The organism is Meiothermus sp. CFH 77666 (assembly GCF_017497985.1).
Lineage (GTDB): Bacteria > Deinococcota > Deinococci > Deinococcales > Thermaceae > Meiothermus.
In genome coordinates, this window is record NZ_JAGDFV010000001.1 from 1 (window position 1) to 57,671 (window position 57,671).

The following is a 57,671-nucleotide window of genomic DNA, read 5'->3' on the forward strand; positions in this document are numbered from 1 at the left end:
TGCCCACACCAAGACCCAGACGGCTGCGGCGGTGGGGGCACTACCTGCTCGCGCTCAGGGAGAACCAGGCGGTGTTGAAAGACTGGGGCGAGTTTGTGCTGAGGTATCCCGCAGAGGAGGTTCACCGTTACCACGAGGTACGCAGCGGTGTGCTGTGGGTCTGGCAGGCCCGCCGAACCACCCAGTTGCCGCCGGAGGAGGAAGTGTCCTTCCCCGGACTAAAGCAAATCGTGGCCATCCATCGCCACAAGATGCATAAACGTAGCGGTGCTGTTTCCCAGGAGACCGACCTCTACCTCACCAGTCTGTCGCCAGAGCAGGCTGATGCTGCTATCCTGGCCCGCCTCAGCCGGGGCCACTGGGCCATCGAGAACCGGCTGCACCACAAGCGGGATGTGGCGCTTGGAGAGGATGCCTGTGGCTCTGGCTGCCCTGCGCAACCTGCTCCTGGGCTTCCTTCATCAAAAGGGCGCCCCTGTGTTGCGCAGCCTTCGTCGCTTCGCCGTCAATCCTATGCCCCTGTATCGGTGGTTATCGGGGTAGGGGTGTATATGATAAGAGCCTGTGCCAGCAGAATACCTCCAGGCTTTTATCGTTTTCCCCTTTCCCTCTCCCCTTGCGGGAGAGGGTGGCGACAGCGCCGGCAAGTTTGGCGCTCCTTTTGCCCAATAAAACAATTCTGGCGGTCACCGCTGTCGCCGGGTGAGGGGTTGAAACGACGATGCTCAGGCAAATGATAAGAGCCTGAGAATATCTCTAGGATTGCACCCGCCTGAACCCAGAGTCTGATTGCCTCCATGCTGCCTTTGATTATTCATGTCCACAAACTGCCTAATCAAAAAAAGGGCGACCACTGGTCGCCCCAATGGTTACGATGATGGCTAGCCTAACTTGGCCCGCACGTACTCCACAATCTCGTCAATGGTCTCGGCTACCGGTACGTCGGCATCGGCAAAAGCGGCCAGCTTGCTTTCGGGGGTGCCCACATTGCCCATGATAATAGCTCCGGCATGACCCATTTTTTTGCCCTTGGGGGCGCTGCGCCCACCGATGAAACCCACCACCGGCTTCTTCATGTGTTCCTTGATGTACGCCGCAGCATCTTCTTCGTCCGAGCCGCCAATCTCGCCGCAAAGCACCACAGCCTCGGTCTCGGGGTCGTTTTCAAACAGGGGCAGCAGGTCTTTGAAGGTGGTGCCGATAATGGGGTCGCCGCCGATGCCGATGCAGGTTGAGATGCCGTAACCTGCATCTGAAAGGGCCTTGGCGGTTTCGTAGGTGACGGTACCGGAGCGCGAAATGAGGCCCACACGACCCTTCTTGAACACGCTCGCAGGCATGATGCCCAGCTTGCATTCGCCGGGGGTTATGAGGCCCGGGCAGTTGCCGCCAATGAGTCGTACGTTGCCCAGCGCCTTGATTTCGGCCACGGCCTTTACCATATCCATGGTGGGAATGCCCTCGGTGATGAGTACCACCAGCGGAACCCCGGCGTGGGCGGCCTCGAGGGCCGCGTCGGCAGCTGCCGGGGCCGGTACAAAGATGATCGAGGCATCCACGTGGTGATGAGTGGTGGCCTCCTTTACCGTGTCGTAAACCGGCACCCCGAGAACGCTCTGGCCGCCCTTACCAGGGGTCACACCGGCTACTACCTGGGTGCCAGCCTTAATCATGGCCTCGGCGTGGAAAGTCCCTTCCCGTCCAGTAATGCCCTGTACGATGACCTTTGTGTTTTTGTTGACTAGGATGCTCACTGGGCACCTCCGGTCATGGAGATGATGGCTTTGGCGGCTTCTACCGAGGTGGGGTACATATAAACCGGGCGGCCTTTCAGAAGCTCTTTGGCCTCTTCTTCGGCGGTGCCCGCCACCCGCATGGCCACCGGCTTGTTCAGGATGCCCTCGTCCATGGCCCGGATGACACCCTTGGCCACTTCGTCGGCCCGGGTGATGCCGCCGAAAATGTTGATGAAAACCCCTTTCACATCGGGGTCTTTAAGCACCACCTTGAGGGCGTTGTAGACCACATCGGCCTTGGCCCCACCCCCGATATCCAGGAAGTTGGCCGCCTTGCCCCCGGTGCGCTGCACCAGGTCGAGGGTGTACATTACCAGCCCGGCTCCGTTGCCAATTACCCCCACGTTGCCGTCGAGCTTGACGTAGCTGAAGCCGTAGTTGGAAGCCTCGACCTCGAGGGGGTGCTCGGCTTCAAACTCGCGCAGGGGCATCAGGTCGGGGTGGCGGTACAGGGCGTTGTCGTCCAGCACAATTTTGGCATCGGCAGCTACCACCTCGCCAGTATCGGTGATGACCAGCGGGTTTATTTCGGCGGTGGAGGCATCAATGCCCACATAGGCCTGATACAGTTTGACCAGCACATCGGCCAGCTTGTTGAGGTTGCCCTCCATGCCCGCCCGCTTGACCAGCTCGCGGGCCTCGAAGGGGCGCAGGCCCGTATGGGGGTCAATGGGGTACTTGATCAGGGCGTAGGGCTTGGTGGCGGCCACCTCCTCGATGTCCATGCCCCCTTCTTTGGAGAGCATTAACACCACCCGCTGGGTGACCCGATCCAGAATCATGCCGGCGTAGTATTCCCTGGCAATGTTCACGCCTTTGGCCACCAGCACCTTCTTGGTGATGAAGCCCTTGATGTTGAGGCCCAGAATCTGAGCGGCTTTTTCGCGGGCCTCCTCGGGGCTTCGGGCCAGCTTGACTCCACCCGCCTTGCCTCGCCCGCCGGTGTGAACCTGGGCTTTGATCACGACCAGGTCACCGTACTCGGTAGCGATTTGCTTAGCTTCTTCGGCAGTAAATGCCACCTTGCCGGGGGGAACCGGGATGCCATACTTGGCGAGGATGTCTTTGGCCTGATATTCGTGTAGATTCACGCGTGCCTCCGTGGGTGAGCCTGCAAGGCTCGGTTTAGGGGTTGCTTTTTGAACACCCCACTTTGCCGCAGGCCATTATAAGTTCTTTCTGAAGGGGCTGTAATGCCACCGCGCATTAGAATGGGGTTGTAGTTCTCGTGCTGGCAGGGAGTGATTTTCTCGGGATGGCCATACTTGTTGTTTCTGTAACAAAATTACCTAAGAATCGAATTGTTTCCGGTTCGTGATTGCAAACCTTCACAAAAGTGCAATAACTACACCAGCTTCTTGCAGCTGGTTTGCTTTGTCAGGCTCTTATCATTTACCTGGGTATGGTTGTTTCAACCCCTCACCCGTCGACAGCGGTTAGCGCCAGAATAGTTTTATTTGGCAAAAGGAGCGCCAAACTTGCCGGCACTGTCGCCATGATCCAAAGCCAGGTCTTGCGCCGCGCAACTGCAAGCCCCTCATACGTATTACAACGGAAGCAAGATTGTACCTTTCTATCGTGGGTGCACTAAGTTGGTTATACGCCTAGAGTTGGTATTACAAAAGCATAGCCGGACTGGTAAGCGGAGTCGTGTCATCGATCAGCTTTGGAGGCTGGTCGGTCGGCTTCTTCGGTCTGGAGCCTTCCAAAGAGCAAACGGCCAACCTGGGTTTGAATGGACTGGGTGATGACCACGCTTACTTCCTTGCCTTTGAAAGAGATGGCGTCGTCTACCACCACCATGGTGCCGTCCTCGAGGTAGCCCACCCCCTGGCCGGGCTCTTTGCCCTCCTTGACGATGGTAATGCTCAGGGTATCACCCTGCTGAAGCGGGGCCCGCAGGGCCGAGGCCAGCGCTTGTACCGAGAGGGTCTTGACCCCATAGATGCGGGAAAGTTGGGCCAGGGCGTGGTCGTTGGTGACCAATGCCGCGCCCAGTTTTTTGGCCTCGGCCAGAATCTGGTCGTCTACCGGGTCGTCGGACTCATCGCCATCGAGTACCTCGAGGCCCACGCTCAACTTAAGGCGCTCGAGGGTGTCGAGCCCCCGGCGGCCCTTGGCCCTTTTCTGGGCATCCGGGGCGTCGGCAAACTGTTGCAGCTCGCGCAACACCTGCCGGGGCACAAACAAAGGGCCTTCCAGAAAGCCCATCTCGGCCACATCCCCGATGCGGCCATCAATCAGCACCGAGGTATCGAGTACCTTGCCACCCCGGGTTTTGGGTATATGGGCAGGCGGACGGGCCAGCCGGAAGTAATCGCGGTTGGCGATGGCAAAAGCTGAAAGCGAGCTGACCAGTACGGCAGCAATGATGAGCGAGTGAATGGCGGAAAAGCCCGGAATCTGGTTGAGCAGGTTGGTGAGCAGTACGGCCAGCAGGAGACCCAGGCCAGAGGCTGCCGTGATGGCGACCGGAATTTCAGGCGGCAGGCGCTTAAGCCAGGCCTGAGCACTTTCCCAGCGGCGCTCCAGCCAGAAGGTTAGCCGAGGTACCAGCAAAAAGCCCACCAGCAGGCCTACCACACCCAGGTACAGCCGGTTGAGGCTGGTCAGGCTGCCCAGGGGGCTGATGCTAATCATATTGCTGACCTCGAGCCACACCCCTACTCGGTAGCCCATGTAGGCAAAAAACGCATACAAAACCCAGCGCATCGCGTTCATAAAAACTTGCTCACGGCTGCTTCCAGACTCTTGAACTGGGGGGGGTGTACCAGGTGCTTGAAGCCTGCCCGCTGCCCTTCGCGCAGGCGGCGCTCGAGGCCCTCCACGCTGCGCAGCTCCCCGGCCAGCCCCACCTCTCCCACCACGGCGACCTCTTCGGGCAGGGGACGGCCTACCACAGCAGAATACACCGCCAGCCCCACCGCCAAGTCCAACCCCGGATCGAAGACCCGCAGCCCCCCCGCCAGATTGACGTATATATCGAGGTTGCCCAGGGGCAGGTTGAGCCTTCGCTCCAATACCGCCAGCACCACGTCCACCCGGCGGCTGTCCAGCCCTTGCGAAACCCTGCGTGGAGCCGGGAAGGGTGTTCGGGCGGCCAGCGCCTGTACCTCCAGGGCCAGCGCCCGCTCGCCCGATAGACTGAGGGCCACCACCGACCCCGGCGCGCCCACCGGACGCTCGGCCAGAAAGGCTGCCGAGGGGTTGGCGACCTCCTCCAGGCCCTCGTGAACCATACTGAAAACACCCATCTCGCCCACCGGGCCAAAGCGGTTTTTGGTGGAGCGCAAGACCCGGAAGTTGCCAGCCGTCTCCAGATACAGGGTGGCGTCCACCACGTGCTCAATCACCTTGGGCCCGGCTACGATGCCTTCCTTGGTGACATGCCCCACCAGCACGGTGGTCACCTGGTGGTGTTTGGCAAAGCGGGTCAGGGCAGCGGTGGCGTCGCGCACGGCCACCAGCGAACCTGGTGAGGCGGTGGTCTCGAGGGTCTGGATGGAGTCCACCACCAGGAAATCGGGCGGACTGGCCTCGAGGGTGGTCAATACCGTGTCCAGCTCGGTTTCCCGCAGGAGCTCGAGTTCCCCCGAGACCCCCAGGCGTTCGGCCCGCAAACGAATCTGCCCTGGCGATTCCTCACCCGCCAGATAAACCACCCGCTTGCCCATCTCCAGCATTTTTTGGGCTACCTGTAACAATAGGGTGCTCTTGCCCACGCCGGGTTCACCGCCCAAGAGGAGCACCTCACCGGGCACAAAACCACCCCCCAATACCCGGTCAAGCTCGCCCATCTGGCTCGAGAAGCGAGCCTCGCCGCTCTCCGCAACCTCGCCCAGACGGATCAGGGCAGCCGGATTGGAAGCAGGATGTGGTCGCAACTGTGCTCCTTTGCCCGCCGCTGCTGCCCTGAACACCGGTGTTTCTTCCTTGAAACTGTCCCAGGCTCCACAGTTGGGGCAGCGACCCAGCTCCCTAACCGATTTGTAGCCGCACTCGATACAGCGATATTGAATGGTAGCCTTTGCCATCTAACAGCAAGTGTAGCCTGTAAGCGGCTCTAATCAAAGGCCAGCTTTTATTGTTTTCCCCTTTCCCTCTCCCGCCAGGGGAGAGGGTGGCGACAGCGCTGGCTAGTTTGGCACCCCTTTGGCCAAATAAAGCAATTCTGGCGGTAACCGCTGTCGCCGGGTGAGGGGTTGAAGGACGATACCCAGGCAAATGATATGAGCCTAATCATAGGCTTTGTTGCACGTTCTAACGGGCGCTGGGGTGTAGTGAAAAACCGATTGACATGCGCTCAATTTGCCTGAAATTTTGAGCTCTTTGGCACCCGGAGCCACCCCTACACCGCCGAGCTGCACGAAGACCTCGAGTGGCGGGGCTTGGAGCTTGTTGAGTATGACGTGGAGGTGGATGTGGGGGCCCTCGAGCGGATGCTCGCCCTTACCCACGGCCAGCGCACCGTGCCCGTGCTGGTCGAGGGTGGGAAGGTCAAACAAATCGGCTGGCAGGGGCGTGGCTGCGTGGTGGGGCAGGGGCCGTCGTAGAATACATTCGCGCCTTGCAACCCCGATCAATACAACAGGCATGTGGCCAGTGGAAAGTGACAAGTGGCAGGGGTCGTCTACAAGCCACGAGCAGCTAGCATATGGTCAGTAGCCAGTGGCATTTAGTACATCGTCGTAGAGATGTCCGTACACCTCCGGGTTTCCGGGAGGGATTGACATAGAGCCCCCTCCCTACCACGTAGGGAGGGTGGGGGAGGGTATTGGGTGAGGCCCCCAACCACCAGGTTACGCAAAGTCGCTGCTCAGCAACCCCACCTAACCTCCCCCACACGGTAGGGGAGGAACGAAAAGGTTTCTGCTACGGCTTTTGCAAGAGCGTACTGCATAGTTCGTGCCGCAATGGACACTTTGTACGGGTATTTATACGACTGTGCATTCAGCCTTCCAACTCGGCAAAAAGGGGCGTCGAGAGATACTTCATTCCCGAGTCGCAGGCAATGGTTAGCACCCGCTTGCCAGGCCCCAGTTCGCGGGCTACTTGCAGGGCGGCCCAGATCATGCCACAGGCGCTCATCCCCACAAAAAGCCCTTCCTCACGGGCCAGCGGCTTGGCTAGCGGGAAGGCATCCTCTTCCAGAACCTGGATTACCCGATCCAGCATCTTCACGTCCAGGTTGGGCGGGATGAAGCCGGGCCCCATGCCCTGGAACTGGTGCGAGCCCATCTGGCCGCCCGAAAGCACGTTGCTGCGGCGCGGTTCGCAGGCGATGATCTGTATATTGGGCAGGCGTTCGCGCAGATACTTGCCTACCCCCATAATCGTTCCGCCAGTGCCCGAGCCGTACACAAAGGCATCCAGTCGGCCCTCCATCTGCTGGAAAATCTCGGGGCCGGTGGTTTCGTAGTGGGCCCTGGGGTTGGCGGGGTTATCGAACTGGTTGGGCATGAAGGCCCCCCGCTCGGCCACAATGCGATGGGCTTCCTCAATCGCGGCCAGCATCCGGCGGCTGGGGTCGGTGAGTATTAGCTCGGCCCCGTAAGCCCTGAGGATGCGTTTGCGCTCCTCCGACATCTGGGCCGGCATGGTCAGGATCAGCTTGTAGCCCCGGCTGGCCGCTACCATGGCCAGGCCGATGCCGGTATTGCCGCTGGTGGGCTCCACAATCAGTTGCCCTGAACCGGGCTTCAGAATGCCGCGCTCCTCGGCATCCTTGATCAGGTACCAGGCCGTGCGGTCTTTGATGGAGCCGCCGGGGTTGTCGCCCTCCAGCTTGACCCAGACCTCGGCCATGCCCGGTTCTACTACGCGCTTGAGCCGAACCACAGGGGTCTTGCCAATGACGTCTTCCACAAACATGGATATCAGCATAGGGCATGGACTCGGTTTCGTATCTCGAACGGTTTACGATTATTTAATCTGGATGCTTTATACTCGACTGTCTCGCGGAAACGCAGGTATGGTTTCTGTGAATGGAGAGGAGTCTGTATGACCGCAAGCAAAGGCCAGGTTGTGACCATTCGCTACACGCTGCACGTGGAAGATGAGCTCGTTGACCAGGGGGAGCTGGATTATCTGCACGGACACCGCAATATTGTGCAAGGGCTGGAAGAAGCGCTGGAAGGCAAGGCTGCTGGTGAACGGGTAGTGGTCTCGGTGGCTCCTGAAAAGGGCTATGGCCTCTACGACCCCGAAGGCGTGCAGGTCGTCGAGCGCGAGGCTTTCCCGGCGGATGCTGAGCTGGTGGAAGGGGCCATGTTTTATGCAGAGGATCCGCAAGGCAACCCCATGCCTTTCACGGTATTGAATGTGGACGGCAAAGAGGTGACCATAGACTTCAACCATGCCCTGGCGGGCGAGACCCTGAACTTCGACGTCACCCTGGTAGCCATCCGGCCCGCAACACCGGAGGAACTCGAGCACGGCCATGCCCACGGGGTGCATGGGCATCACCACTAAAAAAGGCAGGTAGCTCGCGGCAGGGGAGAGGGCTCCCCTGCTTTCGATTTTCTACCAGGTAGAGCCGTAGAGCCTCAACAATGGTGGAACGCCTGCTAGAATCGAGATATGCGGCAATTGGCTACCAGCCAGCCGGGTCGGCTCGAGGACGGGTTTGTGGTGGGCCTGTACCACAAGTCCAAGCGGAACTTCTGGAATCCGCAAGACCTCGAGTTCACCCAGGACCGCCACGACTGGGCCTCCCTGAGTGAAGCCCAACAAAAGGTGCTGCTGCATCTATCGGCGCTATTTGTGGGTGGCGAAGAGGCGGTTACGCTGGATCTGGCCCCCTATTTGCTCCATGTAAGCCAGCAGGGCCGCTATGACGATGCCCTCTTCGTGGCAACCTGGATCTTCGAGGAGGCCAAACATGCCGAGTTCTTTGATCGCTTTCACCGCGAGGTGGTGGGAGGCGCGCCCGAACTGGCGCTGTTTCACGTCGAGTCCTGGCAGCAAATCTTCTACCAGGCGCTGCCACAAGCCATGAACGCACTCCAGGCCGACCCCTCTCCAGCGGCAGAGGTTCGGGCGCTTAGCACCTACAACCTGATTGTGGAGGGGGTATTGGCCGAGACCGGCTATCGCGCTTATAAAGAGGTCCTGGAAAAGCAAAACCTGATGCCGGGTTTGCGCAGGGGACTGGGCCATGTACAGGCCGACGAGGGCCGTCACATTGCGTTTGGCCTGCACAACCTGAGCAAGCTACTGCACTATCATCCGCAAAGCAAAGAGGTGCTGGAAGATGTGCTGGCCGAGCTGATTCCGGCTGCGGTCGGCATCGTACACGAGGTTTTTGCTGCCCACCAGCCCATGCCCTTTGACATTTCCGAAGCGGATTTTGTGGACTACGCACTACGGCAGATTCAGCACCGTACCGAGGTTTTAGAGCGGCCTTTCAGCCCAGCCTGAATGGTGGTTTATCAAGAATAACCGCACTTATGGCCATGACCTTCTGCACGTAGCCCGCTAGTGCCGCTCTCTCGAGCGCATTGTGAAAAGCCACAAGCTGACAAAGCAATTCATCAGGACTCGTTCAACCTGTTGGTTGTAAAGCGGTCTGGATTGATTTCCTCCGGCTTAGCATGTGGGCTGCAATGAAGCCTGATAACAAGAACAATTCTGGTGATGGTTGATCGTGTCTTTGAGACATCCAAACCCGGTGATTCGGGTATTCACCGGAACCAATGTAAGAGCGATCCAGGGCCGATTCAAGCAGAGAGTCCTTGCAAAACCGGCTGGCCTTTGGGCAGTTTGAAAGCCAGGTATTCGTCCTGTGTGCGGAACAGAACCAGCAGGTGTTGGGGGGTCTGCAAACGCATGAACAAGGGGAGGGCATAGCGGGCCTCACCCCGTTCAATGCGAATGTTGCCCAGCGTGTAGGCCATGAAGTAGTCCTGGTCGCTTTGCATCAGGTTGGCGGTGTAGAAAAGGGTCAGGTCGGCCTGTTCTTTATCCGCTCGAGCCAGGGCTTCCCAGACCAGTTCCTGAGCCTGGTGGGTGGTCAGGTATTCGCCCTGTACCCGGCCCAGGCGGCCATAAAAGGCAGCGGGAAACTGCTTGAACTCGTAGTAGAACCCTTCTGAGCTGTGCCACCAGCGAACAAGTTCGTTTTCGCCGGGGTTGCCCTGGGCGTTCTCGAGGGCCAACTCACGGGCCAGCGCAAAGGGCTTCAGGTCGGGCAACTCACCGGTTTCCAGCCCTTCCAGGAGCAGTCGCTGGGGGTCTATCTCGATTCCCATCATGGTTCACCTGGGTGAAACTCCCCGGTACGAGTGATGAGCGGAGGTGAGTTTAGGGCGGGTTTATCCCCTATATGCAGCGCGGCGATGCCCCCGGTGAAAAGCTGATAGTGGGTGCTGAAGCCTGCCTGAGCCATCATATACGCAAGGGTTGGAGGGTCTGGGAAACGTTCTACCGATTCAGGCAGATAGCGGTAGGCCGAAGCGCTGCCGGAAACCAACCCACCAATCAGCGGCAGAATTCGGGTGAAATAGAAGCGGTATAGCACACCCAGCCCACTCTTGGGTGGTGGTGGAAACTCCAGAATGCAGAGCCTTCCGCCGGGCGCTATTACCCGATACAGCTCGGCCAGTGCCTTGGGGTAGTCAGCAAAGTTGCGGAAGCCGAACGCAATGGTCACGGCATCGAAGTGCTGGTCGGGGAAGGACAGCTTGAGGGCATCGGCCTCCACGAAAGGAATCGAAAGACCAGCTTTCTGGGCTTTTTGCCTGGCTAGCTCGAGCATGGGGGGCGCAAAATCGCCGCCAATCACCTGGGCTTCTGGAGCCACTTTCTTGAGCAGCAGGGCAATATCACCGGTACCGGTGGCCAGGTCGAGGATGCGCTCCGGGTTTTTCTCCAGGGCGGCCTTGACTGCGGCTACACGCCAAACTTGATCCACCCCTGCCGAAAGAACCCGGTTGAGCAGGTCGTAGCGCGGCGCAATCTCTGAGAACATTTTTCGAATGGCCTGGGCTTTGGCCTCGGTAGCGTCTTGCACTCGAAGAGTTTAGCACTTGGGAGGCTTACTGGATTGGAGTAGACAGCAGGGTTGGGCGGTCTGGCTCTGACCCGAATTTTTGCAAGCGATGATGGGCATTGCCTGCCAGCGAACTACTACTCAAACGGGGCTTGCGGTGTAGAATCCGCTCTGAGGAACTTATGAGCCGGTATTGGTTTTTGATCGTAGGGGGCCTGGTCTTATTGACCATGATCCTGGCCCCCTGGGCTGTTCCGCTGCGGGAGTTCGATGGCACGGGCTACCTGCTCAATCCGCTGGGGGTGATCAATCCCAAGGGCCTGACCGTGCCGGAAGGTCTGACCTTCAACTGGTTAGGCGCAGCTTTTGGTTTGTGGATCCTGCTGGTGCTGGCGGCCAGTGTGGCGCTGTTTGTGCCCAGTGCTGAAACCAGAGCTCGAGCGCTGTATATCTTGGGTGGCGTTGGTATCGCCGTTTTTGCTATCGAGGCGGTTCTGTTTTACCAGGCCATCAACGCTGTAAACGATGCGGCGGTGGCTGCCGGGGCACGGCGCCCACCCCTGCGCCGATTTGCGCTGTCGCTAGGCATCTATGCTGGATTTTTCTATTCTCTGGGGCTACTATTACTGGCCCGAATGCAACTACCGGGCGGCCTGGCCTTTCTGGTGCGCTTTCGGGGCGTGGTGATGCCAATCGTTTCGCTGTTGCTGGCGGTGGTGCTGGGAGCGGTGGTAGTGGCCATTCTGCGGCCTGGTCTGGGTACGCAGGGGGTCGAAGGACTGGGGCTGCGTGAGCTGATTGCTGGAAAACTGGATCTGGTGACCTATACCTTCCAGATTTTGTTCAGCCCCATCCTTAGCCTTACCGGCATCTTTACCAGCCTGGGCTTTGCCACCCCCCTTATTTTCACGGGCCTGGCGGTAGCCTTTGGGTTCCGTGCGGGGATGTTTAATATCGGTGCGCCCGGCCAGCTAACGATGGGTGCGATTTTTGCCATGTTGGTGGGTGTGTACCTGCCGCTGCCGGGCTGGTTGCTGCTACCTGCGGCCATCATGGCGGCTGCCCTGGGAGGAGCTTTGTGGGGCGGTATCGTGGGCTGGCTCAAGGCCCGCTTTGGGGCCAACGAGGTCATCAACACCATCATGATGAACTATATCGCGGCCTCGGTGCTGCTGTTTATGATTGCCGACAACAAGTACCGCTTTTTTGGACAAACCGTGCACCTGCCTTTCAAAGCCGAGGGTTTCGAGGGGCGCAGTGAGGAAATGCAAGAAGGGGCCCGCATTCCCCTGATGATTCACATTCTGGCGCCGGATAGCAGCTTTTCCTGGGCTTTGCCGCTGGCGGTGCTGGCGGCCCTGGGGGTTTACTACGGCCTGAGGCGATTGGAGCTGGGTAGGCGTTTGCTGTATTCGCTGGGGGCGATGGTGCTGGGGTTTGTGGTAGGAGGGTTTTTGCCCGGTTTCCCGGTGACCATCAGCTCGGCGCTGGCCTCGCAGTTGCTGAATGGCTCCTTTCTGATCGCCGTTTTGGCCCTGTTGTTCTACAACTTCTACCTGTTCCGCACCTCTGCAGGCTACGAGCTGCGGGCCACCGGCCTGGCGCCCAAAGCCGCCGAGTATGCGGGGGTCAACCTCCGGCGCAAGATGGTGCTGGCTATGGTGATTTCGGGGGCGCTGGCCGGGCTGGCGGCGACCCACTATGTGCTGGGTGCGGGCATGGACGGCACCTATCGGCTCAAGACCGCCATTCCCTCGAGTGTGGGCTTTGACGGCATTGCGGTAGCCCTGATGGGCCAGAACATGCCGCTGGGTATTTTTCTCTCGGCCACCCTGTTTGGTGTGCTGCTGGCGGGGGGCGTCTCGCTGAATGCTCAGCTCGGCATCAGCAACCAGATCATCCAGGTCTTGCAGGCCCTGATTATCTTCTTTATCGCCGTGGGGGGGTTGCTGCCCCGCTACTTTACCGACCCTCTGCGGGCGGCCCAGGTCGAAACCGAGGCCAGAGCCGAGCAGGAGGCCAGGCAAGCCAAATCCGCACCGGTGGGGGGGGACTAACCAATGGAAATCGTCATTGCGCTCTTCTTTTCGACCCTGCGGCAGGCTGCGCCGCTCTTATTAACCTCGCTGGGCGGGTTGTTCTCCGAGCGTAGCGGGGTGGTGAATATCGCCCTCGAGGGCATGATTCTGTTTGGTGCGGCTGCGGCGGCCATCACGGTCAACCGCATCGAGGTGGCTACCGGGGGCCTCGAGGCCTTCTGGATTCCCTGGGTGGGTTTGCTGGCCGGGGCTGCGGTGGGCGGCCTGGTGGGTCTGGTTCACGCCATTGCCTCCATCAAGTACCGCGCCGACCAGATTGTCTCGGGCACCGCCATCAATATTGCGGCCCTGGGGGCACCCTCGATTGTTTTGCAGGTGCTCTACAACAACACCTCCACCTCCCAGGAAGTACAGAACCGCCTGCCCAATGTAGATCTGGGGCCTAGCAGCGTTTCCATCCTGGTGATTTTCGCCTTTTTGCTGGTGCCGGTGGTCTGGTGGGTGTTGTTCAAAACCCCCTGGGGCCTGCGGTTGCGGGCGGTGGGCGAGCACCCCGAAGCGGCCGAGACCATGGGTGTGAACGTGATTCGGATGCGCTACACGGCGGTAATTCTGTCGGGGGTGCTGGCCGGAATTGCCGGTGCGTACCTCTCGATTGGGTTCCTCAACCAGTTTATCCGGGCCATGAGCGCGGGGGCCGGTTTTATTGCCCTGGCGGCCCTCATCTTTGGCAAGTGGCATCCGTTTGGCGTGCTGGGGGCCACCTTGTTGTTTGGCTTTGCCCAGGCGCTGGCCATTCAGCTTCAGGGCGGGGATATTTTGCCGGCTACCATCGTGCAGGCCCTGCCCTTTATCCTGACCATGCTGGTGCTGGCAGGCTTTATCGGGCGGAGCCGTCCGCCGGCGGCGGTGGGCAAGCCATACGACAAATAGGGCAGAGGGCTCAGGGTACCGGGATCAGGGGTAATGCGCGGCTCTATGGTTCAAAGGCCCGGGTGGGCACCAGTTGCACATACGCTACGGCCCGGGCTACCGTGGAGAAACCCAGCAAAAGCAGGTACATGACGATCTGGAAGGGTACCCAGGTGGACAGGGTCGAGACCAGCACAAGCGACTCGAGGATGGCAATTAGCAAGAGATGGTTCAAAAGCCCTCCCTGTTGCATCAAATCCCAGCCTTTGCGAATGGCTTTGGGCCAGGTCTGGTCGTCGTCTACCATGATCTGGAAGGTGTAAAACCACAGCAGGTTAATGGCGGCCAGACCCAAATAACCCAGCAAAGAGGCCAGCAGGGGGTTCGGCACCGCAACCGGAAGACCTACCACAAACGCCGCCAGGGCGCTAGCCACAAACACGATGCCGGCCACGATGTTGTGCCCGGTGGTGTTGCCCCAGAGGGCCTGGGGGTTCCAGTGGCCAGTGCGGGCATAGCGCATTAGCACGGTGTAGACGCCTACCTGCATGGGCCCCGCCATCAGGCCCAGGGTAAAAACGCTGATCAGCAGGGCTTGCACCAGCAACCAAACAATGCCAATGGGGTGCTGGGCTAAAAGCCCAAAGCTACGGGTGAGGACTTGTCCGATGTTAAGCACCCCGCACCCCCAGCAACTTGGTTAGCGAAAAGCAGTGTTTGCCTGTTTCAAAGGGCATTATCGCCCCAAGTGTAGCAGAGCGGGAGGGTTAAATAGCTCTATTATTGACAGTATATATATATTTGAAATAATATATATATGTAAAAAAACTTATAAGGTGAATAATATGTCAAAAGCAATGCACCTAAGTCGTAATGATTTCATCAACTACCTCTCTGGCTGGAATGAGCAGGGACAGCTAACCTTGGCCTTGCTGGACTTGGACAACTTCAAGACCCTGAATGACACCCACGGCCACGAGGTGGGAGATCGGGTTTTAGAGCGGGTGACCAGAACCCTCGAGGGCAGCTTGTCGGAAGGCGCCTATGTTTCGCGCCTGGGGGGCGACGAGTTTGCGGTGGCGTTTCCGGGGGCCAGCCCCGAAGAAGTCCTGATCCAGATGGAGGAAATTCGCCAGCACCTCGCCAAAAAGCACCCGGTTGGTGAAGGTTTGGCTTTGTCTATCCCCATCTGCGTTGGCATCGCCAGCTTTCCGCCCCATGTCTCCGACCCCAAAGACCTGATCAAAGCCGCTGACGAAGCGTTGCATCGGGCCAAGCGAGAGGGAAAAGGCCGGGTGGCCATTTATGTAGAAGACAAGATGGTCTTGAAATCCAACTACTACTCCAAGGCGCAACTGGCCCGGCTGGCTGCGCTCTCCGAGCGCCTGGGCCGTACCGAAGCGGCCTTGCTGCGCGAGGCTTTAGGCGACCTGCTGGATAAGTACCGGGACGAGTTATAGAGCGGCCTCCTACGAATATCCGGTAAGGTGGTTTTCGCAGTGCTGGATACATTACGACGCATCAGTGAAGCGGCTTGTGCCGCCGTGCAACGCACGTACTCAGCGTGCGTCGCAATGGTGGGAGCGCAATAAGAACCCCCTAACCTCGGTGCACTATGTGCTTGGTACGCACCGGCAGCGCCCGCAGGGCACTCTTGAGAAAATCGGGTTTGAGATTGATTTGGGGTAGCTCGTGCAGGGGTATCCAACGGAACCACAGGTCTTGTTCCCCCTCGTGCCCGAGTAGGGGATCTGGGGTGGGATGAAGTGGAAGATCCACAACAAAGTACAAACCTACTTCATGGGAATTGCAGCCGCTTAGCTCAAAGAAATTTTCCACCACCCAGAGCATCCGACCCACTCGAGCCTTAACCCCGAGCTCTTCGAATATCTCCCGAGCCATCGCTACTCGAGCTTCTTCGCCCAGTTCCACCCGCCCACCCGGCAAGTACCAGAAATCACCTTGCGGTTCGTGGCACAGCAATACCTGCTGATGCTTCATGACCACCCCGCCCACCCGAAGGTTGAAGCGGGTGGCTGGGTGCTTCGTATCCATCACCCTTTCAGCCTACAACCTGGATTCTTTTTCATCTATCAATAGTGCCAGTGAACCCCATGAGCACGAGCGTATCTCACTCCCGACGCAGTTCACTCTTGTGTACCGTAACCCAACTGCCTTCCTCGGTAATCAGATCCACGGTTCCGGCCAGGGGGTTGAGCTTGGCAACCTTGCCGCAGGTGCCCTGGATGCTGCAGGCCTTGGAATTTTTGCGGGGCAGGTCGGCCAGAAGCTCCTGGTAGTGGTCGTGTTCATACTGTAAACAACAGAGCAGGCGTCCGCAGGGCCCCGAGATTTTTTCCGGTGAAAGCGGAAGCTGCTGGTCGCGGGCCATCTTGATGGAGACCTGGGCGAAGTCCTGGAGCCAGCTCGAGCAGCACGACTCCATCCCGCAGGCCCCCAGGGTGCCCAGGTAGGCGGTCTGGTCGCGGGGGCCCAGGGCAATGAACTCCACTCGAGCCCCCGCCAGTTTGTTCAGCTCGTTGACCCAGCGCCTGAGGTCTATGCGCTCCTCGGCGGCGTAATGCACCGAGATATGATTGCCATCCAGGGTGAACTGGCAGCCCAGCACCTTGGCCCGGATGCCCTCCCGGCGCAGGCGGGCCTTGAGCCACCACTGCACCTCTTCGCCCCGGTTTTTGAGCCTGGCGTGTTTATCCAGGTCTTCCGGGGTGGCAACGCGCACCACTTCCCCCACAGCGTTGCCCAGGTGGGGTTCGGTACGAACCTTGGCCAGCTCCAGCCCCCGTGGGGTTCGCACCACCACCCAGCTACCGACCGGAGGGGCCAGGTCGCTGAACTTGTAGTCGTAAATTTTAGGGCCATGCGCAAATCGCACGCCAACACATTCCATGAAAACCTCCCAAAAAGGGCCTGCTGCCTGGGGCCCGTGAGTCGTTATACGACGGATTGCAAAGCGCTTACAATCCAAGCCTAGCCTAAAGCAGAATAACTCCGGAAATCTAGAGCCGGGCCAGCTTGAGGGCCAGCCAGGTCTGCACCAGGTCTTCGCTTACATAAGCAGAAAGGGCGTCCTGGGCGCGGCTGAGGGCCTCGAGGGCAGCCTGATAGGCCGGGCTTTCGGCGGGGAAGACCTCGCCTAGCCGTCGCCCCAGGTAGGGGAGGGCATCCTCGTTTTCCAGCAGCAACTTGAGGGCTTCCAGGGTCTGGGCTGGCCCGGCCCGCAGGGCTTCCAGCACCCCTTGTGTGCGTCCGGTCAGCCTGGCAAACTCGGCGGGGTTCGCCAGGGCCCAGCGCACTTTGCCGGGAGACCCCTGGGCAAAAGCCAGCACCTCGGGGTCGGTGGTCAGGGTGCGCAGCAGGGCCTCCGGCAAAGGCGCAAAACTCACCTCGAGGCTGCGGCTGACCAGGGTGGGCAGCACCAGCTCGCGGCTGGGGGCTACCAGAATCAGCCGGGCAAAAGCCGGGGGTTCTTCCAGCAGCTTGAGCAGGGCATTGGCTGCGGGCTCCCCCAGCCAGTGCGCCCCATCAATGACCGCGACCTTGGCCTTGAAGCGGGGGTAGGTAGCGATCCAGTCCAGCAGGCTCGTCTCCTCGCTGCCCTCGCGGGGCGCGATTTGCTCGAGGCGTATCTGTAGAGCACGGGCCTTTCTGCCGGTTTTGGTCTCGCTCTGGGGGGCAATTTCCAGATAGTCGGCGGGGGGCTCAAGGCGGCAGGAAGCACAGCGGCCACAGGGCGGAAACCCTTGCTCGCAGTTGAGCCCGGCTGCAAACCACCGCGCCACCGTCCGGCGCCCCACCCCTTCCGGGCCGGTAAAGAGCAAGGTCTGCGCCCGCAGCTTGGGCAACAACTCGAGGATTCTTTGATGTCCGAGGATTTGCATGGCTGTTCGTCAGAGCTAAAAAAATACAGTATTGGTATGCAGTGAACCGACCAGACCATCATCTTGCGGCTGCTTTCAACTGGCCTTGTTGCGGTAAAGTTTCCGAGGCTCACTACTTTCCAAGCACCAGCCGCTCGTAGAGCCACATGGGGAACTGCTCGTGGTGCAGGCGGGAGAGTACGTGCTCGAGGTTGTACTTGGCGCGGAAAAACTCCACCGAGTCTTCTTCCGAGTCCCAGATTGCATAAGCGGCTCCAACCACGCCGTCCCTGGGCTGGCCGGTGGAGCCGGGGTTGATGATGGCCCTGGCCTTGGGCGCCACGATGAGTTCGCCGCCATTGGCGTAGCGCTGGTAGCGTACCCAGCGCCCCTGGGGGGTGCTGACATCGGCGGTGGTGGCCTGGCCGCGCACGGTGGTGCTTTCCAGGCTCAGGTAGCTGCCGGCCAGGTGGGTGTGCCCGTGGAAAATCCAGCGATGACTCACCCGGTTGAACACCTCCCGGGCCTGCTCGACCTCTTCCAGGTAGGCCAGCGGATCCAGCGGACTGCCGTGTACCAGCAGCGCACCCTCCACTTCGGCGATCCAGGGCAGCCTGGACAGATACTCGCGGTTCTCGGGGCTGATGCGCTCGGCCTGCCAGGACAGAATTTCCAGCACCGGCCCTTCAATCTGCATGGACTTGATCTCCAGCAGCCAGATGTCGTGATTGCCCATCACGCCCCTGGCATTGACCGAACGCAACCAGTCCAGCACCCGGTTGACATCGGGGTAATAGCCTACCGCATCGCCCAGGAAAAGTACCTGGTCGTAGCCCCTGGCTTCCTTGAGGACGGCCTCGAGGGCGGGCCAGTTACCGTGTATATCGGACACAATCAGGTAGCGCACAATACCTCCATCATACCCAGCCCCGGTGGAAAAGCCTTGCGAAACCAGGGAGAATACGAGATTGAACCACTTTTTCTCCTCCGTGCTTACATGTTAGCAGCCGCTACTCCGCTGACCGGGCCATTTTGGGCACGAGAAACAGCCCGGCCGCCTCTGGGTCACTCCCGCAGCTTAAAGCGTTGAATTTTTCCAGTGGTGGTAAGGGGCAGCTCCTGTACGTAATGAACCTCCCGTGGGTAGGCATGGTGCCCTACCCGCCGGCGCACCTCCTCTTGCAGCGCCAGGGTCAGGGCCGCGGAGCCGGACTGCCCCTCGCGCAGCTTGACGTGAGCCACAATGCGCTGACCGCGTTCGGCATCGGGCACCCCCACCACCGCCACCATCGCCACCGCAGGGTGATGCAAAAGGGCTTCCTCCACCTCGAAGGGGCTGATGCGATACCCGGCTGCCTTGATCAGGTCGTCGGCGCGGGCTTTGAACCACAGGTAGCCTGCCTCGTCTTTGCTGCCCAGGTCGCCGGTTTTCAGGTAGGGGCCCACATACTTCTGCTGGGTGGCCTGGGGGTTGTTCCAGTAACCCAGGAAGGCCACGGGGTCGGGTGTCCGCAGGGCAATTTCGCCCACTTCCCCCGGCGGCAGGGGCTGGCCGGCTACGTCAATGATTTCGACCCGATGCCCGGGGTAGGGCAGGCCCATCGAACCGGGGCGGATGGGGTCGGTGGTGTAGGAATTGCCGACCAGCAGGTTGGCTTCGGTCTGGCCGTAGAACTCGTTGACCGGCAGGCCCAGGTTTTCCTGCACCCAGGCTAGCAGTTCAGCCCCCAATGGTTCGCCCCCGGAGTGGATGCTCTCTAGGGCGGGCGGGGCCTTGACCCGGCCCAGTTGCCGCAGCAGCTTGAGGGCGGTGGGGAAGAGGAAGGTGTGCGTGACCCCCTGGCTGTGCAGCAGGTGCAGGGCCTCCTCGGGGTCGAAGCGCCGGGTGCGGTAAGCCACCACGCTGTAGCCATTGGCCCAGGCACAGAGCAGCACATTCAGCAAACCCCCAATCCAGGCCCAGTCCGCCGCCGACCAGTAGCGGGCTTCCTCGCCCGGAAAGTTGCAAAAAAGCCGGAAGCCAGGCAGGTGCCCAATCAGGGTGCGGTGGGGCAGCAACACCCCCTTGGGTTTGCCGGTGGTGCCCGAGGTGTAGATCAGGATGGCCGGGTCGTCGGCCTGGGTGGGGTGGGTCAGGAAGCGGGGCTGGGCGGCCTGTAGCAAATCCAGCACCTGATCCTGGTAGATAACCCCAACCTCTGCGGGCAGCTCGAGATTAAGGGCTTGCAGGGCACCTCGGTCGGCCATCAGCAGGCGGGCCCCGGAGTGCTCCAGGCGGTAGAGCAGGGCATCCTCGCCGAAGAGTACCGAGAGCGGCAGGGCGATGGCACCTATCTTGTAGACCGCCAGGTGGGCCAGGGCCAGCTCGAGCGACTGCCCCATCAAGAGCCCCACTCGGTCGCCGGGCTGCAAACCGTGGGCCTGCAGCACGTTGGCCAGGCGGTTCGAGAGGGTGTGCAGCTCGGCAAAGGTGGTCTGTCGGCCCAGTTGTGGCTCGATGAGGGCGATGCGGCCAGGGTTCTGGGCGGCAGCCTTTGCAACGGTAGCCTCGGCGATGTTATACAAAGCCGGCACCTCCCAGCGAAACTGCTGGGCGAGTACCGCCCTGGGGGCTGGGGCAAACCTCAGGTTGTCCACCAACGACAAATATACCTTTGAGGGGCGGTATTCTGCTATTGTGCAAACCATTATGCGCTCCACTGACTGGCTGGAATCCCTGCTGGCCGAACGTACCCGAACCTTTGTGGATGAGTTCGGCAGCTTTTATGCCTGGCTCGAGGGCTCGTACGGCGGCGATACGCTGCTCTTGTGGATGAATAAATCTGTGCTGGAGGAAGCGCTGCCGCAACTGCCCAGGCACTTCAAAGGGCGTTTGGTGCTGGGGCTGGATGCCTCCGAAGACCACCAGGCTCCCTTCGCAAGGGCCCTGTACTGGGCCAACCCCCGCCGGGCGCTGGTGGTGCAGAAGGGCGAAGGACTGGGCATCGGCTACCCTGGCCGCAAGGAAGTGGCCGAGGGTGAGTGGGTGCCCTGGGATGACCCGCGCGAGGCCCGGCAGCTCGAGGTGGTGCTGCGGCCCGAGTTTAGCTACCATGAGCTTCGGGCCTACGCCCCCTGGGAAGCCCCGGCCCCGGCCCCCCTGCCCACCATCGAGGGGCCGCAGGTAGGGGCGGTGGGCTGGGAGCGGGGTATACCCACCTATGGCCTGGGTTTGGTAGGCTTAGAAAAGAATCTCGAGGCCCTGCTAGGGGTGTGGCGTATGCGCTAACCCGCATGGCCCACAGGAGGAGAAAAACGTGCTGTTTGCTATCTTGTTCACCATCGGCTCGATTCTGGTCACCTGGCTCTTGTACCTGGCCCTGCGCCCCCGTACCCTCGAGGTCGAAAGCGAAGGGGCCGATCTGCGCTACATCGGCATGGCCCTGGTGCTGATTATTCTCACGGCTGCTACGGTAGCCTCCATGCTGCTCCTGGGCAAGCTGGGCCAGGCTACTATTAGTTTCTAAGCTCCAAGCGAGTTCACAAACCCCCGGCCACCTGCCGGGGTGTTCCGCTTGCTCAGGCACAAGGCACTGGCGTTTCTGCTGGCGCAGCACGTTAACGCTCCAGCGCTGCGGCACGCCCCAAGAGGCTTGCTAATCCTGGCCTGGGTTTTTCCAGCCGATAAGTTGCTAAACGTAAAGGTGCCGATCCGTTTTGAAACTTGGCTTAACCTCGAGCATAACGTTCATCTGCACAGCCGAGCCCTCCTCGAGCCGCTACAATTCGGGAAGCATTGGCTCTCAAAGCCAAACAGAAAGGAGTTTCATGGCAAATCTGCGTTTGACACCCTTGCTCGCACTGCTCGGACTGTTGCTCACGGCCTGCCCGTCGGCCAACACCCAGGCCAAGGGGCAGCTCGAGGTGACCGTCAACATTCCCACCGGCTCGGGGATTACCCCCAATGTGCAGGTATCCGGGCCGGGCGGCTTTAGCCAGACCATTAGCCAGGAGGGGGTTCGCTTATTCGACCAGGCTAGTGTCGGCAATTACACGATTACCGCCCAGGACGTAATCGCTGCTGGCGACACCTACAAAGCTAAAGTATCGGTGGGCTCGGCTCCTGGAACCTCCAATACTGCCAGCGCCGCGGTTACCGCCAATACCAAGACCAGCGTCACGGTAGATTACACCCAGGCCCCCCCCTCCGGGGCCGTAAACCCCGAAAAAACCTTCACGGCAACCCTTGGCATCGGCAGCCTGGTCTTTTTGAGCAGCTCCGGCGATGGGCAGGGCCGCCTTTACGCGAGCGGGAATGCGGCGAACAAAAACACCCCTAGCGGCCGGCTCTACCTGACCCCCGCCAACCTGGCGGGCTCTGGTGGGGCCGTGCCCAGCGTCCAGATTGCCCCCGAGGATGGCCTTTACAGCCTGATCTTTGCCGGCGATGGCACCCTCTACGAGCTCGACCGCAACGACCTTCCCCCCACCCCCTCGACCTACATCCGCCGCTTTGCCCGGGCCACCGCCGTGGCCAACGGCTTCTCGCCCACCCCTCTCGTCATCACCAACGGGGCCTTCAGCTTTAGCACAGGTTCTGGCACCATTCAGGACTACAACCTCTACAAGCCCTCCGACATGGCCCTGGACAGCGCGGGCAACCTCTGGGTGCTCGACCCCGAGAGCACCGCCCGCTCCAGCGTGGACGGCATCTCCAACACCCCCGGCCGGCTGGTCTGCTACTCCGCCGCCGACCAGACCGCGGCCATAGCCGGTTCTGGCAGCCTGAACACCCCGGGCCGGGTTTACTACGGCACGGCCATCTCCGGTGCCCGTGCCCTGGCCTTCGACGCGTCTGGTAACCTCTGGCTGGCCGGGGGGAGTGGGGCCTCAGCCCGGCTGGTTCGGATCGCCAGCTATACCTGCCCCAACCTCCCCACCAGCGGGCCCAATGCTGGCAACCCCGACAACCAGGAGCTCAACCTGAACTCGGCCGGGGTCAGCAGCCTCAGCGGGGACAAGCTGGTGGCCCCGGTAGACCTGGCGGTGGCTGGAACCGATCTGTACGTGGCCCAGTCCGACGGCACCACCAACAACATCCTTAAGCTGAGCACCAGCGCCACCGCGATTCCCAACGACATCGTGCCCATTACCATCATCGGCCTCGAGGGCAGCCTCACCGGCCTGGCGGTGGACGCCGAGGGCAAGCTCTGGGTGGGTACCGCCGGGGCCCCGGCCCCCAACCCCGGGCGCATCTACAAGCTGCCCTAGCCAGAGCGGCCCTGCCGGACCTCCCTCGCCGGGAGGTCTTTTTTTGCGCCCCGGCGGCACGTTACAAAGGCCGTTACCAAAAAGTTGCAACCAGCACGGGCACGAGAGAGCAGGTAATGTTACGTGAGAAGAGTCCATCTCGGTCGGGAAAAACCCTATAACGCCGCGATTACGCCCCAGCCCCTACCCTCTGGGTCAGGAGGATACAGATGAAACCAAAACGAACGCTTTGGCTTCTGGCTCTTGGTGCGTTATCGCTGATGCTGACCGCATGCCCTGGCCCTGGGGCTACCAAGGGTGTTCTGGAAATCACCGTGAACGCCCCCGCTGGTGTGACCCCCAATGTGCAGGTCAGCGGCCCTGGCACTACCTCGAGCATCAGTAGCACAGGCAAAACCACGTTAAACGATAGACAGCCGGGTAACTACACCATTACGGTGAACAAGGTGGTGGCCGGGGGGATTGGCTACAACGGCCAGGGTGCTACCGTAGTGGTAGAGGCCGGCAAGAAGACCAGCTACACCGTCGACTATGCTGCGGTGAGCGGCAAGATCGTGGTGAGCATCTCCGGCCTGCCGGCAGGCCTCGAGGCCGGCATCAACATCAAAAAGTCCGACAGCAGCAACCTGAACAGCGCCCCCATCAACGCCGACACCACCCTGGAGGACGTGCCCCCCGGCACCTACACCATCGAGGCCCCGGCCCGCACCCAGGGCAGCAGCACCTACGCCACCGCCGCCGACGGCAGCACGCTGACGGTTACCGCCGGCGGAACCGCCACGGTCAACGCCACCTACACCCCCAACCCCGGCAGCGCCACCATCAACGTGGCGGGCCTCGACGCCGCCCTGCCCAACCCGGTGCAGCTGACCCTTACGGGCGGCCCCAGCAGCCCGGTAAACCAGAGCTTTACCGACAACGGCCCGGTCACCTTCAACAACCTGGCCCCCGGCACCTACACCATCAGCGCTAACGCCATCACCGACAACGGGCCGCAGGACTACGCCTTCACCCTCTCCCAAGCCACCCTTTCCATCAGCTCGGGCGGCAGCGCCAGCGCCACCCTCACCTACAGCAAGCCCACCCTGAGCGTATCCCTTAGCGGCCTGCCGCAGCAGGGCACTGCCCTTACCCTGACCGTGGCGGCCCAGCCCAGCAGCGGCTCGCCCACAACCTGGGTGGTGAACAACCAGTCCCTGCCCGTCCCCGGCCCCGCAACCCTCACCCTGCCCCGCCTTGGCAGCTACACCGTGAGCGCCTACGGGGCCTCGGCCGGCCAGCCGGTGCGGGTGGTGGGCCAGGTGGTGGACAGCCTGCTTACCAGCAACACCCAGAGCGTTACCGTAAGCAACGCCAGCGCCAGCGCCACCCTGACCTTTAGCGACGGCCAGACCGGGCGGGTCTTCGTGGCGGGCAACGGGGCCTTCGACTCCGACGCCGACGCCGGCTACACCATCACCGACTTCCAGCTGGCCCAGGCCAGCCCCAGCCTGGTGCCCTTCACCGGCGGCAGCGGCGCCAGCGCGGCGGGCCTCTTCAAGGTCAAGTTCGACGCCCAGGGGAACCTGTACCTGATGTACCAGTACCTCGACACGGCCAACCGCGCCCGCATCGTGCGCATCAGCGCGGCCAACCTGGCGGCGGGCAACTTCAGCCCCAGCGCCTCGGGCAACAAGACCATCACCACCGACGCCCTGGGCAACGACCCCGAGCCGGCCGACCTGGCCTTCGACGCCAGCGGCAACCTGTGGGTAGTCAACGACTTCGAAAGCCGCCTGGTCTGCATCTCGGCCGCGGCCCTGAGCAGCGCGGGCGACGTGACCGCCCCCAGCGCGGTCTACACCTCCAACGTGCCGGTGCGGCCGCAGGACAGCTTTACCCTCACCGCAAACATCCACGCCATCGCCTTCGACGGCGCGGGCAACCTCTGGTTCACCGCGGGCGACTACCGGGCCGACGTAGTGACCGGCACGGCGCCCACCCAGACCGTAACCTACGGCCGCCGCGCGGTGCTGGCCCGGATTAACGCCTCAGCCCTCACCTGCTCGAGCGGAACGCACGCTTCGCCGGCTAACCTGCTGGCCAGCGACATCCCGGTGCGCCTGGACATCAGCAACGCCGCCCGGGTCTACGAAGCCTCTCCGGGGACTGCCACCACCGTCAATCCCACCGGCACTGGCCCCCGCGGCATCCTGAAGCCGGTGGCCCTGGTCTACGATGCGGCCAGCACCGCCCTCTGGGTGGGCGACTACGGCGGCAGCAACGGGCTTACCGGTGCGGCCTTCCGCGACGCCGACGCCGACCAGGAGACCCTGATCCGGGTGCCGCTCAATACCGCCAACACCGACCCCAACGGCCCGGCGAACCCGATGCCCGACGGCTACGACCTGCGCGAGGCCCAGATCGACCACCGCATCAGCATCGGCTACACTGCCACGCCGGGAACCACCAGCACCGGACTGCAGCAGGTCTTCGCGCTGGCCTTCGACAAGACCGGGGCGCTCTGGATCGTGGCCAACAACAACGTCCTGCTGACCGCCAGCGACACCAGCCCCGGCCCCAGCGACCGTAGAGGCAAGCTCTACCGGGTGCAGATTCCAGCCAGAGAGACCAGCCTGGCCCAGTGGGCGGTGCAGAACCTCACCCCTGGCGATATCCTCAAGACCATCAGCGCACCGTTGGACGGCATCGGCTTTGCCGGCCTCGCCTTCAACCGCTTCAGCGTGAGCCCCTAGGGCCGCGCCCTGAAAGCCCCCCCAGCCTGGGGGGGCTTTTCGTTATGTGGGGCGTTACCCGGCCTGCCCTCTTGCATAAGCCGCGGATAAAGACGGTTACGGGGGGATGGGCCGGCCTACCAGACCGAGATTTGTGGCCTTAACGCCGGGTTTACGAGCGCTCTCCTATGATGCCCGGGTGCGCCGATTCGTTTTGTATGCGTTGTGCGGGGCTTTGCTTGGCTTCCTGACCGCCTGCGGGGGGCCGAATCAGGGCGTACTGGAACTGGAGGTTCTGGCTCCCCAGGGGGTGCGCCCCGGGGTCTGGGTGCGGGGGCCGGGCTTTGAGCGGCGGTTGGAGGAAGCCGGTCTGGTGCGGTTTGCTGGGCTGAACCCAGGAGAGTACCGGGTGGAAGCGGAGGCAGTGGAGGGGGCGGACGGCCACCTCTACCGGGCCGGGCTGGAGCGTGAGGGGGTGGTGGCCCTGAAACAGGGGCAAACCCAACGAACGCAGGTAGAGTACCGGGTGGCCACCGGGAAGCTTCGCCTTTTGGTGGAGGTTACGCCGTCTCTACCGGGGTTCGCGCCCTGGGTAGAGGTGCGGGGGCCGAATGGGTACAGCGCCCGGCTGGAGGCGGGGGCGGTGCTCCGGCTGGAGCCCGGGAGCTACACCCTGAGCCCGCTCGAGCCCCCTGAGCACTACACCCTTTCCATCCCGACGCGGCAGGTGATGGTGCAGGCTGGGCGAACCGAGGAGGTTTCCCTGGTCTATGCCCGGGGCTTCGGGGCCCTGGAGGTGGAAATCCTTTCGCCTGTTGGGGTTTCTGGCTTCACGCCCGGGGTGGAGCTGCGCGGGCCGGATGGGGAGGTGCTGGAGCGGCTCAACGCGGGGAAGCGCTACGATGGCCTGCCCGCCGGGGTGTACACGCTGGATGCTGCTAACGTGACCGCCGCAGGCGTGACCTGGCAGCCCAGCGCCCCCAGCCTGCGTGTGCAAGTGCCGGTGGGGGGGGTGGGCCGTGGCAGCCTGGCCTATACCGCGACCAACTCCGCCATTACCGTGAACCTTTCGGGCCTGGGTACGGGCGACCTTGCAACCGTCACCCTGCAACCCGGCAACCAGACCCGCACCCGCACCGGCAACGGCCCGGTGCGCTTCGAGGGGCTGGCTTTTGGCAGCTATACCGTAAGCGCCCACGCCGTGCGCCCGGGGGCCTGGGTGGATCGCTACCTGATGGGGGGCCAGGCCAGCGTGCAAACCAGCAGCGCGGAGGCCCTGCCCGCGGTCAGCCTGTCGAGCTGGACGGAGCGCGGCGGTAGCGGGCGCATCTGGGTGGCGGGGAACGGGCAGTTTAGCAATGGGGGCCGGGGCAGCACCAGCACCGGGGAACTCAATGGGGCCTACTCACTTTTGGATGGGGCCAGCAGCTTTAGCAGCTTTATTGGCCCTACCGGTAGTCAGGGGCCTTTTCGTATCGCCTTTGACCGTGGGGGCAATATGTACGTGCTCTACCAGTACATAAGCGGCTCGAGCCCCGCCCGCATCGTGCGGATTAGCGAGGCCAACCTGCGCTCAGGACTGCTTTCCGAGACCGCCCCCGGCAACACCCGCATCGAGGGCAGCGTGTGGGGCTGGCCCGAGGAGGTCATCCCTGGCCCCCACATGGACGTGAGCGGCAACGAACCCGCCGACCTGGCCTTCGACGCCAACGGCAACCTCTGGGTAGTCAACGACTATTTGGGCCTGCTGGCCTGTGTGCGGGCCAGCGATTTGCAGGCTGCCCCTCCCAGCATCGCCGCCGCCGGAACCCGCATCTGGGGGCCGGGAACGGGGCTTTATCGCTACGTACTCGATACCCCCGGCCAGAACGCCGACAACCGCCCCTTCCTGATTCCCCATGCGCTGGCTTTTGACCCCCACGGCCACCTCTGGTTTACCTCCGGCGGCTACCAGGGGCCGCGCTCCGGCGAGAGCTCGCCGGTCAAGCGCTCGTTCCTCAACCGCCTCCAGGCAAGCCGAATTGCCTATGCGCCCAACGGCGACTGCAACGGGGGCAACATTGGCCTGAGCGAGAGCAACCTGGGTCAGTGGGTGGACATTCGACTGGACATCAGCCTGCCGGATAGCGATTATGGGGCCATCGTCAAGCCGGTCGCGATGGCCCTGGAGCCGGGCGGCGGGGCTATCTGGGTGGGCGATTTTGGCGGCAACTCGGGGGGCAGCGCCGACCTGTACCGCGACGCCAACGCCCTTCCCGAAACCCTGTTGCGCATCCCCCTGGCCGGCGCCAACCTGACCACCGGGGCCGCCTGGCGGACGGCCTGGGTGAGCCACCGTCTGACCATTGGCGCGGGTGCGGGGCCGGACAAGGGCTTGCAGCAGGTCTTTGGGTTGGCCTTCGACCGCGACGGCTACCTGTGGGTGGCGACCAACAACAACGTGGAGGTGCTGCCCACCGACACCGGCACGGCCTCGGCGGCCCTCACCGACCGGCGGGGCAAGCTCTACCGCCTGGATGTGCGGGGATATGTGGGCCAGACCGCAACCTATAGCAGTACCACCGACTTACGCAGCGCAGGGCTGGTCAACCGCACCCTGAGCGTGGCCGACACAGGAGTGGGCCTGATTGGGGTGGCCCTGAACCTGCCCAACCCCACCAGCCTGCCCCACGTCTACCCGTAAAGTTAATGCTGTGGACATGGCAGCCAAACCCCAAAAAACATCGAGCAGAACGGGGATGAATCTGAAATAGGGTTCGTTACGCTGCTCGTTACTGAAAATACCGGAGTAATTATCGTGCTATTTTTGGGCTCGAGTCATGAGCAAACGCCGTGCTACACACGCTAAGCAGATAATGCCGGTCTTGAAAAACCTGCGCTGGCTGCTCCTGGGGCTGGCCCTGGGGGCCTGTACCCCCCAGGCCCCCACCAAAGGCACCCTGGAAGTGCTGGTGGTTGCGCCCTCGGGCGTGAGCCTGAGCCCGAACCTTCGGGTGGAAGGCCCGGATGGCCCCCTTACCGTTACCACCCTGGGCAAAAGCACCTTTCCCAACCTGACCCCTGGCGAATATACCCTCGAGGCGCTCGAGGTCACGGCAGAGGACGGCTACAGCTACCGGGCGAACCCCACCAAAGTGCAGCTCGAGGCCGGCGCGACGGTGCTGGCCAACGTCAACTACCAGGTCTTTAGCGGCAAGCTGAGCCTCAACGTGACGGTCAATCCCCCGGTGGCAGGCTTTACCCCCAATGTGGAAGTGCGCAATGCCTCCAATGCGGTGGTGGCCACCCTCAACACCACCGACCTTCGTACCCTGAACCTGCCCCCGGGTGCCTACACGGTACTGGCAGGCCCACCACCCACCAACTACCGGGTGAACCAGCCCTCCCAGTCGGTGGTGGTAACAGCCGGACACGAGCGAACCGTCAATGTGGCGTTTGGCCTGGGCTTTGGCACCATTGCGGTTACCGTCAATGCCCCTTCGGGGGTGAGCGGCTTTACCCCCAGCGTGACCGTGACCGGCCCCGGTGGCGCGACCAGCATCACCACCCCAGGCCCGACCACCCTTTCCAATCAGGTGGTAGGAACCTACACGGTTTCGGCCAGCAATGTGGGCCCACTCAACGGCGTTACCTACCAGCCCACCATCACGGTGGCTCCGGCGGGAGCCAATCCCTTCACCCTGAACAACGATGCCACCCAGAACGTAACCGTGAACTATACGCCTGCCGGAGCCTCGGTTGCGGTAACGCTTCAGGGTCTGGCGGCGAGCGATACCCTGACCCTCACCCTGCGCTCCGGTTCGGCCAGCGGCCCGGTGGTCGGCACCCGTACCGTCACCCCCAGCACCCCCCAGCCCATCCGCTTCGACAACCTGCCCTTTGCTTCCATCCACGCCAGCGCCAGCGGGGTGCGGCGGGGAACCTACCTGGATGCCTTCCTGGTTTCCGATGCGCCCTCGGTCACGCCCTCGCTGAGCAGCCCCAGCGCCTCCATGACCGTGAACGTTTCGGTGCGTCCGCGCACCGGGGAGCTTTTTGTGGGGGGCAACGGTTCGCTGGACAACACCGGCCTGACGGTCAATGGGGCCTCGATTCCCGATAGCCGCAGAGGGGACGATGTGGCTCTAACAATGAGCGACTCGAGCCTGCCTGCGTCCACCACCGGCGAAGTCACAACTGCTTTGGCTGGTTTATCTCCAAGAGCAGGTCTGTATCGTTTGGAACTCGATGCTTCGGGGAACCTGTACGCCATATACCAGTTCGTGGCAGGCCAGAGCTTTAATCGCGTTGTTCGAATCAGCCGGGCCAACCTCGAGGCAGGAAACCTGTCCGAAGCGAGTAACCTGCGCATTGTGGGCGCCGCCCTTGGCGAGCGTACATTTGGAGCAGAAACCCGAAACAACGTGACGGATCTGGCCTTTGATGCCGAAGGCAATCTGTGGATAGCTAACCAGGCCAGCGAAGCCATTGCCTGTATATCAGCAGCGCGAATTGCATCAGGAACGGCTGAGGTAAACCAGCCTAACCGCGTGCTGGTAGGGGCATCGGGTGATTTGCGGAGCCCACGGGCCCTTGCCTTTGATCGCCAGGGCAACTTGTGGATTGCCGGAGGACGAAACGCCTTTCAATTGGGCCTGTCGGCCTATCTGGTGCGAATCCCCAGGACTGGCCCCAACCTGGACTGCCCCAACACCCTTTCAAGTGCTGAAGAAACCGCTCCCATTGATGTGCGACTCAACCTCAATCTACCCAGCCATCCTGGTGGCCCCTTCTATCAACCCTCGGCGCTGGCGCTCTCGCCAGATGGTTCTGCGCTTTGGGTGGCCGACCTTGGAGGGGGAAGTGATTACTACAACACCGACTCGAGCTGTATTTCAAATGGCAGCATAGATATCAACACGGTGCGCGAAAGTGTGGTCAAGGTTCCGCTAATCGGAAGCAACCTCATGCCCAGCAGCAGCTACAACGCCATTCAAATAGCCCTGCGGATTACCATCGGAAACTATAATCGCGATCCGGTGCCTTCTGGGCAAACCCCCCCCGACCGCGGGTTGCAGCAAGCCGCTGGGCTGGCCTTCGACAGTCGGGGCAACCTCTGGATTGCTGCGAACAATAATATCGAGGTGGACCCCGATAATCCCTGCTACGCCTCTGCCGGTTTCGTAACTGGAACCCTGGAACAGAGAAACCAGTATTGCAGCGATCCTGCCGCAGCCCCCATAGATTGTCCAGGCCCCTTATCCAGACTTCTAACGGATCGAAGGGGTAAGGTCTACGTGGTTGATGCTGAAGACCTCAGGGATTCAACGGGGCTCAGTGTTGTAACACCTCGACTGACACTCAGCGGGCCTCCTCCTGGCGATTTGGTGGGAGGTGTTAGACCTGCCTATGGCTTCACCGGCCTGGCCCTCAACATTCCACCCCTCGCCCCCTAGCCGCCTGAGGCCAGACGGATGGGTTCGGGTAGGCTCTTCTTTTGAATGTCCGCGCAACGCGACTCAGGTCAGGTACACCGACAGCACCGCAAAATACATCCCCGCGCTGCCCAGCAACACAAACACGTGCCAGATCCCATGAAAACCCACCAGCCGGGGCAGCAGGTTGGGCCATTTAGCGGCATAGACTACGGCCCCCAGGCTGTAGGCCACCCCACCCGCAATCAGGAAGCCCAGCGCCCAGGGGTTCAGCGCCAGCTTGGGCAGCAAAAAGACCGAGAGCCAGCCCATGCCCAGGTAGGTTGCGGTGTAAAGCCAGCGGGGGGCTTTGAGCGTAACCAGCTTCAGGCCCACTCCCAAGGCCGCCAGCGCCCAGACCAGACCCAGGGCCCAGGGTCGCCAGCCGGGTTCCATAGCCTGCAACAGCACCGGGGTATAGGTTCCGGCGATGAATAGAAAAATGGCCGCGTGGTCGAGCTTGCGCAGCCATAACAGGGCCCGCTCCGAGACCCGCAGGGCGTGGTAGAGCGCCGAGGAGGTGTACATCAGGATCATGGTTAGGCCAAATACCAGCGCCCCCACGATTTTGGCGGCGTTGCCCTGGGTGAAAAAAAGCAAGGCCACCATGCCAACCAGGCCAAGCACTGCACCGGCGGCGTGGGAATAGGCATTAAACGGTTCACGAGCTGCGGCGAAGGAAGTGTGGAGAGATTTTTTCATATTTGGGGGTGGGGGTTGAAAACGCACAGCGATGCGGCGCCCCTCGAGTGCAGTGTAGCATCCCCACCATGAGATAGATTTTTTGTTCGGGGCTGTTCTGTGCCGTGGTGACGTCTTCGTCCGGTGTTCATCCAACCAGCACCGGTTTTGCTAACCTGAGCTCTGGATGACCCATCTACACTGGTTGGGGCTGGTGGCTGCACTCGTAGTGGCCGGTGGCGTGTTTTTTTGGGCTGAGTTGCAGCCTGTTCCTGACGAGGCCGCCCGGCGAATCAGGCTGCCCCCAGGGTTTGCCATCCAGATTTTTGCCGAAAACTTTGAGGGTGCCCCCCGCATGATGACGGTGGGGCCCGATGGGGATCTCTACCTGACCCTGATGTACGGGGGCCAGGTGGTGCGGCTGCCAGACCGCAACCGCGATGGCCGGGCCGATAAGGTGGAGGTGCTGGCAGAGAACCTCGAGCTGCCCCACGGCATTGAATGGCACCAGGGCTGGCTTTATGTGGCGGTTAGCAACGCGGTCATTCGCTTTCAACAAAGGGGAAGTGCATGGCAGCGCGAAACGGTCATTGCGGATCTTCCAGGGCCTTCCGGGCACTTCACCCGCACCCTGCACTTTGGGCCGGATGGCAAGCTCTTCGTCTCGGTGGGCTCAGAGACCAACTTTGGCCCCGAGCGCGACCCCCGTCGGGCGGCCATTTTGCGCTTCAACCCCGACGGCAGCGTTCCGCACGACAACCCCTTTGTGCGCGACCCCGACCCCCGCCGCCGGGCGGTCTGGGCCGAGGGCCTCAGGAACAGCGTAGACTTTACCTGGACGCCCCGAGGTTCGCTCTGGGCCACCCACAACGGCACCGATCACCTGGGCGACGAGCTGCCCCCCGAAGAGGTGATTGTGGCGGTGCAGCCGGGGGGTTTTCACGGCTGGCCCTACTGCTATACGCCGGGTATGGGCCTGAACCTTAAGGCCGAGCGCAGCGAGGTGCCCGACCCCCGCACCGAGGGCTTCGACTGCCGCAAGGCGGTTCCGGCGCTGTTTACGGCCCCGGCCCACTCGGCCCCGCTGGGCATGACCTGGGGTCAGAAGAGCCACTTTCCGCTCGAGTACCGCCAAAGCCTTTATATCGCCTATCACGGTTCGCTAGGGGTGCAAAACCCCCAGCACTACCGCGACTGCAAGATTGAGCGCTTCATCATTCAAAACGAACTGCCGGTGCGCTCCGAAGTGTTTGCCACCGGGTGGCGGACGCCAGGCCAGATGTGCCGCGATGCCTGGGGCCGCCCGGTGGGGCTGGTGATTGGCGCCGATGGCGCGATGTATGTCTCGGATGCCAAGGGGGGGCGGGTTTACCGGATCTGGTACCGGGACAAATGAAGTGGTGAAGAGCTGTTCCGGCGCCTTCGATAGCCAGGCGACGCTTGGGCTTAGCCCAGCTTCTGACTGACCAGTTCCTGCACTAGCTGCGGATTGGCCTGCCCCTGGGTCTCGCGCATCACCTGGCCCACAAAGAAGCCCAGCAGGCCGGTCTTGCCGGCGCGGTAGGCGGCCACCTTGTCGGGGTTTTCGGCCAGGATTCGGTCCACAATGGCCTCCAGAGCCGCCTTATCGCTGACCTGCCGCAGACCTTTTTGGCGAACAATCTCAACCGGATCTGAGCCGCTTTCCAGGGCTTCGGCCAGCACGTCCTTGGCGATGCGGGTGTTAATTTCGCCAGCCTCCAGGAGCTTCACCAAACCCGCCAGCCCGGCGGGCGTGACCCTGCTGCTGCCGGTGCGGATGGCGGGGGCCAGGTCGTTGACCACCCAGTTGGCCAGCGCGGCAAGGGGCGCGAACGATGCGGCTTGCAGCAGGAAGTCGGCCAGCCGGGGCTCGCGGGCCAGCACCAGCGCCTCGGTCTGGGGGATGCCCTGGGACAGGAGGCTTTGCAGCCTGGACTCTTGCTCGGGGGTGAGGTTAGCGGAGGGTGTTGGCGAGGCCGGGCTTTCGGGCTTTTTCGGTCTGGATGCTTTGGGGCTGCCTGCTGCGCGAGATTCTTCGGTCTGCCTGGTGGACTGGCCCCAGGTGTCCTTGAGGGTGACGATGCGGTTGAAGACCAGTGCACCGGGTTTGGAGTCTAGGGGGTCTTGCCAGAAGTAACCGTTGCGCTCGAGCTGGTAGCGGGTGTCCGGGGGGTCTTGCAGCACGCTCCTCTCGATGTAGCCCTGCACCACTTCCAGGCTTTGGGGGTTGACAAAGCGCAGGAAGTCGCGGTCTTCGGGGCTTTCTGCTTCGTCCTCGAGCTCTTTGGCTTCGGCCTCGGGGTGAGGTACGGTAAAAAGTCGGTCGTAGAGGCGAAACTCGGCGGGAAGGGCGTCCTGGGCGCTCAGCCAGTGAATGACCCCGGCGGCTTTACTCTCCTCGGGCAGTAAGGTACAGGTTAGCTCGGTAACGCGGCCCGTATCGTCGGTCTGGTAGTGGTCGCAACGGATCACCCCGGCCATCTTGAGCCGCACGGTTCCCCCCGGCGTCAGGCGTTTGAAGCCCCTGGGAGGGGTGATGGCAAAGTCGTCTTGCTCGATGTACAGCTCGGGGGTAAGGGTCACGTTGCGGACGGCCTCGGTAGGCTGCACCCTGCGGCCGTTGGGCAGGGGCACCAGGCCATCGGGTGACTCCTGAATGACGTCGGGGGGCCAGTAGGGGAGGGCAATGGTTCGGGGCTCGGTCAGGTTGGTAAGTACTACCTTGAGGGGCCGCAATACCGCCATCACACGGGGGGCGGTGGTGTTCAGGTCGTCGCGGATGGCCCCCTCGAGCAGGGCAATATCCACGGTGCGGTTGGTGCGCGAGATGCCGACCTGCCCGGCGAACCGCCGGATGGCCTCGGGCCGCACCCCCCGGCGACGCTGACCGGCCAGGGTGGGCATCCGGGGGTCGTCCCAGCCGCGCACGTAACCCCCCTCGACCAGCTTCTTCAGCTTTCGCTTGGAGACCACGGTGTACTCCAGGCTCCGGCGGCCAAACTCGTATTGGCGGGGGCGGGGGGTTTGGTGGAGGGGCGGCTCGCCCCAGAGGTGATCCATCAGCCAGTCGTAAATGGCCCGGTTGTCCACAAACTCGAGGCTGCACAGGCTATGGGTTACGCCGTCCAGCGCATCGGTGGTGGCCTGGGCGAAGTCGTAGGAGGGGTAGATGCACCACGCCTTGCCGGTGCGGTAGTGCGCGGCGTGCACAATCCGGTAGAGCACCGGGTCGCGCAGTTTCATGTTGGGGCTGGCAAGGTCTATCTTGGCCCGGAGCACGTGCTCGCCGTTTTGAAACTCCCCCGCCCGCATCCGGCGGAAAAGGTTCAGGTTTTCCTCCACGCTCCTATCCCGGTAGGGGCTGGGGGTGCCGGGCCTGTCTACCGTACCGCGCAGGTGGGCCATCTCTTCCGGCGAGACGCTGTCCACATAGGCCAGCCCCTTTTGGATCAGCTTTTCGGCCATCTGGTAAAGGGCTTCGAAGTAGTTGGAGGCATAACTTACCTCAGGCCCCCAGTCCCAGCCCAGCCATCGCATGTCGGCAATCAGGGCTTCGGCATACTCGGCCCGCTCGGCCTCGGGGTTGGTGTCGTCCATGCGCAGGCGGCATTCCCCCCCGTAGTCGTGTGCGATGCCAAAGTCAATGTAGCTGGCAATGGCGTGGCCCAGGTGGGCATAGCCGTTGGGCTCGGGGGGGAAGCGGGTGACAATCTTTGAGTAACGGCCTGCCTTCAGGTCTTCATCAATAATCTCGGTGATGAAGTTGGGACTCACAAGACGGGGTTTGGTCGTAAGAGCGCTCATGCCAACATGCCAAGGATACACCGCATAGTACAGACGACCCAAGATGAGGTTGCAATCTGAGTTATGGGCGGCCTTTGTCCGGCAAACTGCGTTTGTTCCCTGTGCCTAGAAAAATGGTTTAGGGCTGATTGCTGGCTGGCACAAAACGCTGAATACCCTTTCCCCGATTGAAAATGACAAACTGATTGGTTTTGACTTCCTGCCAATCCTCCCACTGACCATCTGGCCAGAGCACCCGCAGGCGTACCTGCTCTGCGCCGGCTAGGCCAAAGTGGATCCAACCCAGCCCTCCGCTCAGGTGCCCACCACCTACAGTCAGCTCGCGTCGCAGAACACGACTGGCAAGCTGTACTTCCAGCCAGGCTCCGATAGCATCGGGGTTGGGGCCTGGTTGTTGAAGCCGTACTTGTAACCAGTTGCCCAGTGCTTTGGCAGTGGGCGGGGTTGTGGAGCCAAGGCTGGCTCCCCCAATGTTGCGCCATATCTGGGCTCGGTCGAGCCGGTTGACCACCACGATATCCAGCAGCCCATCCGCATTGAAATCCATGACCTGAGCTCCGCGACCTCGCAGGAAACTGGCGACCCCAGCTTTGTCGCCGACTTCCACAAATGCGCCATCGGGCTTGCCCAAGAGCAGGTTATTGGGGTCGCGGGCGGCGGCATCCCGCATGAAACCCACATTCCCCTTAGACACGAACAAATCAATGAGGCCATCGTTGTTAATGTCCTCGAACTGCGCGTGCCAGGCTGTGGACATGTGCACATCTCCACCCGTGTAGGGGCGATGGGCGGTGACATTCCGCCGAAAGGCAATATCGGTATAACTGGGTTTGAGAGGTGTTTCCAGCATTTGCAGCTTGTTGTCGCCCATGCTGGTCAGGTAGTAGACCGGATAGCCGGAGCCAGTGAGGTCGTAGCTGGCAATACCCATTCCCCAGATTTGCAGGCGTTTCCAACCATCGGCTTCGCTATACAGTCGGGGGGCTTGCCCAGGGCTTATTTGCCAGAGCTGTTCCTGGCCTCTGCCTTGGTAATACTCGCGGTCGTTGGAAACCCTCAGTGAAGGGGTTCCTGAGCGGTTCCAGTCGGAGAACAGCATCGAAAGCGCACAAAAGCTGGGCTCGAGTGCCAGGGGAGCAGCAAACCCCCTGCCCCCCGGAGCAGGGCGGTAGAGGGCATTCCCCCGGCAGCTTCCCCAGGGAAACTGGGTGCTGCGATTGATATAGGCTCCGGTAGCTAGGGTGGGCCAGCTCTGGCCTTTTTCCCAGGTTGCGGCGAAGGCGGTGGTCCAGGTGTTGCCTCCCTGGAACCCCCACAAACGGTTGGCATTCTCAAAGCGACAATTGCCCAGCCCACGCAACAGGATATCCTCACCAGCCCTGAGCAGCGCGAGGTCGGTTTTGCCGTCGCTGTCAATGTCCAGGGGGTAGGCCCCCATTACTTGCTCGAGTTCGACCCCGGCAGTTTGTTCCCGGAAGCGCAGAACCCCGCCTGCAGCACTTTGATTGAGGTAGAATTTGGCCCGGTTGGCGCCGCCGGAGAGCACCAGTTCGGGCAGGCCATCGTTATTGCAGTCAAAAGCTGCCACCCCCCCACCCACCACAAAGTCGCCATCAAAGCGACTCTCGAGGCCCGAGGTCTGGGTCTCCTCCACGAAATTGGGTATAGCCACCTGGGCTATGGCGGAGCAAGGAAGAAATAACCCAAGGATACCAGGCAATATCCTCTTTGTGCTCACCCAGTAATGATATCCCAATATAGAGGGGCTACAAACTGAGATGTTTTTCAATCAAAACGCAATTTCAGCTAAATGGAGTGCTCTTCACAAAAATCGAGCCATCCGGGACTAAGAATCTTTTGTGTTGGACAGAACCGTGGCCGCCTGGAAACTCGAAACCCAAGCACCCGTGGGCCGGGCCGGCCCACGCCCGGGTACGTAACTAGTGTCTGGGCCAGACGCAACGCAGACAAGCGCGCTCACCGTGGTGAGGCACGTTTGCTTGTCCCTTCTCGTTTTCGTGGGCGGCCACGTCTGTGGAGAGCGCAATAAAGCGGCATCGAACGCGCCTTTTTTCTTGCTGGAAGTGGCGGCTAAATGACCACCGCGTAACCTCCTTGCAAATTCGGCAGCGAGAAGCGCTAGACTAAGTTATGGGCCTATTGAGAAAACCACAGGCTCCGAAGGTATTCAGTTACTGGATGGTAGCTTTGTTGCTGATCGGCTCGAGTCCGGGGTGGGCCCAGTTTGTTCAATCCAGGGCCTGGATAGCAACTGCCACGCCTACAATAGAGCGCTCTTTGGCGCAGTTGCAGACCGACCCCAGGCAGCCTGCCAGTAACCTGAGCTGGGACACCCTGAGCGAACTCCAACGACTGGAATTGCTTGGTATCCAGACCCAGATGTTCTCGCCTCCCCGCACGGCACGGGCCCTGGCCCTGCTCACAGTAGCGATGAACGATAGCCTGTATCTGTTGCGTAACCACCCCGAAGCCGAGCCCAATGTTGTAACAGCCTTCGCGGCGCAGGAGGTCATGCTCTACCTGCACCCCACTTTTCCCAACCTGAAAGATGCTCTTCGCCAGACCGTGGCTGCAATTTATGCCAGGGCCTCGAGTGCTGGATTTGCAGAGAAAAATCTGCAGCTTTCTCGAGAAATTGGGCGACAAGTCGGGCTTCAGATCGTGGCCTGGGGCCGTCGGGATGGCGCAGCTCGCCAGATTATTCCCACCTACCCGGCCCCAGCGCCCGGCGTCTGGGTTTTGCCCCTGGGTCGCCCGGCCGTCGAGCCGGGTTGGGGCAGCGTGACCCCTATTGGCGTGAGGCTTGAAGCGCTAGCCCGCTCAAGTCCGCCTCCGGATTGGAACTCCCCCGAATATGAACGGGAACGCACTTTATTTTGGGCCGAGCAGCAAAAACTGAACGACTATGGACGACAGATTGCCGATAGGTGGGCAGGGGATCCTGGTACGGTTACGCCCGCAGGGCTCTGGCAGGAGGCCGCAGTCGAAATTTTACAAAAGCGGCAATCCCAGGCCGCAGATGCAGTTGCGATATTAGCAGCCCTTAATGTGGCCATGCACAACTCCTTCATAGCATGCTGGCGTGACAAATACATATACTACACGGCCCGACCCGATCAGTGGGTAGCTACCTTTGACAAACGCTGGCGGCCGTATCTGCGCACACCCCGTTTCCCCGCCTATCCTTCGGGCCACTCGACGGTGAGTGGCGCGGCTGCTACCATCCTGACCGCTTTTTTCCCCAGCGAAGCCAAAACCTGGAACGAAATGGCCAAAGAGGCCTCCTATTCGCGCATCATTGCGGGCATCCACTGGTTTATTGATGGTAGTGGCGGATTGGATCTGGGGGAGCGCGTGGCCAGGCAAGTCCTGGAAGTACTCCAGAAGCCGTAAAAAGGCTTTGAGCTGGTTAGCAACAAGGTTGTCTGAAGCCTTGTTTGTGCCGCCTCTTCACTCGGTCGCCGGGTAGCTACAAATCTTGGTGAGGAGTGCTCTGGTCGGCAGCACAGAGGCGTATCATAGCCGCACTGTCCTCGACTTCAAAGGGCGGAAAATTGTGCAAAACGCGGTAAGCTATAGCAAACAACGTGCTTACCTTACAGGTAGAAGAGGCACTATGAACCGACCCATTCACGTTGCGCTGATCGGCTATGGTTTTGCTGGACGGGTGTTTCATGCACCGATAATTCAGAACGTTCCGGGTTTGCGTTTGGTAACGGTTGCCAGCAGCAAGCCCGAAAAGGTCAAATCGGACTGGCCCGACCTCTGGGTGAGTGAGTCCATCGAGGAAGTAATTAACCACTCTGAGCTTGATCTGGTGGTGATTGCTACGCCCAACGCTACCCACTTCGACCTGGCCCGGCGGGCCCTGCAAGCCGGAAAGCATGTGGTAGTGGACAAACCCTTTACCATTCTTGCAAGCGAGGCCAGAGCGCTGGCGAGCCTGGCTGCCGAGCGGGGCAAAGTGCTTTCGGTTTACCAGAACCGTCGCTGGGACGGCGATTTTTTGACCTTGCGCAAGCTGGTGTTGCAGGGTGTGCTGGGGGAGGTGGTCTACCTCGAGTCCCACTTCGACCGCTACCGCCCCGAGGTGCAGAACCGCTGGCGCGACCAGGCCGGGCCGGGCAGTGGCCTCTGGTACGACCTGGGGCCGCATCTGGCCGACCAGGCGCTCGAGCTTTTCGGCATGCCCCAGGCAGTGTATGCCGATATTGCCCAGCAACGCTACCAGGCCCAGGCCCCGGACTACTTTCACGTGCTGCTGCGCTACCCCAGGCTGCGGGTGGTGCTGCACGCCAGCGCCCTGGTGCCGGGGGGAAGCCCGCGGTTTGTGGTGCATGGAACGGAGGCCAGTTTTGCGTCCAGGGGGCTCGATGGCCAGGAAGCGCTGCTCAAACAAGGCCTCCGTCCGGGGCAGGAAGGCTGGAGTCCTGCGCTCTCGGAAGGCTGGCTCTACCGGCCCGATCAGGCGGCGGAGCCCGTGCCCATGGAGCCTGGGGACTATCGGCGCTTTTACGAGGGGGTGCGCGATGCCATCCGGCAAGAGGGGCCCAACCCGGTGCCCCCGGAGCAGGCAGTGCGGCTAATGGAGGTGCTCGAGGCCGCTATAGAAAGCGCTAACGAACATCGGGAGATACCCCTGGGGGTGAACGGATGAACCTTGAACAAGACCTGGCCGGAATTTCTGAACAGGAGGCCCGCTTGCGGTTTGAGCGGTTTGACGCCCAGACCGCCTGGGAGCTGGGGCAAAAACTCAAACAGGCTGCCGAGGCCTTGCACCGTGCAATCGCGATTGACATCAGTTTTTTTGGTCAAACCCTGTTCTTTTACGCCATGAGCGGCACCAGCCCCGATAATGCCGAGTGGGCCAGGCGGAAGCGCAACGTGGTACAGCGCTTTCACCGCAGCTCCTACGCGGTGGGCCTGATGCTCAAGCAGAAGCAGAATAGCCTCGAGGAGCGCGGTCTGGATGCCCGCGATTACGCTGCCCACGGGGGGAGTTTCCCCATCTTCGTTCAGGGTGTGGGCTGTATTGGGGCTATCACGGTCTCGGGCCTGCCACAGCGCGAAGACCATGAGCTGGTGGTGGAGGTGCTGGCCGACTACCTGGAGGTACCCTACGAGGAGCTGGCCCTCGACCCATGAGCGGGATGGGTTCCACCTGCTTCGGCAGGGAGATGCTCTGGCACTGGCCGCTCGACCCGGCCATCACCTACCTCAATCACGGTACGGTGGGCGCTACCCCCAAAAAAGTGCTGGCCGTACAGCAAGCCCTGCGAGAGGAGATGGAGCGGCAGCCCGCCCGTTTTTTGCTCCGGGAGTTGTCGGCCCTGTCCGGTGCGTCGGATCGCCCGGTGCCCCGGCTGCGCGAAGCCGCCGAGGCGGTGGCCCGGTTTGTGGGCGCTCAAGGCCAGGATCTGGTGTTTGTGGACAACGCTACCACCGGGGTCAACGCGGTGTTGCAATCCCTGGATTTGCGGCCAGGGGACGAAATTCTGATTACCAACCTGGCCTACGGCGCGGTGGTGAATGCCGCCCGCTTTGTGGCCGAGCGGGCCGGGGCTCGCCTGGTTACGGTAGCGCTCCCTTTCCCGCTCCCAGACAAGGCGCCACTTGTCTCGGCGGTGGCCGAGGCCCTGACCCCCCGCACGCGACTGGCCATCCTCGACCACATCACCTCCGAGACCGCGCTGGTGCTACCCCTGGCCGAGATGGCGGCCTGCTGCCGGGCTGCGGGGGTGCCGGTGCTGGCCGATGGGGCCCACGCGCCAGGGGCCATTCCGCTGGACATTCCCAGCCTGGGGGTGGACTACTACACCGGCAACCTGCACAAGTGGGCGCTGGCCCCCAAAGGATGTGGCATTTTGTGGGCGGCCCCGGAGCGTCAGCCAGACCTGCACCCGCCGGTAATTTCCTGGGGCCTGGGGCAGGGCTTTACCCAGGCGTTCGACTGGGTGGGCACCAAAGACCCCACGCCCTATCTGTCTGCCCCGGCGGCCCTGGATCTGCTTCGGGAATGGGGCTGGGAGGCTATGCGCGGCTACAATCACCGCCTGGCCTGGGATGCGGCCTTGATGCTCACCAGCCGATGGGGGTTTGACCTACCTGCGCCCGAGGCGATGGTCGGGTGCATGGTTACCCTGCCCCTGCCGGGGTCTTTGGGGAAAACCCCTGAGGAGGCGGCCCGCTTGCAGTACGCTCTCCTGTACGAGCACCGGCTCGAGGCCCCCATCCTGTGCCGGGATGAGCGCCTGTGGGTGCGGATCTCGGCGCAAATTTACAACGAACTCGAGGATGTAGAGCGCCTGGTTCGTGCCGTCGAGAGCTATCGCTAACTGGAAACGCCCGCAATGAGTCCTGCGGGCGTTTGGCTGGCGGAGTGGGAGGGATTCGAACCCTCGATACAGGAAACCCGTATACACGCTCTCCAGGCGTGCCCCTTCAACCACTCGGGCACCACTCCAGGGCAAACTGTACCTGCCTTGGCAGGCAACGTTGAGTGTACAGGGCGCTTCTGGGGGCGTCAAGCTGGGTAGGGTTATACTTTGGGGGTGCGTTTGCTTGCCGTCTTTCCCCACCCCGACGACGAAATAGGCGTTTCCGGCACCCTGGCCAAGCATGTTTTGCGGGGCGATGCGGCCCGGATTCTCTGGCTCACACGGGGCGAGCTGGCCAGTCAGTTTGGCGATATGCCCCCCGAAGAGGTGGCCCGTATCCGCGAAGGGCACGGCCATGCGGTGGCTGAAATGATTGGCGCAGAGGCTCAGTTTCTCGACTTTCCCGACTCGAGCCTGACCGGGGGCCGCGAAGAGGCCCTGGCCATAGCGCGGGTGGTGGCGAGCTGGAAGCCCGATGTGGTGGTGACCTGGAACCCCCACGATGTGCACCCCGACCACCGGGCCGCCTACTGGGCTACCCTCTCGGCGCTCAAGTTCTGTCGCATTCCCAAGCTGGTGGGCGAACCGCACCGCAACCCTGTGCGCCTGCTGCACTATTACCGCAGCGATATTCCAAGGCCTGCGTTGTATGTGGATGTGGGTGAAGAGGGTCAGGCGGTGGCCGACCGGGTGTTTGGCTTTTACCGCGATTTTTATCAGTGGGAGTATACCCTGGAGGCTTTCAGGGCGAATCGCTCGAGGCTGGGGGCCGAGGTTGGAGTAAAGTTTGCGGAGCGTTTTCAGGCAGAGGCTCCGCTGGCCCATCCTTATCTGGGTTGAGCTCTCCGACCTCGAAACTGCCGCGTGGGCTGGTGAAGGTGTAGGCGGCAAAAGCGGCGATGAGGGTCAGCGGCAGCAGACTGTAGCCCCCAATTTCGCCCGCCAGTACCACGGCGGCAAAGGGTGCGCGGGCAATCCCTGCTAACAGCGAGGCCATGCCCACCAGGGCGGCGGTTTCCGGAGAGGGTGCGATAGAAGGGAAAACCTGGGCCAGCAGTTGGGCCAGAATGAGCCCGCTGAGGCCACCCAGGGTGAGGGCCGGGGTGAGCTGCCCCCCGTAGGCTCGCACACCACCGCCCAGAATCAGCAAGGCGAGCTGTAACAGGAAGAGCATCCCCAGGAAAGGCAGCGTCAGGATGGGCGACGTGCCAAGCTGAACCCAGGACAGTCCGCTCCCAATGGCCTCGGGCATCGAGAGCAAGACCCCCGCCAGCACCAGCCCGAAGAGGGCGTGGCGTACTCCAAAGGTAAGGCGGCGCAAAACGCGTTGCAGAAAGCGCTCGGCCTCGAGCCACAGGGTGCCCACCCCGGCGCACACCAGCCCAATCGCCAGCCCAAACAGAAGCTGCGGCCACTCCAGAGGCCCCGGGGTGAGCTCGAGCAGAGGGCCATACCCGTGAAAGAGCCCGTACACCGTGAAGCCCGCCAGTGCGCCGATCAGTGCGGGGGCCAGGGCGCCGACCTCGAGCGCCAGCCCCCGGTAGACAATCTCGCTGGCCAGGAGCGCTCCGGCCATGGGCGCATGGAAGGCCGAGGCAAACCCCGCCGCCATGCCCGCAAAGGGCAGAAACCGACTCGACTCCCCCAGCGGAATACGTCGCCCCATCACGCTGCCGACCCACAGGCCCAGCGCGGCCATAGGCCCCTCGCGGCCCAGGGGGGAGCCTGCGCCCAGCTGTACCAGCGAACCGATGATGCCCCGAAAATACTCGCTGGCCCGTACCGGGCGGCCCGTGCGGTAGGCCGCCAGGAGCCAGCCCAGCCCCCGGCCCGAGCCCAGGTAGCTCGAGGCGGCGAACACCAGCGGCAACAACAGGGCCAGCCACCAGAAGGCGGGCCCACGGAAAATCTGCGAAAGGCCCCCTTCCCCCGGCAGGCCGGGGGGCAGGTAACCCAGGGTTTCGCCCAGCAGATAGCGCTCGATTACCCCCAGCACGAACACAAACCCGGCGGCAAAAACCCCGGTGAGGGCCCCCACGAAAGCGCTGTAGAGGATGAGCGCACCAATCTGCATAAGAATCACGGCACTGAGGCCGACTACCAGGATTGTACTTGGGAAACCGATGTTCCGCGGGTGATGCGGGGCGCTTCCAGCCCCAGCATCCGGTAGCCGTTGCGGGTGGCGGCCCGCACCAGAACCCGGGGGTCTACCCGCTCCCACAAAAAGAGCGCTTCGTTCCGCACGTCCAGATCGGGGCTGCTGCTGCGCGAGTCGGTGCCTAGGGCGGGCTCGAGGCGGTACTTGAGGTAGAGCTCCCAGGGCATCTGGCCGCAGGCCAGGGCTTCGTTGCTGCGCGGACAGGCCACCACCTGGGTGCCGGACTGGGCCAGCATCTGCACCTCCTCCTCGTCCACCTGCACGCCATGCACCACCGTCAGGTGCGGCCCCAGCACCCCGAGTTCGGCCAGGTAGCGCACCGGGGTCAGGCCGGGGAGGTTCTGGTAAGGGGGATAGCCATACCGCTCAGGCAGGGCCTTTAGGGGGCCGCTGCTTTGGGTCATCAGCGCGGTTTCCTCGGGGCTTTCGGCTACGTGCATCTGCAGGGGGAAGCCCTCGAGCCGGGCCATCTCCACCAGTTTTTTGAGCAGGGCCGGGCTCACGTTGTAGGGGGTATGGGGCGATATGCCCACCCGTAGCAGACTCTTTCGCTTGCGCCATTCGGACAACTGCTGGGCTACCCGACCCGCTACTGAGTCTGCCTGTTCGGGGTTGCGGTTGATGACCTCCAGGTACACCACGCCGGGCAGGGGACTGTTTTCCAGCAGCCACTCCACCACTTCGGGCCTGTATGCGATGTCCCCAAACCCCCCCACCCCCAGTGCCTGGAGCTCGTTCAGGCCCTGCAGGGCGGCCTCCGTGGTGCGCTTTGAACCGTGGTCAATCACATGCTGGATGAACTCGGTATAGCCGCCTCGAAAATAGGGAACTGTGGACAAATCCAGGTGGGTGTGGGCATTGACCACTTTTGGGGTGAGGGCCTTGCCTTTTTGAATGAGCGGGGCCTCGGGGTAGGTTTGCCGCAACTCGGCCAGAGGCCCCACGGCCACCACGTGCTGGCCCACCACCACCAGCCCCCCTTTCAGCATGGGCGTACCGAAGCCGGCGTAGACCACCCCGGCAGTCCAGATTTCAGGCTCGAGAATCAGGGTTTCCTCCTATGTGCCCAAAGTTGGATGCTCAAGGCCGCAAGTGAAATCCAGTCTATGGACGATGGTCTATTGCCCATAGCCGCGGTAAGGGAGCATACGGGCTTTCAAGGGGTTTCTCGCTCGAGAACATACCGGTTGGGGCCGCGCACAAAATCGGTGGCCTGGTAGCCCTGGGCAAAGTAGTGTTCAAAGACCTCGCGGCTGTGGGCCCGCCAGCGCAGGGCCAGGCCGGGGTCGGTGCTTAGAATCTGGCCCCAGTCTTCGGGAATCTGCACCAGGATTCGCTTTTCGGACAGGTCGAGCCGGAGTTCCACGGGCTCTTGCTGCTCGACCCGGTTGGCCTGGGGCAGGCCTTCCACGCTGGGGGCCGGGGGCGGTGCGTAAATCCGGCTGAACACCCTGGGCGAACGCAGCTCCCAGACCGCATAGGCCCGATCCGAAGGGGCGCCCGCATTGATGCCCCCCATCGGGCCGTAGCAGTTGGGGATGTAGCGGCGGAAGGTGGCACCCAGCTTGCGAAGGTTGAAGTGGGCGTTGAGGCTCCGCAGGGGGTCGAAGGTCCAGACCACCCGCTCGTAGCCTCGGCTCAGGGCCCAGTCGCGCTGGTAACGCTTGAGCAGCAGCCCAATCTGGCTGCCCTGGTACTCCGGCAGCACCCCAGCCATGTGCGAATGGTGGTCGGAAGGGCGGTTGGTGGGGAAGCCGAAAATAAAACCGACAAGCTGCGGGGTGGAGCCCCCAATCCCCCGACCCCTTTCCCCCAGGGGGGAGAAAGGGGTGACGGAAGTTTCGATCCGGTAGGCTCCCGCCAGCAGGGCCCCCTCATGTACCAGGGCCATCAGGGTGCCGGTGCGGATGGTGTCGCTTGGGTCGTTCCAGATGGCCTGCTCGAGCCGAGGTATTAAGGCGATCTCCTCGGGCTCGTGCAGTTCACGAATCAACACATTCATACGGCTATCGGCTAAAAGCTATTTGCTATGCGCGACACTGGAGACATACGCCGTTTTCTCGGTGAGCTTCTGGATAAGGTCCCGCTTCAGCGTCACGCCCAGACCCGGCCCCTGGGGTACGGGCATCAGGCCGTTTTTGGCCTCGAGGGCCTCTTCGATGATGTCCTCCTGCCAGTAGCGGCTGGCACTGCTGGTATCGCCGGGCTTGATGAACATGGGCAGGGTGGCCACGTGAATGTTGGCGGCCCGGCCAATGCCGGCTTCCAGCATTCCGCCCATCCAGACCGGCAGCCCGTAGCTCTGGGTAATGTCGTGCACCTTGCGGCTGGCCAGGATGCCGCCTACCCGGCCCGGCTTGAGGTTGATCACCCGCCCAGCCCCGATTTCCAGGGCCTTGCGGGCGTCCTCGGGCGAGGTGATGGACTCGTCCAGGCAGATCGAGGTGGAGATGGCCGCCTGCAACTTGGCGTGATCCAGGATGTCGTCGAAGGCCAGCGGCTGCTCAATGTAGTCGAGATTGGCGGCGTCCAGGGCTTTGAAGGTGGCGATGTGGTTCAGGCTGTAGGCGGAGTTGGCGTCTACGGTGAGGTTGGCCTCGGGGTAGGCCTCGCGCACGGCCAGCGCTAGCCTGACATCCCAGCCGGGTTTGATTTTGAGCTTGATGCGCTTGTAGCCATCGGCCAGCCCCTTGCCCACCTTCTCGAGGGTGGCCTCGATGCTGGGCTCGATGCCCAGGCTGATGCCCACCGGAATCTCGGTGCGAACGCCTCCCAGCACCTTCCACAGAGGCTGGCCCAGGCTCTTGCACCAGAGGTCCCAGAAGGCCATCTCGAGGGCGGCTTTGGCCATCTTGTTGCCCCGGAAGCTGCTAATCTCGCTCCAGAGCTGCTCGGGGTTGGCCAGGTCTTTGCCCAGCACCTTGGGAATGAGCAGTTCTTCCAAAAGCGCCCAGGCCCCAGGAATGGTCTCCTCGCGGTAGTGCGGGGTGTACTCCATAACCGTTTCGGCGTAGCCCTCGAGGCCCTCGCCGTAAAGCGTCAGGACAACCACGTGGCGCATGGTCTGCACCCCAAAGGAGGTCTCGAAGCGAAACTTGAGCGGCAGGGAGATCAGGCGGAGTTCGGCAGCTTCGATTTTCATGCCCGTATGCTAACCCTCGGGGCGCTAAAATCCCAAGAACCACTCTGGATAGTTGTTACAGATGGATTTCGCGAACCTGCTTTGTGAACGAATACGAGCATTTCATCGGAAAAGGGTGTGGCCTGTGGCTTCCTCACACTACGGTCTGGCCAGCTACGGAGATCTCCAGGCGCTGGTCAGGCTTTTATCTTCGTGTTCTTACCCTTCCCCCCGTGGGAGGGAAAGGGGAAACGAAAAAGCCTGAGGGTGGTATGAGCAGGTCTGCGCTACACTGAAACCATGATCAAACCCAGCGCTCAACTCATGACCATCGAGGAGTACCTCCGCACCGAGCCAGAACGGGAGGTGCGGCACGAGTATGTGCATGGGCACATCTACGCGATGGCCGGAGGGAGCAGCATCCACAACCGAATCTGCGCCAACATTGTGCATCTTTTGGTGGGGCTCAACCTGGCTCATGGTAGGTGCCGCGTCTATCCCAGCGACATGAAACTGCGGGTAGGCGACGAAAAGGTTTACTACCCCGACGCGATGGTCGTATGTCAGGGAGAACTCCCCAACGAGTTCTACGAAACCGAGCCCTGCCTGCTGGTGGAGGTGCTGTCACCCAGTACCAAAGATATTGACCGGCGCGAAAAAGCCGATGTGTACCGCAGCTTGCACAGCCTGCAGACCTACCTGATTGTAGATAGCGAGTCCCGCACGGTGCGCCACTACTGGCGTGAAGCGGGGGAGTGGAGGGTTATGGATTACGTCCAGCAAGGGGACATACCCCTGCCCTGTTTGGAGGGGAGTGTAAGCCTCGAGCAGATCTACCGGGGGGTTTTGTAACTCAGGGGGTAGGCTCGAGCCGCGCCTTGCCGAAATAGGGCTGCACGGCTTTGGGTACGTTCACGGTGCCGTCTTCGTTCTGGTGGTTTTCTAAGAGCATCACCAGGATGCGCGGGGTGGCCAGGGCGGTGTTGTTCAGGGTGTAGGCGTAGCGCACCTTGCCGTGTTCGTCGCGGTAGCGGAGGTTGGCCCGCCGGGCCTGCCAGTCCAGGAGGGCCGAGCAGGAGTGGGTTTCGCGGTAGCGGTTCTCGCTGGGAACCCAGGTCTCCAGGTCTACCTGGCGGTACTTGCCCAGGCCCATATCGCCGGTGGATACCTCGAGCACCCGGTAGGGCAGCTCGAGGGCCTGCAAAATGCCCTCCGAGATGGAAAGCATGGTGTCGAACCACTTGTTCGATTCTTCCAGGTCGGCCTTGCAGAGCACGTACTGCTCGACCTTGTTGAACTGGTGTACGCGCATCAGGCCGCGCACGTCCTTGCCTGCCGAGCCCGCCTCGCTGCGGAAACACGGCGAGAGCGCAGTGTAGGTTTTGGGCAACTCGCTCTCGGGCAGAATCTCGCCGGCGTGCAGGTAGTTGAGCAGCACCTCGGCAGTGCCGGCCAGGAAGGCATCCTCGCCATCTACCGAGTAAACCTGGTCGCGGGCGGTGGGGAACTGGCCGTGCCCGTAAAGCACCTCTTCCTTGGTCAGGCTGGGCACACTCAGGGGGGTAAAGCCGGCCTGAATCATCCGGTCGAGGGCAAAGCGCAGCAGGGCTTGTTCATAGACCATCAGGTCGCCCTTCAGGATGTACGAGCGTGAGCCCGAGACCTTGGCCGCCCGTTCAAAATCGCCCCAGCCGTTTTTCTCGATGAGGGCCACGTGGTCGAGGGGCTCAAATAGAAAGATGCGGGGGTTGCCGTGGACGTGGGTTTCGACATTAAACGAGTCGTCGGGGCCCACCGGCGCACCCTCCCAGGGAATGGTGGGGGTGAGGTAGAGCAGGTTTTTGAGGCGGGCCTCGAGGTCGCGTAGCTGGGGCTCGAGCAGGGCCAACTGCCGCCCAATCTCCCTGCCCTTTTCAATCATGGCCGCGCGCTCTTCGGGCGGGGCCTTGCTGGCGGCTTTGGCGTTGGCGTTGCGCTCGGCCTGGAGCTGCTCCGTTTTTCGCTTGAGCTCCTGCACCTGTGCGTCCAGGGCCAGCAACTCGTCGAGGTCGAGGGTGCCGGCTTTCTTTTCGATGGCCTCGCGGACGATTTGGGGGTTTTCGCGGATAAACTTGATGTCTAGCATAGCGACGCTCAGGGTCGAGGGTGGGGCGCCTGACACCAGACCCCAGGTACTCGACGGTTATTCAATGACCCTAGGTACTTTGAACTGGCCTTCTTCCTGTTCAATGGCTACCGACAGGGCTTCTGACTGACTCAAGGAGGGCTCTATTTCATCGGCCCGCAGGCGGTTGGTAATGGCCACCGGGCGGGCCATCTCCGGTAGGTTTTCGGTATCGAGCTCGCCCAGCTTTTCAAAAAAACCCACAATCGAGCGCAGCTCGCCCTCGAGCTTGGCCTCCTCTTCCGGGGTGAGCGCCAGCCGCGAGAGCTTGCCCAGATTTTTGACCAGTTCTGGAGTAATCTCCATAGGTGCCATTCTAACCCTCCCCCAGGGGGAAGCCAAAAGTGCCTGGTCAAGAACCCAAAACTACAGGCGGGGTGGCAGGGTCAAAGGTTGCCTTTTTGGCTCACAACCAACTTTCAACGATTCACAATAAGCGAGCGGGTAGTCGAAGGCAGGTTGTGGGTCTACATCACCTACCCCCTAACCCCTATCAAAGAAGTCCTATCCGGGTTGTTTCGCCAGGCTCTGCCTTCCAGGGGCCAGGCCCTCGCTTTTGGGGTAGGCTATTTTCATGACGCCGGAAGAGTTCAAGCGCCTGGGATACGAACTGATTGACTTCATCGCCGAGTACCGCACTGGTATCGAGTCTTTGCCGGTAATGGCGCAAGTCCAACCCGGCGCCATCAAAGCCTTGTTTGAGCCTGCACCGCCCCAACAAGGAACGGGTCTCGATGGAATAAAGGAAGACCTGAAGGCGTTGTTTCCCGGCCTGACCCACTGGCAAAGCCCCAACTTTTTTGCCTGGTTTCCTTCCAACGCCCCACTCTCCTCGGTGCTGGCCGATCTGGTTGCCACGGGCCTGGGGCAGACCGGCATCACCTGGCAGGCCAGCCCAGCCCTGACCGAGGTCGAGGAGGTCATGACCGACTGGCTGCGCCAGATGCTGGGCCTGCCCGAGGCGTTTCAGGGGGTGATTCAGGACACCGCCTCCACCGGCACCCTGGTAGCGCTGCTCACCGCCCGCGAATGGGCCACAGGCCAGTCCCAGGATCGGGGCGGTCTCCAGGCCGAGGCCAGGCCCCTCACGGTGTACGTCTCCGACCAGGCCCATAGCTCGGTGCCCAAAGCCGCTTTGCTGGCCGGTTTTGGCCGTGAAAACCTGCGCCTGATCGAAACCGACGAGGCCCATGCCATGCGTCTGGAGGTGCTCGAGGCCACCCTGCAGCGCGACCTGGCGGAAGGCCGCAGGCCCTGTGTGGTGGTTGCTGCTGTGGGTACTACCGCCACCACCGCCATTGACCCGGTGCGAAAAATTGCCGAGTTATGCCGAGAACACGGCATCTGGCTGCACGTGGATGCAGCCATGGCGGGCTCGGCCATGATTCTGCCGGAGTGCCGGTGGATGTGGGATGGCATCGAGCATGCCGACTCCATCGTGATCAACCCCCACAAGTGGCTGGGGGTGGCCATGGACTGCTCGCTCTACTACGTGCGCGAGCCCGAGCACCTGATCCGGGCCATGTCCACCAACCCTTCCTACCTGCACTCGGCTGCCGATGGGCAGGTGAAAAACTACAAAGACTGGGGAATTCCACTGGGGCGGCGCTTTCGGGCCCTTAAGATCTGGTTTGCCCTGCGCGAACTGGGGGTGGAGGGGTTGCAGGCGCGGCTGCGACGCGACCTAGCCAATGCGAAGTGGCTCGAGGCCCAGGTGAAGGCAACCGCCGGCTGGGAGCTGTTGGCCCCGGTGCCCTTGCAGACGGTGTGTGTGCGTTACAACCCAGGGGGTCTGAGCCCGGAGCAGCTCGACCGGCACACCCAGGACTGGGTCGCCCGCCTCAACCGCACGGGTCGGTCTTTCCTGACCCCCGCCCTGCTCAAAGGGCGCTGGATGGCCCGGGTTTCCATCGGGGCAGAGTTCACCGAACGCCCTCATGTGGAGGCGCTATGGGCCCTGATGCAACAAGAGGCCCAGAGGGTGGAAGTTGGCGCCTGACCGTATCCTTTTCTACCAGCCGCTACGAACTGAGGATGGCTCGCCGACGCTGGTGCACCCGGTATTTGGCGAGGCCTACAGTTCCCGGCACGGGGCCTGGATGCAGGCCAACGAGCTATACCTGAAACTGACCCGAACCCACCAACACCCCGCGCCACGCGTGCTGGAAATCGGCTTTGGGCTGGGGGTTAATTTCCGGGCCACGCTGGAAAATTGTGTACAGCGCGGGGTGCCCCTGGAATATCTGAGTTACGAGTTTTTGCCGGTCTCGAGGGAGGTCTTAGCATCCGTAGAGGTTCCCCTTAGCCCCCATGCCCGGCGTGTGTGGGAAGAGGTGCTCACGAATTGGCCCGCCTATCCACAGACTTTTTTGGCCTTGCAGGGGACTTGGGGCCGTCTCGGAATCCACTTTGAAGATGTAATGACGGCGCAATTTCCGCCCCGGTGGGCCAGCGCGGTCTACCTCGACCCCTTTAGCCCCCAGGTGAACCCCGAACCCTGGCAATTCCCCGTGTTGGAGCGGCTTTTGGCTGCCCTGCAACCCGGAGGCTATCTGGCGACCTATTCGGTGGCGGGGCAGGTTCGACGCAACCTCGAGGCTGCAGGATTTCGGGTGGAAAAAGTGCCTGGGGTGGGGAAAAAAGCCTGGACGCGGGCAAAACGTCCGTGAAGCTACTGGACGGAGCTGGCCACTTTGGACGCTTCGGCCTCTTCGATAAGGTTGATGCCCAGCGCCCGCTCGGCCAGGCGTTCGCCGGCCTCGGCGAACGGGTGGGAGATGAGGGTGGCTCCGGCGGCTTCCAGGATGGGGTCTTCCTCGCGGTGGTAGCTGGTAGCGGCGATGATTCCGCTAAAGCGCCGCTGCTTGAGGCCCTGGATGGCCCGCACCTTGGCCTCGAGGTCGGGCAGCGTCAGCAGCACCCCGCGCAGGCCGCTCAAGTCGAGCCGCTCCCACAGCTCGGGGTCTTCGGCGTCGCCGTAGCGCACCAGGCGTTTTTTGGCCCGGTGGGCGTCCAGCTTGCCCTCGTCGGCATCCAGGCCCAGCACCCGGAACCCCTGGCCCTCGAGCATTTTGTAAGCAGCCCCCCCGGTGCGCCCCATTCCCACCACCAGCCACTCGGCCCCCCCCAGGCTGGTAGGCTCGTCGTCGGCGTGGCGGCCTTTTCGCTCAAAGCGCAGCAGGAAAGCCTCGTAGCGCTGAAACAGGCTGTGCACCGAACGATTGAGGGGGGCCGCCAGGGCCAGCGAGACCGCCACCACCAGGCCCACCAGTTGGCCCCAGGACTCCGGTAACAGCCCTCCCTCTACGGCGGCCACGCTGGTAATTAGGGCGAACTCACTGTAGCTCGTGAGGGAAACGCTGGTTACAAAGGCGGTGCGGGCCCGCAAGCCAAAGGCGATAAACAGCGTAAAGAATAGCACGGCCTTGAGCGGGAGCAGCAGCACAAAGCCCAGGGCCAGCGGCAGGCTCGAGGCCCCCGGGAGGCCCATCAGTCCAATCTGAAGGAAAAAAGCCACCAGGAAAGCCTCTTTCAGGCCCCACAGGGTGCGCGACAGCTCGGAGGTTTGTGGGTGTCCCGCCAGAGCGGCGCCGATCAGCAGCGCTCCCAACTCGGGCGAGACCCCCAGGCTCCTGGCCAGGGTGGCCCCCCCCAGCGCCAAGCCAAGGCCGTACAGCAGCAGGAGTTCATCGTGGCCGCTCTTTTCCAGAATCCGGCCCAAGATGGGGCGCAACAAAGGTAGGGCCAGCAACAACAAGGCCCAGGGGGTGGGGTTTTTCACCCCTGCATAGGCCAGCAGGCCCACCGCAACCAAATCCTGCAAGATCAGTATGCCAACTGCCACCCGCCCGTGAAAGGTAGAGAGCTCCCGGCGGTCGTCCAGCAGCTTGACGGCCAGTACCGTACTCGAGAAAGCCAGGCCAATTCCCACAAAAATGGCCGCATTACTGCCCAGGCTCAGCCACAGGGTAATCAGGCCCAGCAGCGAGGCGAACAGCACCAGGTGGATGCCCCCTACCCCCAGCACCTCCAGTCGCACCAGGCTGGCAAAGCGCAGCTTCAGGCCCACCGTGAACAGGAGCAGCAATACGCCCACGTCGGCAATTTCACCCAGGAGCGTGCTGTCCTGGTAGCCGAAGCCCCACAGGGCAAAGCCGGCTCCCAGATAGCCCACCAACGGGGGCAGGCCCAAACGGCTCGCCAGTAGCCCCAGCGCGTAGGCAGCTCCAACCCAGGCCAGCTCCATACCTCAATCATAGGGGCTAGCGCCCGGATTTCTTAGCGGCAAACACCCCAAACGGGGGCTGGCCCAACCGCCGGGCCAGCCGAGGCATCAAGACAAGTTCTTTGTTTTGTAACCAGAGCGCGTCCAGCAGGGCCTGGGCCAGAGGGCCCGCATTGGCGTACCGGCGCAACGGCACCCGGATGGCCTGGCCCTCGGCAGCCAGCAGCACCAACTGTATACCCCCGCCCAGGATGTCCCGCAGGCCGTCCACCGCCTCGATCCGGGTCAGGGGATATTCCTCCCAACGGCCAAAGCTCTGGATGCGCAGGTGCGAGGGGGTGACCTCGAGGCCACTCAGCCAGCCCTCGTCCACCCCCAGAAAAACCATGTAAACCCCCAGCAACCCAAACAGGATCACCGACCAGAGCGGCTCGACCCCCTGGAACCAGGCCGCCACACAAAGCGCCACCAGCACCAGACCCATGGTCATGAGCCCCACGGCTACGAGGTAGGTCTGCACGCTACGCCTGGAGATTATTTTCTGAACCCCGGACATTGGCGCAAGTGTACGGAGGAAGTAGCCTGCATACAAGAGCCCTGAACCCCTGGTAGTTTGCCCGGTTGCTGGCTATCGGCTATAGACCATTGGCCATCGGCTCCCTTTCATTTGCCCACACAAAAGTTCCGGAACACCCGGTCAATCACCTCTTCGGATACATCCTTACCCAGGATTTCCGCAAGGGCATCCAGGGCCATCTCGATGGAAACCCCGGCCAGGTCTTCGGGGGCATCCAGGGCTTCTAGTAAATGGGTTTCGGCCCGGCGCAGGGCCTCCACATGGCGCTCGTTGCTGATCCAGAGTTCGCCCTCGGGGGCCTCTCCCAGGAGTCGGTGGTGGATATGCTGGCGTAAGGCCTCCAGGCCCAGCCCGGTCTGGCTCGAGACCTGCAGAAACTCCGCGTCCGACCAGGCTGCAGGCAGGTCGGCTTTGGTAGCAACCTTCAGGGTGCGCTCCCAGGGCAGGGCTGGTGGATGGGGTAGAGGCTGGCTCTGGTCGGCCAGGTACAGGATCAGGTCGGCCTCCTGGGCAATTTGCAAAGCCCGCTCCACCCCGCTTTTTTCCACGATATCTTCGGTTTCCCGCACACCCGCAGTGTCTATGGCCACAATGGGCACACCAGCAACTTCCAGGGGCGCCTCGAGGTAGTCGCGGGTGGTGCCGGGAATGGGGGTGACGATGGCCCGCTCGTAGCCTAAAAGCGCGTTGAGCAGGCTGGACTTGCCCGCGTTGGGAGCCCCCACCAGGGCGATGCGGGCCCCTCTCTGGGCGATGCGTCCGGCGGGCGCGGTGGCCAGCAGGTGCTGGACTTCCTGCAAAACGGGCTCCAGAGCTGCTTGAATCTGGACTGGCTCCACGCCTTCCTCGGGGTAGTCCAGCCAGGCCTGGATGTGGGCCAGCAGGGTGATGAGCTGTTCGGAAAGGTTCGCTATCTTTTGCGACAGGCCCGCGCTCAGACCCCGTAGGGCCTGCCGCCGGGCTGCGTCCGATTCGGCCTCCACCAGACTCAGCACCGCCTCGGCCTGGGCCAGATCCATCTTGCCGTTCAGGTAGGCCCGCAGGGTGAACTCGCCGGGCTGGGCTGGACGGGCCCCCAGTTCGAACAGGGTCTGCAAAACCCGGCGCAGCACAGCCGGGGAGCCGTGGGTGTGCAGCTCGGCGCTGTCCTGGCCGGTGTAGGAATGGGGTTGGCGAAAAACCAGCAAAAGCGCCTCGTCCAGGATTTCCTGTGTGCTGGGGTCGCGGATTTTTCCATGAGTGAAGCGCCCGCCCCTAAGCTTGCAGGGGTTTTTGCCTTGCCAGAGCCTCGAGACCAGCTCCAGGCTGCCGTTGCCCGAGACTCGCACGATGCCCACCGCACCCTTGCCGGGGGGGGTGGCGATGGCGGCAATCACGTCGTTCAGTGAAGGCAGGCCCACAAGGTTCTAGTGTATTCGCGGCAGAATCCAGTCAATGAGGGTCAGGGCAGTTTTGCTGCGGGTCAGGGGGTCGGCCCCAAAGAGGCCGTTCATCAGCTCGAAGTGGGGGAGGGGGGCCTCGAGCCGGGTGATGTGGGCAAACACGGCTCCGGCAGGGGGCATGGGCTTCTGGTTGGCGGCCCACAGGCCCTCCAGAATCTTCCAGCTCTGGGTGCTGGCCAGGTAGCCCATCTTGAGCTGGGCCTGTTCGTCTAGCGCCGTCTGGAGCTTGCGCCGGGCACTTTCCAGCCAGTAAGCCAGGGCTTTGCGTTCGGCTTCGGGCATCTGGTAGGCGTCGAAAAGCTGCTGGGCCTCGAGCCGCAACTCGGCCAGCTTGCCCTCGGGGTCATGGAGGATTTTGCCGTCCAGATGGCTATAGAGTTCCATTGGGTTGCGACGCAGCTTGTCGCGGGCCTGCACCAGGTTGCGAAAGTGCAGTTCAATCAAATACCCCTGCTGCGCCTCGCTGCGGAATTTGCGTTCGTTGACCCCGCTCAAAAGCACCCAGAAGTCCACGTCGGAGCCGGCGGTGGCATCGCCCCGGGCGCGGGAGCCGGTGAGCAGAACCCCCATCACCTTGGGGTCGGTCTTGAGTTGCTCTACAACCTGGGCAATCACGTGTTCCATCAGTTGGGCTTTCCGGAGCTGTAGCGGCTGCTAAGTGCTTCGGCCAGCATCCTTGCGGTGGGCTTGTCGAGATACTGGTTGCCGTTGCCGCACTTGGGCGACAGGATGCAGCGTGGACAACCTTCCTCGCAAGGGCAGCCCTGTAGCAGATCGCGGGCAGCGGCCACCCAACGGGGGAACTGCCGCGCCGCCGCTCGAGCATACCCTACCCCGCCCGGGTAGCCATCGTAAATGAAGATAGTCGGGCCACTGCCGGAAGGGAGGGGCCTGGGGTAGAAGGGATACGAGACCCCTCCAATATCCTGCCGCTCGGCCAGCACAAACAGGGGGAGCAAGCCAATCAGGGTGTGCTCGAGGGCGTGGATGGCCGAGGGCACCTGGGCTTCGGTGAGGAAGGTGGGGTCGGGCCAGCGGGGTTCCACGTGACCATCGGTTTCCAGGGTGGGGAGTACCGCAAGACCCTCGCAGGGGTGGAACCAGACCGCCTCGGTCTGGAAGCTGAGTTCGGGCATCAGGAGGGCCACCTCGTCCAGCACCGTCTCGCTCACGAAGCGCTTTTTCACATAGCCCGTGACCCGCTCCCGCAGCACCACCGGCCCCACCCAGATCCCGCTCAGGATTTCCTCTCCCTGCAACACCTCAACCTCGGTCTCGGCCCTGGGCTGGGTGTAGTAGTCCTCGAGGCCCGGCAGCAGCACAATCTCCCGCTTCTCGGGGTCGAGGTTGCGCACCAGATAACTCTCGCCCTGGTGCAGGTACACCGCCCCTGGGTGGGCCTCCCAGTAGGCCTGTCGCTCGTCCAGGGTGCCCAGCAGCTTGCCGGTGTTGTCGCGCAGGCTGAAGCTTCGGCCCAGCCCGCGCAGAACCAAGTCCTGGTGCGGGGAGCGCTTGGGCGTGTAAAGCCGCCCGTATTTCTCCACCAGTGGGGGCTGGATGTTGAGCCAGGGTTTGTACATGGGGTCAAGCCTTACAGGCTCCGAACCCTCGGCCCCAGACCCTGGACTGGCTGCCCCAGGGAGCGGTATGGGCAATTCCCGCGCCGCACAGTGGGCATGCAGAGGATACAGAACCGGGTTATCTGGGTCGGCAATGGCCGATTCGGGGGGGCTTTTGAGCAGCAGGTCGGGGTGCTGCTCGAAGTAGGCATCCAGGGGGTCTTCGCGGGGTATCCACAGCACCAGCGCCCGCCGCCCGGAGCGCCCGGCCCGCCCGGCGCGTTGCCAGAAGGAGCTCACCGAGCCTGGATAGCCCAGCAAAATCACTGCGTCCAGGCCGCCAATATCCACCCCCAGCTCGAGGGCACTCGTACTGACCAGCACCCGCACCGTACCCTCCTGCAAGGCCTGCTCCAGCTTTCTTCGCTCCGCCGCCGTGTAGCCCGCCCGGTAGGGCCGCACCTGCTCGTTGGCGGCGTAGCGGGCT

47 protein-coding genes, 1 tRNA gene and 1 pseudogene (1 of these 49 running past the window's edge) are annotated in these 57,671 nt (G+C 62.2%); 21 read left to right on the forward strand and 28 right to left on the reverse strand.

Features of this window, described 5'->3' with window-relative positions:
- Positions 1–881: 881 nt before the first annotated feature.
- The 4 genes from sucD to radA form a co-directional block, all read right to left on the reverse strand.
- On the reverse strand, positions 882–1,754 hold the full coding sequence (gene sucD, locus J3L12_RS00010; protein WP_208012983.1) for a succinate--CoA ligase subunit alpha: 873 nt from the start codon (positions 1,752–1,754) through the stop codon (positions 882–884).
- Positions 1,751–2,887 (reverse strand): ADP-forming succinate--CoA ligase subunit beta, encoded by a 1,137-nt coding sequence (gene sucC, locus J3L12_RS00015; RefSeq protein ID WP_208012984.1) that lies wholly within the window; start codon positions 2,885–2,887, stop codon positions 1,751–1,753. The genes sucD and sucC overlap by 4 nt, the downstream gene beginning before the upstream one ends.
- A 562-nt stretch (positions 2,888–3,449) precedes the next feature.
- On the reverse strand, positions 3,450–4,517 hold the full coding sequence (locus tag J3L12_RS00020) for a TRAM domain-containing protein (protein WP_208012985.1): 1,068 nt from the start codon (positions 4,515–4,517) through the stop codon (positions 3,450–3,452).
- Positions 4,514–5,830 (reverse strand): DNA repair protein RadA, encoded by a 1,317-nt coding sequence (gene radA / locus J3L12_RS00025; RefSeq protein ID WP_208012986.1) that lies wholly within the window; start codon positions 5,828–5,830, stop codon positions 4,514–4,516. The genes J3L12_RS00020 and radA overlap by 4 nt, the downstream gene beginning before the upstream one ends.
- A gap of 303 nt (positions 5,831–6,133) precedes the next feature.
- Here radA and J3L12_RS00030 point away from each other — a divergent pair.
- Positions 6,134–6,349: pseudogene (locus tag J3L12_RS00030) on the forward strand (hypothetical protein); the annotation flags it as partial.
- A 397-nt stretch (positions 6,350–6,746) separates the two neighbouring features.
- On the opposite strand, the gene cysK reads toward J3L12_RS00030, so the two are convergent.
- Positions 6,747–7,667, reverse strand: coding sequence for a cysteine synthase A (cysK, locus tag J3L12_RS00035; protein WP_208012987.1), 921 nt, complete (start codon positions 7,665–7,667; stop codon positions 6,747–6,749).
- A gap of 129 nt (positions 7,668–7,796) precedes the next feature.
- Between cysK and J3L12_RS00040 the strand changes: the two genes are divergently transcribed.
- Positions 7,797–8,267, forward strand: coding sequence for a peptidylprolyl isomerase (locus J3L12_RS00040; RefSeq protein WP_208012988.1), 471 nt, complete (start codon positions 7,797–7,799; stop codon positions 8,265–8,267).
- Positions 8,268–8,375: 108 nt separating this feature from the next.
- The gene (locus tag J3L12_RS00045; protein ID WP_208012989.1) at positions 8,376–9,215 is read left to right on the forward strand and encodes a R2-like ligand-binding oxidase; all 840 of its coding nucleotides are present in this window, start codon (positions 8,376–8,378) and stop codon (positions 9,213–9,215) included.
- A gap of 299 nt (positions 9,216–9,514) precedes the next feature.
- On the opposite strand, the gene J3L12_RS00050 is transcribed toward J3L12_RS00045, so the two are convergent.
- Together J3L12_RS00050 and ubiE are read right to left on the reverse strand one after the other, a co-directional pair.
- Entirely contained in the window at positions 9,515–10,048 is a 534-nt protein-coding gene (locus J3L12_RS00050) for a hypothetical protein (RefSeq protein WP_208012990.1), read from the reverse strand.
- Positions 10,045–10,806: a bifunctional demethylmenaquinone methyltransferase/2-methoxy-6-polyprenyl-1,4-benzoquinol methylase UbiE gene (ubiE, locus tag J3L12_RS00055; protein WP_208012991.1), complete on the reverse strand. Its 762-nt coding sequence runs from the start codon at positions 10,804–10,806 to the stop codon at positions 10,045–10,047. The genes J3L12_RS00050 and ubiE overlap by 4 nt, the downstream gene beginning before the upstream one ends.
- 161 nt (positions 10,807–10,967) lie before the next feature.
- Here ubiE and J3L12_RS00060 point away from each other — a divergent pair, with 161 nt between their 5' ends.
- Together J3L12_RS00060 and J3L12_RS00065 are read left to right on the forward strand one after the other, a co-directional pair.
- Positions 10,968–12,842 carry an ABC transporter permease gene (locus J3L12_RS00060; RefSeq protein WP_208012992.1) on the forward strand — a complete coding sequence of 625 codons (1,875 nt, stop codon included), beginning with the start codon at positions 10,968–10,970 and terminating at the stop codon, positions 12,840–12,842.
- 3 nt (positions 12,843–12,845) lie between these two features.
- Positions 12,846–13,757: an ABC transporter permease gene (locus J3L12_RS00065; protein WP_208012993.1), complete on the forward strand. Its 912-nt coding sequence runs from the start codon at positions 12,846–12,848 to the stop codon at positions 13,755–13,757.
- A gap of 43 nt (positions 13,758–13,800) precedes the next feature.
- Here J3L12_RS00065 and J3L12_RS00070 read toward each other — a convergent pair whose 3' ends face one another.
- Entirely contained in the window at positions 13,801–14,415 is a 615-nt protein-coding gene (locus J3L12_RS00070; protein ID WP_208012994.1) for a hypothetical protein, read from the reverse strand.
- A gap of 166 nt (positions 14,416–14,581) precedes the next feature.
- On the opposite strand from J3L12_RS00070, the gene J3L12_RS00075 reads away from it, so the two are divergent.
- Positions 14,582–15,196, forward strand: coding sequence for a diguanylate cyclase (locus J3L12_RS00075; protein WP_208012995.1), 615 nt, complete (start codon positions 14,582–14,584; stop codon positions 15,194–15,196).
- A gap of 139 nt (positions 15,197–15,335) precedes the next feature.
- On the opposite strand, the gene J3L12_RS00080 is transcribed toward J3L12_RS00075, so the two are convergent.
- The 5 genes from J3L12_RS00080 to J3L12_RS00100 all read right to left on the reverse strand — a co-directional run bounded on the left by J3L12_RS00080 (position 15,336) and on the right by J3L12_RS00100 (position 20,254).
- Positions 15,336–15,791, reverse strand: coding sequence for an NUDIX domain-containing protein (locus J3L12_RS00080; RefSeq protein WP_208012996.1), 456 nt, complete (start codon positions 15,789–15,791; stop codon positions 15,336–15,338).
- A gap of 76 nt (positions 15,792–15,867) precedes the next feature.
- Complete coding sequence (ricT, locus tag J3L12_RS00085) at positions 15,868–16,647, reverse strand: regulatory iron-sulfur-containing complex subunit RicT (RefSeq protein WP_208012997.1); 780 nt, start codon at positions 16,645–16,647, stop codon at positions 15,868–15,870.
- A gap of 109 nt (positions 16,648–16,756) precedes the next feature.
- Positions 16,757–17,638, reverse strand: coding sequence for a DNA polymerase III subunit delta' (locus J3L12_RS00090; protein WP_208012998.1), 882 nt, complete (start codon positions 17,636–17,638; stop codon positions 16,757–16,759).
- Positions 17,639–17,750: 112 nt separating this feature from the next.
- Positions 17,751–18,524 (reverse strand): metallophosphoesterase family protein, encoded by a 774-nt coding sequence (locus J3L12_RS00095; RefSeq protein ID WP_208012999.1) that lies wholly within the window; start codon positions 18,522–18,524, stop codon positions 17,751–17,753.
- A 158-nt stretch (positions 18,525–18,682) separates the two neighbouring features.
- Positions 18,683–20,254 carry an AMP-binding protein gene (locus J3L12_RS00100; RefSeq protein WP_208013000.1) on the reverse strand — a complete coding sequence of 524 codons (1,572 nt, stop codon included), beginning with the start codon at positions 20,252–20,254 and terminating at the stop codon, positions 18,683–18,685.
- 40 nt (positions 20,255–20,294) lie between these two features.
- Between J3L12_RS00100 and J3L12_RS00105 the strand changes: the two genes are divergently transcribed.
- The 6 genes from J3L12_RS00105 to J3L12_RS00130 all read left to right on the forward strand — a co-directional run bounded on the left by J3L12_RS00105 (position 20,295) and on the right by J3L12_RS00130 (position 31,016).
- Entirely contained in the window at positions 20,295–20,885 is a 591-nt protein-coding gene (locus tag J3L12_RS00105; protein ID WP_208013001.1) for a hypothetical protein, read from the forward strand.
- Positions 20,886–20,913: 28 nt separating this feature from the next.
- A complete protein-coding gene (locus tag J3L12_RS00110) occupies positions 20,914–21,123 on the forward strand; it encodes a hypothetical protein (protein ID WP_208013002.1) in 210 nt (69 codons plus the stop codon).
- A 301-nt stretch (positions 21,124–21,424) separates the two neighbouring features.
- Positions 21,425–22,867 carry a hypothetical protein gene (locus tag J3L12_RS00115; protein WP_208013003.1) on the forward strand — a complete coding sequence of 481 codons (1,443 nt, stop codon included), beginning with the start codon at positions 21,425–21,427 and terminating at the stop codon, positions 22,865–22,867.
- A gap of 209 nt (positions 22,868–23,076) precedes the next feature.
- Positions 23,077–25,602 carry a hypothetical protein gene (locus J3L12_RS00120; protein WP_208013004.1) on the forward strand — a complete coding sequence of 842 codons (2,526 nt, stop codon included), beginning with the start codon at positions 23,077–23,079 and terminating at the stop codon, positions 25,600–25,602.
- 178 nt (positions 25,603–25,780) lie between these two features.
- Entirely contained in the window at positions 25,781–28,264 is a 2,484-nt protein-coding gene (locus tag J3L12_RS17035; RefSeq protein WP_208013005.1) for a two-component regulator propeller domain-containing protein, read from the forward strand.
- 136 nt (positions 28,265–28,400) lie between these two features.
- Positions 28,401–31,016, forward strand: a complete 2,616-nt coding sequence (locus J3L12_RS00130; protein WP_208013006.1) for a hypothetical protein — start codon at positions 28,401–28,403, stop codon at positions 31,014–31,016.
- 63 nt (positions 31,017–31,079) lie between these two features.
- On the opposite strand, the gene J3L12_RS00135 is transcribed toward J3L12_RS00130, so the two are convergent.
- Positions 31,080–31,736: a hemolysin III family protein gene (locus J3L12_RS00135; RefSeq protein WP_208013007.1), complete on the reverse strand. Its 657-nt coding sequence runs from the start codon at positions 31,734–31,736 to the stop codon at positions 31,080–31,082.
- Positions 31,737–31,902: 166 nt separating this feature from the next.
- Between J3L12_RS00135 and J3L12_RS00140 the strand changes: the two genes are divergently transcribed.
- Positions 31,903–33,111: a PQQ-dependent sugar dehydrogenase gene (locus J3L12_RS00140; RefSeq protein WP_208013008.1), complete on the forward strand. Its 1,209-nt coding sequence runs from the start codon at positions 31,903–31,905 to the stop codon at positions 33,109–33,111.
- Between the two features lie 50 nt (positions 33,112–33,161).
- Here J3L12_RS00140 and J3L12_RS00145 read toward each other — a convergent pair whose 3' ends face one another.
- Positions 33,162–35,540: a glutamine--tRNA ligase/YqeY domain fusion protein gene (locus J3L12_RS00145; protein WP_208013009.1), complete on the reverse strand. Its 2,379-nt coding sequence runs from the start codon at positions 35,538–35,540 to the stop codon at positions 33,162–33,164.
- Positions 35,541–35,658: 118 nt separating this feature from the next.
- On the reverse strand, positions 35,659–37,212 hold the full coding sequence (locus J3L12_RS00150; RefSeq protein WP_347708809.1) for a CRTAC1 family protein: 1,554 nt from the start codon (positions 37,210–37,212) through the stop codon (positions 35,659–35,661).
- A gap of 527 nt (positions 37,213–37,739) precedes the next feature.
- Between J3L12_RS00150 and J3L12_RS00155 the strand changes: the two genes are divergently transcribed.
- The 4 genes from J3L12_RS00155 to J3L12_RS00170 all read left to right on the forward strand — a co-directional run bounded on the left by J3L12_RS00155 (position 37,740) and on the right by J3L12_RS00170 (position 41,896).
- On the forward strand, positions 37,740–38,954 hold the full coding sequence (locus J3L12_RS00155; protein WP_208013010.1) for a vanadium-dependent haloperoxidase: 1,215 nt from the start codon (positions 37,740–37,742) through the stop codon (positions 38,952–38,954).
- Positions 38,955–39,177: 223 nt separating this feature from the next.
- Positions 39,178–40,218 carry an oxidoreductase gene (locus tag J3L12_RS00160; RefSeq protein WP_208013011.1) on the forward strand — a complete coding sequence of 347 codons (1,041 nt, stop codon included), beginning with the start codon at positions 39,178–39,180 and terminating at the stop codon, positions 40,216–40,218.
- Positions 40,215–40,706: a heme-degrading domain-containing protein gene (locus J3L12_RS00165; protein WP_208013012.1), complete on the forward strand. Its 492-nt coding sequence runs from the start codon at positions 40,215–40,217 to the stop codon at positions 40,704–40,706. The genes J3L12_RS00160 and J3L12_RS00165 overlap by 4 nt, the downstream gene beginning before the upstream one ends.
- Positions 40,703–41,896 (forward strand): aminotransferase class V-fold PLP-dependent enzyme, encoded by a 1,194-nt coding sequence (locus J3L12_RS00170; protein WP_208013013.1) that lies wholly within the window; start codon positions 40,703–40,705, stop codon positions 41,894–41,896. The genes J3L12_RS00165 and J3L12_RS00170 overlap by 4 nt, the downstream gene beginning before the upstream one ends.
- 37 nt (positions 41,897–41,933) lie before the next feature.
- On the opposite strand, the gene J3L12_RS00175 is transcribed toward J3L12_RS00170, so the two are convergent.
- A tRNA-Ser gene (locus tag J3L12_RS00175) sits at positions 41,934–42,024 on the reverse strand.
- 88 nt (positions 42,025–42,112) lie between these two features.
- Between J3L12_RS00175 and J3L12_RS00180 the strand changes: the two genes are divergently transcribed.
- Positions 42,113–42,778 (forward strand): PIG-L family deacetylase, encoded by a 666-nt coding sequence (locus J3L12_RS00180; RefSeq protein ID WP_208013014.1) that lies wholly within the window; start codon positions 42,113–42,115, stop codon positions 42,776–42,778.
- Here the strand turns inward: J3L12_RS00180 and J3L12_RS00185 are convergent.
- From J3L12_RS00185 to menC, 4 genes are all read right to left on the reverse strand, one after another.
- The gene (locus J3L12_RS00185) at positions 42,681–44,012 is read right to left on the reverse strand and encodes a chloride channel protein (RefSeq protein ID WP_208013015.1); all 1,332 of its coding nucleotides are present in this window, start codon (positions 44,010–44,012) and stop codon (positions 42,681–42,683) included. The two genes, J3L12_RS00180 and J3L12_RS00185, sit on opposite strands and share 98 nt — an antisense overlap.
- Positions 44,013–44,035: 23 nt before the next feature.
- On the reverse strand, positions 44,036–45,085 hold the full coding sequence (locus J3L12_RS00190; protein WP_208013269.1) for an amidohydrolase family protein: 1,050 nt from the start codon (positions 45,083–45,085) through the stop codon (positions 44,036–44,038).
- A gap of 167 nt (positions 45,086–45,252) precedes the next feature.
- The gene (locus J3L12_RS00195) at positions 45,253–46,098 is read right to left on the reverse strand and encodes a GNAT family N-acetyltransferase (protein ID WP_208013016.1); all 846 of its coding nucleotides are present in this window, start codon (positions 46,096–46,098) and stop codon (positions 45,253–45,255) included.
- An 18-nt stretch (positions 46,099–46,116) separates the two neighbouring features.
- The gene (menC, locus tag J3L12_RS00200) at positions 46,117–47,238 is read right to left on the reverse strand and encodes an o-succinylbenzoate synthase (protein WP_208013017.1); all 1,122 of its coding nucleotides are present in this window, start codon (positions 47,236–47,238) and stop codon (positions 46,117–46,119) included.
- Positions 47,239–47,517: 279 nt separating this feature from the next.
- Between menC and J3L12_RS00205 the strand changes: the two genes are divergently transcribed.
- On the forward strand, positions 47,518–48,069 hold the full coding sequence (locus tag J3L12_RS00205) for a Uma2 family endonuclease (RefSeq protein WP_208013018.1): 552 nt from the start codon (positions 47,518–47,520) through the stop codon (positions 48,067–48,069).
- A 1-nt stretch (position 48,070) separates the two neighbouring features.
- On the opposite strand, the gene serS is transcribed toward J3L12_RS00205, so the two are convergent.
- Together serS and gatC are read right to left on the reverse strand one after the other, a co-directional pair.
- Entirely contained in the window at positions 48,071–49,342 is a 1,272-nt protein-coding gene (serS, locus tag J3L12_RS00210; protein ID WP_208013019.1) for a serine--tRNA ligase, read from the reverse strand.
- A gap of 57 nt (positions 49,343–49,399) precedes the next feature.
- Positions 49,400–49,687, reverse strand: a complete 288-nt coding sequence (gene gatC, locus J3L12_RS00215; RefSeq protein WP_208013020.1) for an Asp-tRNA(Asn)/Glu-tRNA(Gln) amidotransferase subunit GatC — start codon at positions 49,685–49,687, stop codon at positions 49,400–49,402.
- Positions 49,688–49,955: 268 nt separating this feature from the next.
- On the opposite strand from gatC, the gene J3L12_RS00220 reads away from it, so the two are divergent.
- Together J3L12_RS00220 and mnmD are read left to right on the forward strand one after the other, a co-directional pair.
- Positions 49,956–51,380, forward strand: coding sequence for a pyridoxal-dependent decarboxylase (locus tag J3L12_RS00220; RefSeq protein WP_208013021.1), 1,425 nt, complete (start codon positions 49,956–49,958; stop codon positions 51,378–51,380).
- Positions 51,370–52,050 carry a tRNA (5-methylaminomethyl-2-thiouridine)(34)-methyltransferase MnmD gene (gene mnmD / locus J3L12_RS00225; protein ID WP_243454772.1) on the forward strand — a complete coding sequence of 227 codons (681 nt, stop codon included), beginning with the start codon at positions 51,370–51,372 and terminating at the stop codon, positions 52,048–52,050. Before J3L12_RS00220 ends, mnmD begins: the two co-directional genes overlap by 11 nt.
- Before the next feature lie 2 nt (positions 52,051–52,052).
- On the opposite strand, the gene J3L12_RS00230 is transcribed toward mnmD, so the two are convergent.
- The 5 genes from J3L12_RS00230 to J3L12_RS00250 all read right to left on the reverse strand — a co-directional run.
- Positions 52,053–53,627, reverse strand: coding sequence for a cation:proton antiporter family protein (locus tag J3L12_RS00230; RefSeq protein ID WP_208013022.1), 1,575 nt, complete (start codon positions 53,625–53,627; stop codon positions 52,053–52,055).
- Positions 53,628–53,643: 16 nt separating this feature from the next.
- Complete coding sequence (locus J3L12_RS00235; protein ID WP_347708810.1) at positions 53,644–54,126, reverse strand: amino acid ABC transporter permease; 483 nt, start codon at positions 54,124–54,126, stop codon at positions 53,644–53,646.
- Between the two features lie 143 nt (positions 54,127–54,269).
- Positions 54,270–55,583: a tRNA uridine-5-carboxymethylaminomethyl(34) synthesis GTPase MnmE gene (mnmE, locus tag J3L12_RS00240; RefSeq protein ID WP_208013024.1), complete on the reverse strand. Its 1,314-nt coding sequence runs from the start codon at positions 55,581–55,583 to the stop codon at positions 54,270–54,272.
- Between the two features lie 6 nt (positions 55,584–55,589).
- Positions 55,590–56,249 (reverse strand): nucleotidyltransferase domain-containing protein, encoded by a 660-nt coding sequence (locus J3L12_RS00245; protein ID WP_208013025.1) that lies wholly within the window; start codon positions 56,247–56,249, stop codon positions 55,590–55,592.
- Positions 56,249–57,671 carry the 3' portion of a DEAD/DEAH box helicase gene (locus J3L12_RS00250; RefSeq protein ID WP_208013026.1) on the reverse strand. The gene runs 908 nt beyond the window's last position, so the window shows 1,423 of its 2,331 coding nt (coding positions 909–2,331); the start codon falls outside the window, past its right edge; it ends in the stop codon at positions 56,249–56,251. The genes J3L12_RS00245 and J3L12_RS00250 overlap by 1 nt, the downstream gene beginning before the upstream one ends.

Excerpts from the sequence above, each read along its gene's own strand:
- J3L12_RS00170 (WP_208013013.1), top strand. The coding sequence starts at position 40,703 with ATGAGCGGGATGGGTTCCACCTGCTTCGGCAGGGAGATGCTCTGGCAC.
- J3L12_RS00220 (WP_208013021.1), top strand. The coding sequence starts at position 49,956 with ATGACGCCGGAAGAGTTCAAGCGCCTGGGATACGAACTGATTGACTTC.
- J3L12_RS00195 (WP_208013016.1), bottom strand. The coding sequence starts at position 46,098 with ATGAATGTGTTGATTCGTGAACTGCACGAGCCCGAGGAGATCGCCTTA.
- ricT (WP_208012997.1), bottom strand. The coding sequence starts at position 16,647 with ATGGAATGTGTTGGCGTGCGATTTGCGCATGGCCCTAAAATTTACGAC.
- J3L12_RS00040 (WP_208012988.1), top strand. The coding sequence starts at position 7,797 with ATGACCGCAAGCAAAGGCCAGGTTGTGACCATTCGCTACACGCTGCAC.
- J3L12_RS00060 (WP_208012992.1), top strand. The coding sequence starts at position 10,968 with ATGAGCCGGTATTGGTTTTTGATCGTAGGGGGCCTGGTCTTATTGACC.
- J3L12_RS00205 (WP_208013018.1), top strand. The coding sequence starts at position 47,518 with ATGATCAAACCCAGCGCTCAACTCATGACCATCGAGGAGTACCTCCGC.
- J3L12_RS00165 (WP_208013012.1), top strand. The coding sequence starts at position 40,215 with ATGAACCTTGAACAAGACCTGGCCGGAATTTCTGAACAGGAGGCCCGC.
- J3L12_RS00050 (WP_208012990.1), bottom strand. The coding sequence starts at position 10,048 with ATGATGGGAATCGAGATAGACCCCCAGCGACTGCTCCTGGAAGGGCTG.
- J3L12_RS00155 (WP_208013010.1), top strand. The coding sequence starts at position 37,740 with ATGGTAGCTTTGTTGCTGATCGGCTCGAGTCCGGGGTGGGCCCAGTTT.
- J3L12_RS00140 (WP_208013008.1), top strand. The coding sequence starts at position 31,903 with ATGACCCATCTACACTGGTTGGGGCTGGTGGCTGCACTCGTAGTGGCC.
- J3L12_RS00185 (WP_208013015.1), bottom strand. The coding sequence starts at position 44,012 with ATGCAGATTGGTGCGCTCATCCTCTACAGCGCTTTCGTGGGGGCCCTC.
- J3L12_RS00120 (WP_208013004.1), top strand. The coding sequence starts at position 23,077 with ATGAAACCAAAACGAACGCTTTGGCTTCTGGCTCTTGGTGCGTTATCG.
- J3L12_RS00090 (WP_208012998.1), bottom strand. The coding sequence starts at position 17,638 with ATGCAAATCCTCGGACATCAAAGAATCCTCGAGTTGTTGCCCAAGCTG.
- cysK (WP_208012987.1), bottom strand. The coding sequence starts at position 7,667 with ATGTTTGTGGAAGACGTCATTGGCAAGACCCCTGTGGTTCGGCTCAAG.
- J3L12_RS00080 (WP_208012996.1), bottom strand. The coding sequence starts at position 15,791 with ATGGATACGAAGCACCCAGCCACCCGCTTCAACCTTCGGGTGGGCGGG.
- radA (WP_208012986.1), bottom strand. The coding sequence starts at position 5,830 with ATGGCAAAGGCTACCATTCAATATCGCTGTATCGAGTGCGGCTACAAA.
- J3L12_RS00160 (WP_208013011.1), top strand. The coding sequence starts at position 39,178 with ATGAACCGACCCATTCACGTTGCGCTGATCGGCTATGGTTTTGCTGGA.
- J3L12_RS00230 (WP_208013022.1), bottom strand. The coding sequence starts at position 53,627 with ATGGAGCTGGCCTGGGTTGGAGCTGCCTACGCGCTGGGGCTACTGGCG.
- J3L12_RS00020 (WP_208012985.1), bottom strand. The coding sequence starts at position 4,517 with ATGAACGCGATGCGCTGGGTTTTGTATGCGTTTTTTGCCTACATGGGC.
- J3L12_RS00135 (WP_208013007.1), bottom strand. The coding sequence starts at position 31,736 with ATGAAAAAATCTCTCCACACTTCCTTCGCCGCAGCTCGTGAACCGTTT.
- J3L12_RS00115 (WP_208013003.1), top strand. The coding sequence starts at position 21,425 with ATGGCAAATCTGCGTTTGACACCCTTGCTCGCACTGCTCGGACTGTTG.
- J3L12_RS00075 (WP_208012995.1), top strand. The coding sequence starts at position 14,582 with ATGTCAAAAGCAATGCACCTAAGTCGTAATGATTTCATCAACTACCTC.
- J3L12_RS00130 (WP_208013006.1), top strand. The coding sequence starts at position 28,401 with ATGAGCAAACGCCGTGCTACACACGCTAAGCAGATAATGCCGGTCTTG.
- menC (WP_208013017.1), bottom strand. The coding sequence starts at position 47,238 with ATGAAAATCGAAGCTGCCGAACTCCGCCTGATCTCCCTGCCGCTCAAG.
- J3L12_RS00245 (WP_208013025.1), bottom strand. The coding sequence starts at position 56,249 with ATGGAACACGTGATTGCCCAGGTTGTAGAGCAACTCAAGACCGACCCC.
- J3L12_RS00045 (WP_208012989.1), top strand. The coding sequence starts at position 8,376 with ATGCGGCAATTGGCTACCAGCCAGCCGGGTCGGCTCGAGGACGGGTTT.
- J3L12_RS00145 (WP_208013009.1), bottom strand. The coding sequence starts at position 35,540 with ATGAGCGCTCTTACGACCAAACCCCGTCTTGTGAGTCCCAACTTCATC.
- J3L12_RS00190 (WP_208013269.1), bottom strand. The coding sequence starts at position 45,085 with ATGCTGAAAGGGGGGCTGGTGGTGGTGGGCCAGCACGTGGTGGCCGTG.
- gatC (WP_208013020.1), bottom strand. The coding sequence starts at position 49,687 with ATGGAGATTACTCCAGAACTGGTCAAAAATCTGGGCAAGCTCTCGCGG.
- J3L12_RS00065 (WP_208012993.1), top strand. The coding sequence starts at position 12,846 with ATGGAAATCGTCATTGCGCTCTTCTTTTCGACCCTGCGGCAGGCTGCG.
- serS (WP_208013019.1), bottom strand. The coding sequence starts at position 49,342 with ATGCTAGACATCAAGTTTATCCGCGAAAACCCCCAAATCGTCCGCGAG.